The organism is Pseudomonas sp. NFACC02, assembly GCF_900110765.1.
Taxonomy (GTDB): domain Bacteria; phylum Pseudomonadota; class Gammaproteobacteria; order Pseudomonadales; family Pseudomonadaceae; genus Aquipseudomonas.
This window is the reverse complement of sequence record NZ_FOEO01000046.1, coordinates 1-42,893: the sequence shown is the minus strand read 5'-3', so window position 1 is coordinate 42,893 and position 42,893 is coordinate 1. Positions and strand designations below refer to the sequence as shown.

Annotated in this window: 31 protein-coding genes; 13 read left to right on the top strand and 18 right to left on the bottom strand. The window is 59.8% G+C overall.

The annotated features are described in order from the left end of the window. Positions 1-522 precede the first annotated feature (522 nt). The 11 genes from BMY73_RS24090 to BMY73_RS24040 all read right to left on the bottom strand — a co-directional run bounded on the left by BMY73_RS24090 (position 523) and on the right by BMY73_RS24040 (position 16,466). A complete protein-coding gene (locus BMY73_RS24090) occupies positions 523-1,497 on the bottom strand; it encodes a peptide ABC transporter ATP-binding protein (protein WP_062388442.1) in 975 nt (324 codons plus the stop codon). After that, positions 1,497-2,465: an ABC transporter ATP-binding protein gene (locus BMY73_RS24085; protein ID WP_092410248.1), complete on the bottom strand. Its 969-nt coding sequence runs from the start codon at positions 2,463-2,465 to the stop codon at positions 1,497-1,499. The genes BMY73_RS24090 and BMY73_RS24085 overlap by 1 nt, the downstream gene beginning before the upstream one ends. Positions 2,466-2,475: 10 nt before the next feature. Next, positions 2,476-3,387 (bottom strand): ABC transporter permease subunit, encoded by a 912-nt coding sequence (locus BMY73_RS24080; RefSeq protein WP_062388447.1) that lies wholly within the window; start codon positions 3,385-3,387, stop codon positions 2,476-2,478. 10 nt (positions 3,388-3,397) lie between these two features. Further along, positions 3,398-4,408, bottom strand: a complete 1,011-nt coding sequence (locus BMY73_RS24075) for an ABC transporter permease subunit (protein ID WP_062388449.1) — start codon at positions 4,406-4,408, stop codon at positions 3,398-3,400. Positions 4,409-4,483: 75 nt separating this feature from the next. After that, the gene (locus BMY73_RS24070; RefSeq protein ID WP_256571366.1) at positions 4,484-6,091 is read right to left on the bottom strand and encodes an ABC transporter substrate-binding protein; all 1,608 of its coding nucleotides are present in this window, start codon (positions 6,089-6,091) and stop codon (positions 4,484-4,486) included. 102 nt (positions 6,092-6,193) lie between these two features. Beyond that, entirely contained in the window at positions 6,194-7,576 is a 1,383-nt protein-coding gene (locus BMY73_RS24065; protein WP_092410244.1) for an OprD family porin, read from the bottom strand. A 157-nt stretch (positions 7,577-7,733) separates the two neighbouring features. After that, complete coding sequence (locus BMY73_RS24060; protein ID WP_092410242.1) at positions 7,734-9,347, bottom strand: ABC transporter substrate-binding protein; 1,614 nt, start codon at positions 9,345-9,347, stop codon at positions 7,734-7,736. Positions 9,348-9,688: 341 nt separating this feature from the next. Beyond that, positions 9,689-11,317: an ABC transporter substrate-binding protein gene (locus tag BMY73_RS24055; RefSeq protein WP_092410240.1), complete on the bottom strand. Its 1,629-nt coding sequence runs from the start codon at positions 11,315-11,317 to the stop codon at positions 9,689-9,691. Positions 11,318-11,603: 286 nt separating this feature from the next. Beyond that, positions 11,604-13,202 (bottom strand): ABC transporter substrate-binding protein, encoded by a 1,599-nt coding sequence (locus BMY73_RS24050; RefSeq protein ID WP_092410238.1) that lies wholly within the window; start codon positions 13,200-13,202, stop codon positions 11,604-11,606. A gap of 103 nt (positions 13,203-13,305) precedes the next feature. After that, on the bottom strand, positions 13,306-15,519 hold the full coding sequence (locus BMY73_RS24045) for an HET-C-related protein (protein WP_092410236.1): 2,214 nt from the start codon (positions 15,517-15,519) through the stop codon (positions 13,306-13,308). 230 nt (positions 15,520-15,749) lie between these two features. Beyond that, positions 15,750-16,466 (bottom strand): SIMPL domain-containing protein, encoded by a 717-nt coding sequence (locus BMY73_RS24040; RefSeq protein ID WP_092410234.1) that lies wholly within the window; start codon positions 16,464-16,466, stop codon positions 15,750-15,752. Positions 16,467-16,713: 247 nt separating this feature from the next. Here BMY73_RS24040 and BMY73_RS24035 point away from each other — a divergent pair, with 247 nt between their 5' ends. The 4 genes from BMY73_RS24035 to BMY73_RS24020 all read left to right on the top strand — a co-directional run bounded on the left by BMY73_RS24035 (position 16,714) and on the right by BMY73_RS24020 (position 21,245). Then, the gene (locus BMY73_RS24035; protein ID WP_062388477.1) at positions 16,714-17,973 is read left to right on the top strand and encodes an ATP-binding protein; all 1,260 of its coding nucleotides are present in this window, start codon (positions 16,714-16,716) and stop codon (positions 17,971-17,973) included. Continuing rightward, the gene (locus BMY73_RS24030) at positions 17,970-18,530 is read left to right on the top strand and encodes a response regulator transcription factor (protein WP_062388480.1); all 561 of its coding nucleotides are present in this window, start codon (positions 17,970-17,972) and stop codon (positions 18,528-18,530) included. Before BMY73_RS24035 ends, BMY73_RS24030 begins: the two co-directional genes overlap by 4 nt. Before the next feature lie 98 nt (positions 18,531-18,628). Then, positions 18,629-20,365, top strand: a complete 1,737-nt coding sequence (locus BMY73_RS24025; protein WP_092410232.1) for an ABC transporter ATP-binding protein/permease — start codon at positions 18,629-18,631, stop codon at positions 20,363-20,365. A gap of 130 nt (positions 20,366-20,495) precedes the next feature. Beyond that, positions 20,496-21,245 carry a FadR/GntR family transcriptional regulator gene (locus BMY73_RS24020; protein WP_062388485.1) on the top strand — a complete coding sequence of 250 codons (750 nt, stop codon included), beginning with the start codon at positions 20,496-20,498 and terminating at the stop codon, positions 21,243-21,245. A 691-nt stretch (positions 21,246-21,936) separates the two neighbouring features. Here the strand turns inward: BMY73_RS24020 and BMY73_RS24010 are convergent. Both BMY73_RS24010 and BMY73_RS24005 read right to left on the bottom strand, forming a co-directional pair. Continuing rightward, positions 21,937-22,467 carry a DUF2778 domain-containing protein gene (locus BMY73_RS24010; RefSeq protein ID WP_092410228.1) on the bottom strand — a complete coding sequence of 177 codons (531 nt, stop codon included), beginning with the start codon at positions 22,465-22,467 and terminating at the stop codon, positions 21,937-21,939. Positions 22,468-22,482: 15 nt separating this feature from the next. Beyond that, positions 22,483-22,983 (bottom strand): Hcp family type VI secretion system effector, encoded by a 501-nt coding sequence (locus BMY73_RS24005; protein ID WP_092410226.1) that lies wholly within the window; start codon positions 22,981-22,983, stop codon positions 22,483-22,485. Positions 22,984-23,520: 537 nt separating this feature from the next. Between BMY73_RS24005 and kdgD the strand changes: the two genes are divergently transcribed. From kdgD to BMY73_RS23985, 4 genes are all read left to right on the top strand, one after another. Further along, positions 23,521-24,432 (top strand): 5-dehydro-4-deoxyglucarate dehydratase, encoded by a 912-nt coding sequence (gene kdgD, locus BMY73_RS24000; RefSeq protein ID WP_062388497.1) that lies wholly within the window; start codon positions 23,521-23,523, stop codon positions 24,430-24,432. A 268-nt stretch (positions 24,433-24,700) separates the two neighbouring features. After that, a complete protein-coding gene (locus BMY73_RS23995; RefSeq protein ID WP_062388500.1) occupies positions 24,701-26,074 on the top strand; it encodes an MFS transporter in 1,374 nt (457 codons plus the stop codon). Positions 26,075-26,085: 11 nt separating this feature from the next. Next, positions 26,086-27,639, top strand: a complete 1,554-nt coding sequence (gene garD, locus BMY73_RS23990; protein WP_062388502.1) for a galactarate dehydratase — start codon at positions 26,086-26,088, stop codon at positions 27,637-27,639. A gap of 191 nt (positions 27,640-27,830) precedes the next feature. Next, positions 27,831-29,042: a zinc-dependent alcohol dehydrogenase gene (locus BMY73_RS23985; RefSeq protein WP_092410224.1), complete on the top strand. Its 1,212-nt coding sequence runs from the start codon at positions 27,831-27,833 to the stop codon at positions 29,040-29,042. Positions 29,043-29,218: 176 nt separating this feature from the next. Here BMY73_RS23985 and BMY73_RS23980 read toward each other — a convergent pair whose 3' ends face one another. From BMY73_RS23980 to cra, 5 genes are all read right to left on the bottom strand, one after another. Continuing rightward, positions 29,219-29,989: an alpha/beta hydrolase family protein gene (locus BMY73_RS23980; RefSeq protein WP_062388506.1), complete on the bottom strand. Its 771-nt coding sequence runs from the start codon at positions 29,987-29,989 to the stop codon at positions 29,219-29,221. Continuing rightward, complete coding sequence (locus BMY73_RS23975; RefSeq protein WP_092410222.1) at positions 29,973-31,094, bottom strand: DUF3182 family protein; 1,122 nt, start codon at positions 31,092-31,094, stop codon at positions 29,973-29,975. The genes BMY73_RS23980 and BMY73_RS23975 overlap by 17 nt, the downstream gene beginning before the upstream one ends. A 118-nt stretch (positions 31,095-31,212) precedes the next feature. Next, a complete protein-coding gene (locus tag BMY73_RS23970) occupies positions 31,213-31,638 on the bottom strand; it encodes a low affinity iron permease family protein (protein ID WP_062388510.1) in 426 nt (141 codons plus the stop codon). A gap of 97 nt (positions 31,639-31,735) precedes the next feature. Further along, positions 31,736-32,518: a TatD family hydrolase gene (locus BMY73_RS23965; protein WP_092410220.1), complete on the bottom strand. Its 783-nt coding sequence runs from the start codon at positions 32,516-32,518 to the stop codon at positions 31,736-31,738. Further along, a complete protein-coding gene (cra, locus tag BMY73_RS23960; protein WP_092410218.1) occupies positions 32,515-33,510 on the bottom strand; it encodes a catabolite repressor/activator in 996 nt (331 codons plus the stop codon). The genes BMY73_RS23965 and cra overlap by 4 nt, the downstream gene beginning before the upstream one ends. A gap of 339 nt (positions 33,511-33,849) precedes the next feature. Between cra and ptsP the strand changes: the two genes are divergently transcribed. The 5 genes from ptsP (at position 33,850) to BMY73_RS23935 (ending at position 42,381) form a co-directional block, all read left to right on the top strand. Continuing rightward, positions 33,850-36,714, top strand: a complete 2,865-nt coding sequence (gene ptsP, locus BMY73_RS23955; RefSeq protein ID WP_092410216.1) for a phosphoenolpyruvate--protein phosphotransferase — start codon at positions 33,850-33,852, stop codon at positions 36,712-36,714. After that, positions 36,714-37,652, top strand: coding sequence for a 1-phosphofructokinase (gene pfkB / locus BMY73_RS23950; RefSeq protein WP_062388523.1), 939 nt, complete (start codon positions 36,714-36,716; stop codon positions 37,650-37,652). Before ptsP ends, pfkB begins: the two co-directional genes overlap by 1 nt. Positions 37,653-37,683: 31 nt before the next feature. Further along, positions 37,684-39,423 carry a PTS fructose-like transporter subunit IIB gene (locus tag BMY73_RS23945; protein WP_062388527.1) on the top strand — a complete coding sequence of 580 codons (1,740 nt, stop codon included), beginning with the start codon at positions 37,684-37,686 and terminating at the stop codon, positions 39,421-39,423. Between the two features lie 186 nt (positions 39,424-39,609). Next, positions 39,610-41,172, top strand: a complete 1,563-nt coding sequence (locus BMY73_RS23940) for an alkaline phosphatase D family protein (protein ID WP_092410214.1) — start codon at positions 39,610-39,612, stop codon at positions 41,170-41,172. 267 nt (positions 41,173-41,439) lie between these two features. Beyond that, entirely contained in the window at positions 41,440-42,381 is a 942-nt protein-coding gene (locus BMY73_RS23935) for an AEC family transporter (RefSeq protein WP_062388534.1), read from the top strand. Positions 42,382-42,893 lie beyond the last annotated feature (512 nt).

The window sequence follows — 42,893 nt, the reverse complement described above, 5'->3', positions numbered from 1 at the left end:
AAGACCTGTGCATGCGGAGTGTCAGGCAAAACCGAGTCGCCTGATTTTGCTACCGCTGCGCGGTAGATCGCGGGACAAGCCACGCTCCTACAGAGACCGAGTCAATCTGACAGTTCTGCTTTTGCTCCTGCTCCTGCTCCTGCTTCTGCTGTTGATTTTGCTCTTCTACATCAATGGCTCAAACACCACAGAACGCGACTTGGGTGCAGGCCAAACGCAGGCGACGCGCAGTGGGTCGAGCGGCATGGATGCCGCGAGAGCGCCGTCAGGGCATGGATGCCCGTTCGGCGCGGGCCCACGGAGCGTCGTCGGAGTGCGGGTACCCGAGGAACGAGGGCCCAACCAGGAGCAGGGCCTTTTTGGTTACTTTTTTGGCTCTTGAAAAAAGTGACCCGCTGTAAGAGCGGAACCCTAAGCCGCCGTTACCGCAGCAACGGATATACACACAATCCCAAACCCATAAAAAAAGGCCGTTCACGCTCACACGCAACGGCCTCTCTTCACTCAGCAATCAGCAGCGAGTCACGCCACAAACTGCTCCGCGTAATGACACGCCACCTGACGGTTATCCACCGTCCGCAGTTCAGGAATCTCCGCACTGCAACGCTCAGTCGCATACGGGCAACGCTTATGGAACGCACAACCCGAAGGCGGATTCAGCGGGTTAGGCAGCTCACCCACGATCTTGATCTTCGGCTTCGAAGGATCCGGATGAATCGTCGGCGTGGCCGACAGCAGCGCCTGCGTGTACGGGTGCAGAGGGCGGTTATAAATCTCCTCCTTCGGCCCCATCTCCGCCGGACGCCCCAAGTACATCACCAGCACGGTATCCGCGACATGACGCACCACCGCCAGGTTGTGCGAGATGAACACATAGCCGGTGTTGAACTCCTGCTGCAGGTCCATGAACAGGTTCAAGACTTGCGCCTGAATCGACACGTCCAGCGCCGAAGTCGGTTCGTCCGCCACCAGCACTTTGGGTTGCAGCATCATCGCGCGGGCCAGCGCGATACGCTGACGCTGACCACCGGAGAACATATGCGGATAGCGCTGATAATGCTCAGGACGCAGACCGACCTGCTTCATCATCGCCTGCACTTTCTCGCGACGTTCGGCCGCCGACAGGCTGGTGTTGATCAGCAGCGGTTCACCCAGTTGATCACCGATCTTCTGGCGAGGGTTCAGCGAGGCGTATGGGCTCTGGAACACCATCTGCACGTCTTTGCGCAGTTGCTTGCGTTGCGCCTTGGTCGCGCCAGCCACTTCCTGGCCGGCGATTTTCAGGGAACCTGAAGACGGCTCTTCGATCAAGGTCAGCGCGCGGGCGAGGGTAGACTTGCCGCAGCCGGACTCACCGACGACCGCCAGGGTCTTGCCGGCTTCCAGTTCGAACGACACACCGTTGAGTGCGCGTACGGTGGCGTGTGGTTTGAACAAACCACGGGATACATCGTAGTGACGGGTGAGGTCACGGGCGGTCAGTACGATTTCGCTCATTACGCCACCTCCTGATTCAGCGGATAGAAGCAACGCACGATGCTGTGGGCTTTAGGGTCCAGAGCTGGGCGCTGCTGGCGGCATTTTTCTTGAACGTACGGGCAGCGCGGCGACAGCAGGCAGCCGCTTGGTCGGTCGTAACGCCCGGGAACGATGCCCGGCAGGGTCGACAGACGCTCGGCGCCCATGCTGTGCTCGGGAATCGCCGCCAGCAGGGCTTCGCTGTACGGGTGCGCAGGCACGTCGAACAGGCCAGGGACCTGACCGACTTCCACCGCCTGACCGGCGTACATCACGCAGACGCGCTGAGCGGTTTCGGCCACGACGGCGAGGTCGTGGGTAATCAGCACCAGTGCCATGTCCTGCTCTTTCTGCAGAGCCAGCAGTAGGTCCATGATCTGCGCCTGAATGGTCACGTCGAGGGCGGTGGTCGGTTCGTCGGCGATCAGCAGTTTTGGCTCGCCGGCAATGGCCATGGCGATCGCGACACGCTGGCTCATACCGCCGGACAGTTGATGCGGGTATGCGTCCAGACGCTGCGCGGCGCCCGGGATTTCAACCTTCTGCAGCAGTTCCAGCGCGCGCTGGTGAGCGGCTTTGCCCGACAGGCCCAAGTGCTGCTTGAGGACTTCCTTGATCTGGAAGCCCACGGTGTAGCTCGGGTTCAACGCGGTCATCGGGTCCTGGAAGACCATCGACAAGTCCTTGCCGACGATCTGGCGACGCTGACGCGGGTTGAGCTTGAGCATGTCCTTGCCGTCGAAGATCAACGAGTCGGCGGTCACGATGCCGGGATGATCGATCAGGCCCATCAGCGCCATCATGGTCACGGATTTACCCGAGCCTGACTCACCGACGATGGCCAGGACTTCGCCTTTGTCCACGGCCAGGTCCAGGCCATCGACAACAGGCGTGGCGGTGGCATCGCCGAAGCGAACGTTGAGGTTCTTGATTTCTAAAAGTGGCATTCGGACGTCCTCAGGCGGCGTTCTTGAGTTTCGGGTCCAGCGCATCGCGCAGACCGTCGCCCATCAGGTTGATTGCCAGCACGCTGAGCAAAATGGTCAGACCGGGAAGGCTCACCACCCACCAGGCGCGTTCGATGTAGTCGCGGGCCGAAGCGAGCATGGTGCCCCACTCAGGCGTTGGCGGTTGCACACCCAGACCGAGGAAGCCCAACGCCGCAGCGTCGAGAATCGCCGAGGAAAAGCTCAAGGTCGCTTGAACGATCAGCGGTGCCATGCAGTTCGGCAACACGGTGATGAACATCAGGCGCGGCAGGGTGGCGCCGGCCAGACGGGCAGCGGTCACGTAGTCGCGGTTCAGTTCGCCCATGACCGCCGCACGGGTCAGGCGCACATACGACGGCAAGGACACGATCGCGATGGCGATCACGGTGTTGATCAGCCCAGGGCCGAGGATCGCGACGATGGCCACAGCCAGCAGCAGCGAAGGCAGGGCGAGCATGATGTCCATCAGGCGCATGATGGTCGGGCCGAGGATTTTCGGGAAGAAACCGGCCAGCAGGCCCATGAGGATTCCCGGAATCAACGACATCACCACCGACGACAGACCGATCAGCAGCGACAGGCGCGAACCCTGGATCAGGCGCGACAGCAGGTCGCGACCCAGTTCGTCGGTGCCCAGCAGGAACTGCCATTGGCCACCTTCCAGCCAGACCGGTGGGGTCAACAGGAAGTCACGGTACTGCTCGCTCGGGTCATGCGGCGCGACCCACGGGGCGAAGATGGCGCAGAAAACGATCAGCAACATGAAAGCCAGACCGGCCACTGCGCCTTTGTTCTTGGCGAAATGCTGCCAGAACTCTTTGTATACGGACGGGTAGAGCAGGCTTTGATCGACTGCTACTACAGGAGTAGGTGTGCTCATAAAAGTGATCTCAGCGCTGGTGACGAATGCGTGGGTTGGCAAAGCCGTAGAGGATGTCCACCACGAAGTTGACCAGAATCACCAGGCAGGCGATTAGCAGGATGCCGTTCTGCACGACAGGGTAGTCACGTGCGCCAATGGCCTCGATGAGCCATTTGCCGATACCCGGCCAGGAGAAGATCGTTTCGGTCAGGACCGCACCGGCGAGCAGTGTGCCCACTTGCAGGCCGAACACCGTCAGCACCGGGATCAGGGCGTTGCGCAGGCCGTGAACGAACACCACGCGAGCCGGCGAAAGGCCTTTGGCGCGAGCGGTACGCACATAGTCTTCACGCAGCACTTCGAGCATCGAAGAGCGGGTCATCCGGGCGATCACCGCCAGCGGGATGGTGCCCAGCACGATGGCCGGCAGAATCAGGTGACGCAGCGCGTCCATGAAGGAGCCTTCTTCATCGCTGAGCAAGGTGTCGATCAGCATGAAGCCGGTTTTGGGCGGAATGTCGTACAGCAGGTCGATACGACCCGATACCGGGGTCCAGCCCAGCGATACCGAGAAGAACATGATCAGGATCAGGCCCCACCAGAAGATCGGCATCGAGTATCCCGCGAGCGAAATACCCATCACGCCATGGTCGAACAGGGACCCTCGCCTGAGGGCTGCGATGACGCCGGCCAGAAGTCCGAGGATGCCCGCGAATATCAGCGCCGCAATCGACAGTTCCAGTGTTGCCGGGAACAGCGAGGTGAATTCGGTCCACACGCTCGTGCGCGTACGCAGCGATTCGCCGAGGTCGCCATGGGCGAGCTTGCCGACGTAATCGATGTATTGCGCATAAAGGGGTTTGTTCAGGCCAAGACGTTCCATGGCTTGGGCGTGCATTTCCGGATCGACCCGGCGTTCACCCATCATGACTTCGACCGGGTCGCCCGGAATCAGGCGAATCAAGGCGAAGGTCAGCAAGGTGATGCCGAAGAAGGTGGGTATTAGCAACCCCACTCGGCGAGCGATAAAACTAAACATCTTCTCGTGTACCTCATCTGCCGGTTAGGCGTGTACCGGCGGGGCCCATTGTTGCGGGCCCGCCGGATTCTTCTTCTACTTCACTTGGGTGGTAGCGAAGTTATTAGTGGTGAGCGGGCTAATGTGATAGCCCTCTACGTTCTTGCGCATTGCAGTGAACATCTTGGTGTGCGCCATGCTGATCCATGGCAGATCCTGATTGAAGATCGCCTGTGCCTGCTCGTAAAGCGCAGCGCGTTCGGCCGGGTCGGTCTTTTCCCGAGCCTCATCGATCAACGTCTGGAACTTCTGATTGCACCAGCGCGCGTAGTTTTCGCCGTTTTTGGCGGCCTCGCAACTGAGGTTCGGGGTCAGGAAGTTATCAGGGTCGCCATTGTCGCCTGCCCAGCCAGCGGACACCATGTCGTGTTCGCCGTTTTTCGCCCGTTTGAGCATTTCACCCCATTCCATGACGCGAATATCTAACTTAATGCCGACTTTCGCCAAATCGGCCTGCATCATTTGTGCCCCCAGCATCGGGTTCGGGTTGGTCGGGCCGCCGCCGTTACGGGTGAACAGGGTCAGCACGGTGCCCTCCGGAACGCCAGCCTCCTTGAGCAAGGCCCGTGCCTTGTCCAGGTCGTGTGGCGGATTCTTCAGCGTTTTGTTGTAGCCCAGCAGCGTGTCCGGGTACGGGTTGACCGCGACGGTGGCGTTGCCCTTGCCGAACAGCGCATTGACATAGGCTTCCTTGTCGAAGGCGAGTTCGATGGCCTTACGCACGCGCACATCGCTCATGTACTTGTGCGTGGTGTTCATCGCGATGTAGGCGGTCGTCATCGCGTTCAGCTCGTCGACTTTCAGATTCGGGTCTTTCTTGATGCTCGGGATATCGTCCGGCTTCGGATACAACGCGATCTGGCACTCGTTGGCCTTGAGTTTCTGCAGGCGCACGTTGTTATCGGTGGCGATGGCCAGGACCAGCGTGTCAGCCGGCGGCTTGCCACGGAAGTAATCCGGGTTGGCCTTGAAGCGCACCTGGGCGTCTTTTGCGTAGCGCTGGAAGATGAACGGGCCGGTGCCAATCGGGTGACTGTTCAGCTCATCGGTCTTGTTGGCCTTGAGCAACTGGTCGGCGTATTCGGCCGAGTAGATCGAGGCGAAGGCCATGGCAACGTCGGCCAGGAACGGTGCTTCACGGCGGGTCAGGGTGAATTTGACGGTGCTGTCGTCGACTTTCTCGACGCTTTTCAGCAGCTCTTTGAAGCCCATGCTTTCAAAGTACGGGTAACCGACGGTCGATTGCTTGTGCCATGGGTGGTTGGGGTCCAGCTGACGCTGGAAGCTCCAGACCACGTCGTCGGCATTCATGTCGCGTGTCGGTTTGAAGTAGTCGGTGGTGTGAAACTTGACGCCTTTACGCAGGTGGAACGTGTAATTGAGGCCGTCTTCACTGATGTCCCAGGACTCTGCCAGAGCCGGTTCGATGTCAGTGGTGCCAGGCTTGAAGTCCACCAGGCGGTTGAAAATGGTTTCCGCCGCCGCATCGGCGGTAACGGCGGTGGTGTACAGCGCCGTGTCGAACCCTTCCGGGCTGGCTTCGGTACAGACCACCAGAGGTTTGGCCGAAACGCCGACGGCGACGCTGAACAGCGCCAGTGCGACCGCGTTGCGCAATGTTGCGAGTTTGAATGTCGATTTCAAGTAAACGCCCTCCGCAAGTGATGAAGCCATTCATGAGTGGGTGTTTCGGGCCATTAAGTTCTGCGCGAACCCACGGCCCGGAACACTCACCGGTTTCTGTGATTACAGGATGTTGAACGGGATGGTGGTGACCAGACGGAACTCGTTGATGTTGCCGTCAGCCTGTTCTGCGCTCGCGCGGTGCGTGGTGTAGGTCGCACGTACGGTCGTGGCCTTCAACGGACCGGACTGCAGGGTGTACGAAGAGCCGATGCCGTATTCGTAATGGGTTTCGCCGTCCATTCTCGATACGTCGTAAGCGGTGCCTTTGTAGTGCGTGCCGTCGATGTCGAAGCCGCGTGCCTGATAGATGTTGAATTTCAGGCCGGGAACGCCGTAGTCCGCCATGTTCAGCAGGTAGCTCAGCTGTACCGACTTCTCGTTCGGTCCGTTGAAGTCAGACAGCAGGGAGTTGGCCAGGAAGATGGCGTTGCTGTCGTGAACGTAGTCGAAGTAAGTGTCACCCTCGACTTCCTGATACGCGATGCTGAAGCTGTGCGCCTTGTGGGTAGCGGTCAACGACAGGGAGTAGGTGTCGTTGTCGATCGGGCCCATCTTCTTCTGACCGGAGTCTTTGGTCTTGTAGTAGTTCAGGTTGGTGCTCAGACCCAACACGTCGGTGTCGCCCATTTCATGGGTGAACGCGAAATAGTACTGGTGCCAGAAGTCTTGGACGTTGGAGGCATACAAGCTGGTGGTCAGGCTCTTGAACGGCTTGTAGTCCACGCCTGCGATATCGACGTGATCCGCTTCGATGTTCGGGTTTGCAGTGTACTCAGAGCGGAACTTGGTCAGGCTCTGCTCGGAGCGCGGAGAAACGCGGTCGAAGCTGCCTGCCTGGAACGACAGGTTGTTGAACTCTTCGCTCAGGATGCTCACGCCCTCGAAGCTCGACGGCAGCGCACGGTTGCCGATGTAGGCCAGTACCGGCGTGTTCAGCGACTGACGGCCTGCGGTCAGTGTGGTGTTGGAGATGCGTGCCTTGATGTTGCCCAGGCCCAGCTTGCTCCACTGGCCGACCGCGTCACCGTTGTTTTTGGTGAGCGTACGGTTGGCGCCGCCCATCAGGTCGTCCTTGTCACGGTCCAGCGCGACGGCGTTATAAACCGCCATCTGCGTGGCGAAACCGACGGTGCCCTGGGTGAAACCCGAGCTGTAGTCAACGATGGTGCCTTGCACCCAGTTGATACGGCGCGGATCGCGATCGACCACGACACCGTTCTCGCTACGACTGAAGTTCCCCCCACGACGCAGCAGCTCGTTGGCGTACCAGTTCCGGGTCGAACCGGTGATCTTGGAGTCTTCGAGGAAGCCTTTGGCTTCGCTTTGGGCGTTGGTGGTGGCCAGGGTGGTCGGAACGAACTCCTGACTGGTTGGCTCTGCCTGGGCCGCGATGCTCAAGGAGAGCAGGGACAAGGCGAATACAGCGGTGCTGGCTTTTTTCACGTTTTGAAGCTCCCGTTTACTGCTTTTATAGAGGCCGGCTTTTATGGGTTAGCCGGCTTTGGTGGTGCGGCCTTGTGGGCCTTTTTTTGCTCGATTCCGCGGATTGCGGATAAAGCGTTGCCAAAGACGACATTGCGCCTCTGGCATGGGTTTACGATCAGTCGGCGATGCTCACGCCTGAGAAGTTGTTGCGATTGAACGGGCTGACCAGGAAGCCTTTTACGTTGGATCGCAGCGGCTGAATCACGGTCGAGTGGGCAATCGGGGTGATCGGCACCTGACTCTTGAGGTAGTGCTGGGCCTGCTTGTACAGGCTGATGCGCTGGTCTTTGTCGGCGGTGGAAACCGCGGATTTGATCAGGGCGTCGTATTTCTCGTCGCACCACATCGAGTAGTTGTTGCCGCCAATCGACGCGCAGCTGTACAGCGTGCCCATCCAGTTGTCCGGGTCACCGTTATCGCCGGTCCAGCCGATCAGTGAGATATCGTGCTCGCCGTTCTTGCTGCGCTTGAGGTATTCGCCCCATTCGTAGCTGACGATGGTGGCCTTGATGCCGACCTTGGCCCAGTCGGCCTGAAGCATTTGCGCCATCAGCTTGGCGTTGGGGTTGTAGGGGCGCTGGACGGGCATCGCCCAGAGTGTCAGTTCGGTGCCTTCCTTGATGCCCGCCGCACGCAGCAGCTCCCTGGCTTTCTCAGGGTTGTAGGGGGCGTCCTTGACGGTTTCGTCGTAAGACCACTGGGTCGGTGGCATGGCGTTCTGAGCCAGTTGGCCTGCGCCTTGGTACACCGCGTCGATGATGGCCTTCTTGTCGACGGCCATGTCCAGCGCCTGGCGCACTTGCAGGTTGTCCAGCGGCGCATGACGCACGTTGTAGGCGATGTAACCGAGGTTGAAACCGGGCTTCTCGATCACGCTCAAGTGTTTGTCGGCTTTGATCGACTCAACGTCGGCGGGACGAGGGTTGAGGGTGACTTGGCATTCATTCTTCTTGAGTTTCTGAATGCGTACGGACGCATCGGTATTGATGGCAAAAATCAGTTGATCAATTTTGATCCGGCTCGGGTCCCAGAAGTGTTTATTGGCGACATAGCGAATTTGCGAATCTTTCTGATAGCGCTGAAAGACAAAAGGTCCGGTACCAATCGGTAATTGGTTTATATCGCGGACATTGCCCGATGCCATGAGTTTCTCGGCATATTCAGCGGAAAGAATAGAGGCGAAGTTCATCGCGATATTCTGGATGAAGGCCGCATCCACTTTGTTCAGTGAAAACACGACGGTCATTGGCCCGGTTTTCTCAACCGACTTTATATTTTTGTCCAGACCCATGCTGGTGAAGTACGGGAACTCTGTCGGGTAGGCAACACGAAACGGATGATCCTGATGCAGCATGCGGTTGAACGTGAACAGCACATCGTCGGCGTTGAAGTCGCGCGTTGGCGTGAACGCCTTGTTGCTGTGGAACTTCACCCCTTCGCGCAGGTGAAACGTGTAGGTCAAACCATCGGCGGAGATATCCCAGCTTGTCGCCAAGGCAGGCACGACACTGGTCTGGCCGCGTTCGAACTCGGCCAGTCGGTTGTAGATCGGCTCGGCCGCATCGTTATCGGTGCCCGAAGTGTATTGACCGATGTCGAAGCCTGCGGGGCTGCCTTCCGAGCAGAACACCAGACTCTTGGTCGCGGCCTGCGTGGCTGCGGTAGTGGCTAATAGCCCAGCAGCTAACCCGGTCATTAACAATGACGAAACAACAGTATTCTTTCGCATGACAATCCTTATCGTCTGGAGTGTGAATTACCAGCAATAGCGGGGTGAAACTCCGAGGCAATCGTTTGCGCAAATGGAATTTCAACGGCTACGGGAACCCGACCGACCGATAAACCACAAATATCAGGTGCGGGTACTCGAGAAAGTATGTCCGTCGAGCCGCACAGTAAATAGTTCCGACTGCTTCAATGTTTGTAGGAAAAGTGCATATCGTAAGTAGGCAAATTCTTCGCTCAGAACGTTACTCATCTAACGATATTCAATTTCGTACAGGAATCGCGCACATAACGACACGGTCGCATCACCCGAAGGTAACGCGACCGTGAAGTCATAGAGAGGTATTACTTACCGCTGACGCTCACACCGTAGAACGAGTTCAGACCGAATGGGCTGATCTTGAAGTCCTGAACTTCCTTACGCATTGGCTGATAAACAGTCGAGTGCGCAATCGGGGTCATAGGAACGGCGTCCTTGAGCAAGTGCTGAGCCTGTTTGTACAGCTCGGTGCGCTTGGCCTGGTCGGTGGTTTCCTTGGCCTGGTGGATCAGGGTGTCGAACGGCTTGTCACACCACTTGGCGAAGTTGTTGCCGTTGATAGCGTCGCAACCGAACAGCGTGCCCAGCCAGTTGTCCGGGTCACCGTTGTCGCCGCTCCAGCCAATCAGCATCGCGCCGTTTTCGCCATTCTTGGCGCGCTTGATGTACTCACCCCACTCATAGGAAACGATCTTGGCGTTGATGCCGATCTTCTTCCAGTCGTTCTGGAGCATTTCGGCCATCAGCTTGGCGTTCGGGTTGTACGGCCGTTGAACCGGCATCGCCCACAGGGTGATCTCGGTGCCTTCGGGCACGCCTGCCTTTTTCAGCAGCTCTTTGGCTTTGGCGACGTCGTACGGAGCGTCCTTGATGGTGGTGTCATAAGACCACTGGGTCGGCGGCATGGCGTTGACCGCCAGTTGACCCGCACCCTGATACACCGCGTCAATGATGGCTTTCTTGTCCACAGCCATGTCCAGCGCCTGACGGACTTCCAGCTTGGACAGCGGGTTCGGCTTGGTTTCGCCTTTAATCACAGGCATCACGTTGTAGGCGATGTACCCCAGGTTGAAGCCCGCCTGATCAGGCATCTTCAGCGCAGGATCGGCCTTCAGTGACGCAAGGTCCGCTGGACGCGGGTAAGCGGTGATCTGGCATTCGCCTTTCTTGAGCTTCTGCGCACGGACCGAAGCGTCGGTGGTAATGGCGAAAATCAGATTGTCGAGCTTGACGTCTTCAGGCTTCCAGTAGTCCTTGTTTCCGGTGAAGCGGATGTTGGAGTCTTTCTGGTAGCTCTTGAACACGAACGGGCCAGTGCCAATCGGCTTCTGGTTGATGTCTTCAGGTTTGCCTTCCTTGAGCAGTTGCGCCGCGTATTCAGCGGACTGAATGGAGGCAAAGCTCATCGCCAGGTTCTGAATGAACGCAGCGTCGACGGTCCCCAGCGTCATTTTGACGGTGTGATCATCGATCTTCTCGATCTTGGTGATATTGGTGTCCATCGCCATATCGGTGAAGTACGGGAATTCGGTCGGGTACGCCTTACGGAACGGATCGTCCTTGTTGATCATGCGGTTGAACGTGAACAGCACGTCATCGGCATTGAAGGTACGAGTCGGTTTGAAGTACGGCGTGGTGTGGAACTTGACGCCTTCACGCAGGTGGAAGGTGTAGGTCAGGCCATCCGGGGAGACGTCCCAGCTGGTGGCCAGGCCTGGAATAACGGCGGTGCCGCCGCGTTCGAATTGGGTCAAGCGGTTGAAGACGGTCTCGGCCGAAGCATCGAAGTCGGTACCGGTGGTGTATTGACCTGGGTCGAAACCAGCGGGGCTGCCTTCGGAGCAGAACACCAGGTTCGATGCTGCTTGAGCGAAGGGAGCGCTGGCGATCAAACCTGCGCCGAGAAGAAACGGAATGACCGCTTTTTTGAGCATGGTGGCCTCAGTTGTTGTCATTTTTTGATTGAGGGGTAGCGGCCTTTTGAGCCGACCCCGCGGATACTTATGCAGGCGCCATACCCAAAGCAAGATACTGGCGCCAATCAAGTGTCAAAGAGTGGCACGAACGTACACGAATGTCGCAAAACTATAATTTCTGACGCTGTTGAACGTTTGCGTGTCGCTTATCGACATCTTTTGCGCACTGTTGGGGTGCATTGCAACGTTGCGAATGCACCCGCTTGAGCCACAAGTGTTACTTCACTGTTGGTATTCCTGGGTGCTATCTGGCCAGGCTGACCCCATAGAACGGCGTTAGGCCGAACGGGCTGAGCTTGAAGTCCTGCACCTCCTTGCGCATGAGCTGAAAGACCTTCGAGTTGGCGATCGGCGTGATGGGGACGTCGTTTTTAAGAATGTTCTGCGCTTGCTGATACAGCTTGATCCGCTCGTTGCGGTCGCTGGTGAGCTTGGCCTGGGTCACCAGCTTGTCGTAGCCGGTGTTGCACCATTTGGCGTAGTTACTGCCGTTAACCGCCGCGCAGCTGTAGAGCACGCCGAGCCAGTTATCCGGATCGCCGTTGTCACCCGTCCAGCCATAGATCATCACATCGTGTTCGCCCGCTTTTGCGCGCTTGATGTACTCGCCCCACTCGTAGCTGACGATGTTGGCCTTGATGCCGATCTTCGCCCAGTCGGACTGAATCATTTGCGCGGACATCCGCGCGTTCGGGTTGGAGGCGCGCTGCACCGTCATCGCCCACAGGTTGATTTGCGTGCCGGGTGCGACGCCCGCTTCTTTGAGCAGTCGCTTTGCTTTTTCGGGGTCATAGGGTGCGTCTTTGATGTTGGGGTCATAGCTCCATTGCGCAGGCGGCAAAGCGTTTTGCGCCAACTGGCCGGCCCCTTGGTACACCGCCTTGATGATGGCGGGTTTGTCGATGGCCATGTCCAGTGCCTGACGGACCTTGAGTTGATCAAGCGGCGGGTGGGTCACGTTGTACGCCAGAAAACCCAGGTTGAAGCCGGCCTGGTTCAGTACCTTGAGGTTTGGATCCTTCTGCGCTTCTTCGATGTCCTGCGGACGCGGATAGCCGCTGACCTGGCATTCGCCGGTCTTGAGCTTCTGCAAGCGGGTGGCGGCGTCGGTAGTGATCGAGAAGATCAGGTTGTCGAGTTTCACATCCTCCGGCTTCCAGTATTGCTTGTTGCCGACGTAACGGATCTGCGCGTCTTTCTGGTAGCGCTTGAACACGAAGGGGCCGGTGCCGATCGGCTTCTGATTGATGTCGCCCGCTTTGCCTTCCTTGAGCAGTTGGGCGGCGTATTCTGCCGATTGAATGGATGCGAAGCTCATCGCCAGGTTCTGAATGAACGCGGCATCGATGTTGTTCAGGTGAAAACGGACCGTTTGATCGTCGACTTTTTCGACCTGCTTGATCGTGGTGTTCATGCCCATGTCGGTGAAGTAGGGCGACTCGGAAGGGTAAGCTTTGCGGAAGGGATCATCTGCATTGAGCAGGCGGTTGAACGTGAAGAGCACGTCGTCGGCGTTGAACTCACGCGTTGGCTTGAAATAGTCGGTGGTGTGGAATTTCACGCCTGGCCGCAGGTGGAAGGTGTAGGTCAACCCGTCGTCCGACACCTCCCAGTTCGTCGCCAGCCCCGGTTCGACTTCCGTGCCACCGCGCTTGAACTGCGTCAGCCGGTTGAAGACGGTTTCGGCCGAAGCGTCAAACTCGGTGCCGCTGGTGTACTGGCTGGGGTCGAAGCCGGCAGGGCTGGCTTCGGAGCAGTAGACCAAGGTGCTGGCGGCCTGCGCCACGGGGGCACAGGTCGCCAGGGCAACGGCAATCAATGCAAATTTGAACGGCGTTCTCATCGGGGCCTCTCAGACGGCAGTCAAGGGATCTGGGTTCAATAGACCCGAAACCTTCGCCGAGAGTCCGCGCGTTATGCAAGCGTCGTCATGTATTCACGTTGACTCATTTGAACGGGAACTTGTTGATGCCCAGCAGCTTGAGCAATAACTTGCTGAATGCCGTACTGTCGCCATCTTTTCCGAAGTAAAAGTTCAGTGCGAAATTCATGTCTGCCTGCAGGCGGAGCATCCCGTCACCGATGGATTTCCCGACTTTTCGGTGCGCGTCTTCAAGCTCGGACAGGACTTCGGCCCTGGCGACCAATTCCGGGTTTTCCTGCGCCCAGCGTTCGACGATATCGTCCTGCCATGTGCTGTCCTGGGGATGGCAGAGAAAGCTTGCCGCCAGTTCCACCGGGTCATCGGTGGGCTCTCCCAGCCAGCGTGCCAAGGTGGCTCGTGTCACTTGGCCAACGGCCTCTTTCGCTAAACGGGCGGCCAGATCATGGAGGGGGTGCTCGGCGTGGTCCTTAGCCAATTGCGAGTGGCTGACCTCAAAGGTCGGATCGGTGTTCGGGTCGCCTTCTATCAGCGACTGGGACTCACCAATGCTGTTGCCCAACAAGGTAAAGAAATCTCTCATGGCCTGCGCATAGGCGTTTTTCAGCGGCTGTGCAGGCAATGCCATGGCCCAGCTTGCGAGTTCCAGGTAACGTGACCCGGGCATGGACGCCCAGGCGTCGCGAAATTTCAGGTAGCTTTCGAACGCTTCAAGATACGTCGGATTTGCATGCTCGCTGAGCATGATCTGAATGATGCGGTCCTGCTCTGTCCGCTCACCCTCCACCGTAGGTTTGAACACCAGGTCCTTGGGCTTGAACAGCATCTTTGCGAGGGGGGCAGCGAGGCTCGCAATGACATCGGCCCCTCCGAACCTGCCTGTGACGACCGGCAAGCCTGCCTTGCACTCGGCCGGTGTGGTCCAAGGCAGTACGTTGGTATGGCCCGCCTTGATCAGGCTCAGCTCGGCGAAGTTCGAGTGGGCAAAATAGTCCTCCAGGATATGCAGCGCTGCGCCGAACTCACGCATGCCATTTATCACGTTGTTATCGTCTGGAGATCCGTGTTCGCGTAACTCGAATGAACGCACCATGCGCACTTTCATCGCATCGGCCGATCGCTGAATGTACTTCTTCATGGAGGTGTCGTAGTCCACTTCCAGTATCGGATCGCCTTTCAGCGTCCAGGGCTCGAAGTCCTTGTCTCGTGTGGTCGGGTCGGCGGGACTGGGATCGGTCACCGAGGGGTTGTCGATATGTTCGGACGGACGATAGACGCCCAGAACCTCTGGCGTGACGACAAAACTGCCTCGTTCGGGGTCGCGGTGTCTGAATTTCGCGGTGGCCAGCACGTCGACGATTTTTGTCAGCGCCTCGCGTGACAGCACGTCGGGGAAATTTTTCGGCATGCTGGTCGCACGAACGATTTTGGGATCCAGTAACTGGGAGTAGTCCTGCAGCCAGTTACCGAAGTAGATCGCCTGCGCGACCAGCGGTCCGCCCATGATGTCGTAGACCACATCGTTGATGGTTTCGTGGGTATGGCCTTTTTCGGTGTTGCCTGCTTCGAACGATTCTCGCTGCCCGCCACCAGACGTGCTCGGGCGGTTGTCTTCAGGTGGCTGGTGAGCAATGACCTGCTGCATGGCTGCGGCATAGTCGATGCTGAGCAGGGTCGTGTTACCGCTGGCTTTGTCCAAGCAGGTCGCCAACTCGACCATCTTGTTGGCTTCCGGCCACTGGAACAGGGCCATATGGCGGGCGTAACGCAGTCCTTCTTCGCCTTGCGCGTCGGTGTCGTAGGGTGCAGCGCTGCGTTTCTGATCGGACAGTTCCGTGCGCAGGAGATTGTCCAGGTGATGCCCGAACTCGTGCATCAGAATTGCTGCCAGTTCCCCCAGGCTGTCCGGCGATTGAAGTGCACGCAACAGCGCGGGGCGATGAATGCGGATGGTGCGGTCGAGGTTGTCGTAGTCGGCATGAGCGGTGGCGCAGGCGACGACCTGATAAGCCGGGTTTTGCACGCCGCCGCTCAGAATGGCGCTATGCAGTGCGCTGTAGGTTTTGATATCGAGGTCGTAACCGAAGATCGCGGCCATCTGGAGCGCGAACTCGCAGGGGTTGGTGTGTGTGGCCAGTGCGGTCAGTTGCCGTAGGGCAAAGTCGCTATGAATCACCAGATTTTCCCGGGGGGCACAGCTCTTGCCGGTAACGTGATCAGTGATCTGGCGGGTTTTCCGCGCGGGGAATCGGCGGGGGTAGGTGTCTTGAACGTGCATGCTTGCTTCCTTGCAAACCTCCAGTGCCTGTCCTCTAAATAATGCAGGTCACCGGTGAGGGGAGTGGATGAAAACTTGCCCCCGAGTTTACGCGACCCCCTTGAGCCTCCAATAAGAGGCTTCATCTCCCCTTGTAGGGCAAAGCGTATCCGTGGCGTGCCATCCTTGGCACAGCACGGTAGGAACAAAAGGCAGTGCCGCGACGCCGCCTTGGCCGTCGCGGCTTCGCATCACGGCATGGCAACTTCGATGACACCGTCAGCCGTGACACTGACTTGACTGGTGCCCGCTTCCACTTCAGGCGTCGGCGCTGCGTCCGCCCGTTCGGCTTTCATCATCATGACCGGCGCGCGCAGGTAAGGCTGTGGATAGCCCGAAGTGTTGAGGTTCAGGTTGACCAGTTTGTAGCCGCTGCCGCCCAAGGCATCGGTCACCAGTTGAGCGCGTGCCTTGAACGCAGTCACCGCGTCCTTGAGCAGCGCGTCTTCACTGGCCTTGCGCGCCGGGTTGGAGATGGAAAAGTCCATCCCGCCCATCTTCATGTCGCTGGCCAGCAGCTCGCCGGTCAGTTTGGACAGCGCGGCGAAATCAGGGCTTTCCAGTCTCAACTCGGCACGCTCACGCCAGCCGGTGATCTTCTGGCCCTTGTCGTCATAGATCGGGTAGCTGTTACGGCTGCCCTGGCGAATGGTCACTTCCTTGACCTTGCGCGCTTCACCCAGCGCCTTGTTCAGGGTCTCCGTGATGCCCGCTGCCAGTTTCGCGGGGTCGGCGTTCTGCGATTCGGTGTACACGGTGACGGTCATCAGGTCGCGCTGGACTTCCTGATTGACCTCGGCACGCACCGAAACCTGGTTGTAATGAACGTCATCGGCCATGGCGGGCGCGGCGGCCAGCGCGGCGGCGCCGAGGGCGAAGAGTGTGGCAGTGGGGCGAAGGCTGAACATAAAAACTCCTTGTTTGGCGAACCGTTGGCGACGCGTTGAACGTCGCGTGTCAAACGGATGCCCATGAGACTGTCATCCCGGCATCTTGTTCCGGTCAGGGGCATCGTGCTACCCCGACGCTCCCACCGGTAAAGCAGGCCCGCTGAAGTCACCCACGACTGTGGCGCTTTGACGCACTTCGCAGGAAAGCGCTGTCGCATTGGTTATACTCGCTCCGATTCGCCTGGAGCGCTCATCAGGAGAGCTCATGCTCGCCCCCGTACAATTGCTGTCCGCCACTCGCCAGAACCTCTGGCGACTGACCTTTATCCGCATCCTGGTGCTGGCCGCCCAGGCCGGCTCGGTCGGGTTCGCCTACCTGTTCGATCTGTTGCACCTGCCCTGGTTGCAACTGGACATCACGCTCGGGTTTTCCGCCATTGTCTGTCTGCTGACGGCGATCCGTCTGCGCACCTCGTGGCCGGTGACCGAGCTTGAATATGCCGTGCAACTGGCGTTCGACCTGTTTATCCACAGCGCACTGCTGTATTTCTCGGGCGGTTCGACCAACCCGTTCGTTTCCTATTACCTGGTGCCGTTGACCATCGCCGCCGTAACCCTGCCGTGGCGCTATTCACTGATTCTGTCCGGGATCGCGCTGGCGCTGTACACCTTGATGCTGGCCAACTTCTACCCGGTCGAAGCCTTCGCCATCGCCCGCGAGAAGATGCAGATCTACGGCATGTGGCTGAGTTTCGCATTGGCCGCCGGTGTCATTACTTTCTTCGCCGCACGGATGGCCGAAGAGTTGCGCCGTCAGGAGCAGATGCGCGCGTTGCGCCGGGAAGAGGGCGCCCGCGATCAGCAACTGCTGGCCGTCGCCACCGAGGCCGCCGGCGCCGCACACGAACTGGGGACGCCGCTGGCGACCATGAGCGTGTTGCTCAAGGAAATGCAGCAGGACCACAAGGACCCTGCGTTGCAGGAGGACCTGTCGGTGCTGCAGGATCAAGTCAAGCTGTGCAAGGAAACCCTGCAACAACTGGTGCGCGCCGCCGAGGCCAATCGCCGTTTGACGGTGCAGGAACAAACGGTCACGCACTGGCTCGATCAGGCGCTCAACCGCTGGCACCTGATGCGCCCGGAGGCCAGTTATCGTTTTCAGCGGCTGGGCCAGGGCGAAGTACCGATGGTCGCGCCGCCACCCGATCTGACGCAGGCCCTGCTGAACTTGCTGAACAATGCCGCCGACGCCTGCCCCGAAGGTCTGGAAGTCAACCTGGACTGGAACGCCGTGGAGATCAGCATCACGATCCGCGACCACGGAGCCGGCGTGCCTCTGGCCGTGGCCGAACAGATTGGCAAACCGTTTTTTACCACCAAGGGCAAAGGCTTCGGCCTGGGCCTGTTTTTGAGCAAGGCCAGCGTGACCCGCGCGGGCGGCTCGGTGAAACTCTATCCTCACGAGGAAGGCGGCACGCTCACCGAGCTGCGCCTGCCCCGGAACGCAACAGGAGATGAAGCATGACTGATGAAATCCAGGTCGAAGGCGAAGAGCTGCCGCACCTGTTGCTGGTGGACGACGATGCCACCTTTACTCGCGTCATGGCGCGCGCGATGGCTCGCCGTGGCTTCCGCGTCAGCACCGCCGGTTCTGCCGAAGAAGGCCTGGCGCTGGCCCAGCAGGACATTCCGGACTACGCCACGGTCGACCTGAAGATGGAAGGCGACTCGGGGCTGGTGCTGTTGCCCAAGCTGCTGGAACTGGACCCGGAAATGCGGGTCCTGATACTGACCGGTTATTCGAGCATCGCCACCGCTGTCGAGGCGATCAAGCGCGGCGCCTGCAATTATCTGTGCAAACCGGCCGACGCCGACGACGTACTGGCGGCATTGCTGTCCGAACACGCCGATCTGGACACGCTGGTGCCGGAAAATCCGATGTCGGTGGACCGTCTGCAGTGGGAACACATCCAGCGCGTTCTGACCGAGCACGAGGGCAACATTTCCGCGACCGCACGGGCGCTGGGGATGCATCGCAGAACGCTTCAACGCAAATTGCAGAAGCGACCGGTCCGCCGTTAAGCAAGGACGCAACCTAAAGATTTCTTCATGGAAGACCGCGTGTGGCGTCTGGCACATTGGTGCCAACGCCCTTAAATGCCTGCCGCCGAGCCATCACCATGAATGTTGATATTGATGAATCCAGGGTCAATGACGCTGTGAAAGGGAGCTTTTTCCCCCGAGTCTGGAAACTGGTGACGCCGTACTGGCGCAGTGAAGAAAAGGGCATGGCCTGGGTCCTGCTTATCGCCGTGATCGCACTGTCGCTGTTCAGCGTCTTCATTTCAGTTCTGGTCAACAGTTGGTACCGGGATTTCTACAATGCGCTGCAGAACAAAGACCTGGGCGCGTTCACTCATCTGATCCTGTACTTCTGCGGCATCGCCACCATTGCCATTCTGGGCGCGGTGTACCGGTTGTATCTCACGCAGATGCTGACCATTCGCTGGCGCCGCTGGCTCACCGAAAAGCATTTCACCAAATGGCTCGCACACAAGAACTATTACCGCCTGGAGCAGGGCGGTTACACCGATAACCCTGACCAACGCCTGTCCGAAGACCTCAACAACTTCACCTCCGACACCCTGAGCCTGAGCCTCGGCCTGCTGCGCACGGTCGTCAGCCTGGTGTCGTTCTCGGTGATTCTGTGGGGCGTGTCCGGCAGCATCGAGCTGTTCGGCATCACCATCCCGGGTTACATGTTCTGGGCTGCGCTTCTTTATGCAGCCGTCGGCAGCTGGCTGACCCACCTGATCGGTCGCCGCCTGATCGTGCTGAGCAACCAGCAGCAGCGTTACGAAGCGGACATGCGTTTCTCGCTGGTGCGGGTTCGCGAAAATGCCGAAAGCATTGCCCTGTCCGATGGCGAGGCGAACGAAAATCAGCGCCTGAGCGCACGCTTTGGCATGGTCTGGAGTAACTTCTGGACCATCATGAAGGTGCAAAAGCGCCTGACGTTCTTCACGGCGGGCTACTCGCAGATTGCGATTGTCTTCGCCTTCGTGGTGGCAGCGCCTCGCTACTTTGCCGGCAAGATCGAACTGGGTGAGCTGATGCAGATCAACTCGGCGTTCGGCAACGTGCAGGAGAACTTCAGCTGGTTCATCGACGCGTACACCCAGTTGGCGTCATGGCGCGCCACCTGTGATCGTCTGCTGAGTTTCCGTCAGGCCATGGACGAAAACGAAGCCCGTGTCCCGGCCATCAGCGTCACCCACGAAAGCAATGCGCTGCATCTGCAAGGTCTGGGGTTGTCCCTGGTGGGCGGCCGTCAATTGTTGAACAACGCCAATGTCGACATCGCAGCGGGCGACAAGGTCATGCTCAGTGGTCGCTCGGGCAGCGGCAAGAGCACGTTGTTGCGGGCGATGGGCGGCTTGTGGAACGAGGGGCATGGCGCGGTTCGGCTGCCGGCCAAGCGAGCGTTTTTTCTGCCGCAGAAACCCTATCTGCCCATCGGCACGCTGCGCGAAGCGCTCAGTTATCCACAGGCACCCGAGGTTTATCCGGCCGATCGGTTCGCTCAAGTGCTGGAAACCTGTCGCCTGAGTCACTTGGTGCCGCGTCTGGACGAGAGCAATCACTGGCAACGCATGCTCTCACCCGGAGAGCAACAGCGTGTGGCCTTCGCTCGAGCCTTGCTGTTTGCGCCGGACTGGCTGTATCTGGACGAAGCCACCTCGGCCATGGACGAAGAAGATGAAGCCGCGCTGTATCAAGCGCTGCTTGACGAGTTGCCGGCCGTGACCCTGCTCAGCATCGGGCACCGCAGCAGCCTCAAGCGTTTCCATCGCCGTCATCTGCGCATCGAAGGAGGCCAGCTTCAGGAGCAGGCACATCCGCAAGTGGTGGTTTGATCGTGCCCATGTGAGGCCAGCGGCGCCACGGTGCCGCAAAAACCTACATACTCGCCGGGTTTGTTATGTGATCGTACAACCCGGTGAGCTACTATTAGCCTTTCAGCGTATTTAGAGATGCATGTTGGATATGGAAAATCAGAGTGCTCCGCCTCGCGCACGCAGAAAGCACCGCAGCCTCGCGCAGGAATTAGTGACCGAACTCTCCGAGCGGATTCGCAGCGGGGCGCTCAAGCGTGGCGACAAGTTGCCGACAGAGTCCGCGATCATGGAAGAGCAGGGCGTTAGCCGCACTGTCGTACGTGAGGCCATTTCACGCCTGCAGGCATCCGGCCTGGTGGAAACGCGTCACGGTATCGGCACGTTTGTGCTGGACACCCCAAGCCCGAGTGGTTTTCGCATCGACCCGGCGACGATCGTCACCCTGCGCGATGTCCTGGCGATTCTCGAACTGCGCATCAGCCTTGAGGTCGAGTCCGCCGGCCTGGCGGCTCAGCGTCGATCGGCCGAGCAACTGGCCGACATGCGGGCTGCGCTCGACGCACTCAACGAAAGTGCCTCGCATGCCAGCGATGCGGTCGGCGCGGATTTCCAGTTCCACATGGCGATTGCACTGTCCACCGGCAACCGCTATTTCACGGACATCATGACTCACCTGGGCACCAGCATCATCCCTCGGACCCGGTTGAATTCCGCGCGCCTGGCCCACGACGATCATCAGCATTACATGAGCCGTCTGAGCCGCGAGCACGAAGAAATCTACGACGCCATCGCCCGCCAGGACTCCGATGCCGCACGCGCTGCCATGCGCCTGCATCTGACCAACAGCCGCGAGCGGCTGCGTCATGCTCATGAAGAGGCTGAGTCACAGCGGGCTTGAGTATGTTTCGCTGACCAGAGGGATGCCGTGAACGCTCGGTGTCCTACGGCGGAGCGGGGGCAGGCGTATTCATTCTGTGTCGCAGGTTTCTAGTCAGTAATACACAGATCCAGACGGCGATGGATGGGGTCATGCTTAGCCACATGATGGTGAAGCAATCCAGCATGTCGCGAAGATCCTTGCTGCCCATGTTGTCCAGAAACCATTGATGGATACCTGTGCCTAACCAGCTATTGAATAGCCATTGAGCTATTGCCAAGTGCAGGACGCAGTATCCGAGTGCAAGCGTCAGTGCGAGGATAAAGAAAAGTTGTACGATTCCTGTCAATATTTTTTTGATTAGGATGCGGACGAGCATTTTTTATTGCCTCGAATTTTAAAGGTTCCTAAATAACGGGATAGCACTACCGATATCCATATCGATGGTGGCAGCATAGAGCCGTAAGACAGTAGAACCAGCGTGTCCAACGTGTATTCTATTCCTTCCCAACCCATGAATTGGAGCAACCATCCTAGAGCATTTGATCCGATCCAGGTTTGGTGTATCCATCTGACGGGGCCTAGATTCAGCAGAATATAGCCAAAAATTATAGTGAGGGTGAGCGTGAGAGTGACCTGTCCGGCAAGGATCAAAATCCTCCCCACTAATCGGAAAAATAGCATCAGTACCCCTCGAACTTATCGTTCGTATTTATTGAATGGAAAACGATTTTTCTTCAATAACCTCTAATATTCCGTAGTATTTTACGCTTTTGCCGGGAAGGAACTTACCACTTCGGCTACGGATGTAGGTTCTAAGCAGCTCAAAGGCCAGAGGGGAGAACAGTGTTACGCAGCCTTCACTAATACCAGCCGGTCCGATTGGATGGATTCGGAATGCACCTCTTTGTGTACCGTTGATTAGGGTTGTATCGTCTATGACTCCATCATCGCGATAAAGGCTTAGCCATGAGCTTCTGTCTGTACCTGCCCAATAGTCTTTGCTGGGCTGTATGATCCACCCAAATGCTCCCCCCGACTCCCTATCAAGAATGTAATACTTTCCAAGAGGGAGTGGCCCAAACTTCGGGACATCCTGATAGCGCACATCATTGACATAACTGGATGCGTCCCCAGAAAACGCATCATAAGACACACCATCACATACCAACCGGCTCAAGGGCTCACCATTGAGCACATAGGTGCAATACACTAGATCGGAAGTTGCTTCTTCGTTATTCATTTCAGCTCCCTCTGATCAGGCATAAACCTTATTTGCGACACCATCCCAGCCTCCGACAACCTGTCCGCCGCCCGAACCGTCGGAGCGTTTCTGCTGGATGTAAGCCATCTTGATCCGCGCATAGTTCAGGCGAACGATTTCGCTTGGAAATCCGCCTTCCACGCTGCCATTTCCGGCCAGTGAGACCGACGAGATGATCACCTCTTCCAGCTTGATTTCCATGTACTTCACCTTGTCGGTCCCGGCGCGATTCAGCGCGATCTTCACTTCTTTGAAGTGCTTGCCGCTGCAGCAGGCTTCGTGAAGTTTGGGGGTTGCCTTGTCGACGGCTTTGCGGAAGAACAGATCACTCATCCGTGCCCGGCCGCTGGAAGCGCCGCCCGAACTCGTCTTGGTGGCGGAAGCTGACTGGCTGGCGCCCACATCGAAATCTTCCATCTCGATCCAGTCGCCGAATTGAGCGTCGAGCGATTCGCCCGGGATGCCGTCGATTTTCAGAAATGCGTCAATAGCCATGCTATGTCCCTGCGGTAAATGGTCCGTTGATGCTGCGAAGAAACTGTAACGATTGGGTGGATTGCAACAAAGCGTGCGGAGGGGGGCGTCGGATCAGTTTCAGAGATGGACTACAGGCGGGTAGGGTCTGGACTACGGAACAGTCTCGCGAGAGGGGCAGAATCGCAGCGGGCTTGAGGTCGTATGACCTGATGTTCTGCAGCCGCCATGGTCGTTCTCGTGCGCTTACTCAGTCTGTAGGAGCGCGCTTGCCCGCGATCTGCCGCGTAGCGGTAGCAAACCCGGTACACCCGATCTATCTGAAACGCCGCGTCGCCTGATTTCACTGCCGCTTCGCAGCAGATCGCGGGCAAGCGCGCTCCTACAGTCCGGACCTGTCGTCACATAGATGTTCGCCGGTATCACCGCTCATCCTCGCCCGATAAATAATTCCACGCCCCTATTGAGGGATCTTCTTTGCAGTTGTACGATGACTTACGACATCAGCGCAGGTCTGGTGATCCAATCACACAATTAGCTTCCCAGGGTGTTCGAATAATGAATCCACAAGAACTGAAGTCCATCCTTTCCCACGGTCTGCTGTCCTTCCCGGTTACCGACTTCAATGCCCAGGGCGATTTCCACCGCGCGGGTTACATCAAGCGTCTGGAGTGGCTCGCCCCGTATGGCGCCTCCGCATTGTTCGCAGCGGGCGGTACAGGTGAGTTCTTCTCCCTGACCAGCGACGAATATTCCGAAATCATCAAGACTGCCGTCGATACCTGCGAAAAGTCGGTGCCCATTCTGGCGGGCGTGGGTGGTCCGACCCGCCAAGCCATCGCCATGGCTCAAGAAGCCGAGCGTCTAGGGGCCAAAGGCCTGCTGCTGCTGCCTCACTACCTGACCGAAGCCAGCCAGGACGGTGTTGCCGCCCACGTTGAAGCGGTCTGCAAATCGGTCAAGATCGGCGTGGTTGTCTATAACCGTAACGTTTGCCGCCTGACCCCTGTGCTGTTGGAGCAGCTGGCTGAGCGCTGCCCGAACCTGATCGGCTACAAAGACGGGTTGGGTGACATCGAACTGATGGTTTCCATTCGCCGTCGCCTGGGCGACCGCTTTTCCTACCTGGGTGGTCTGCCGACCGCTGAAGTCTACGCCGCTGCCTACAAGGCCCTGGGCGTGCCGGTCTACTCCTCGGCCGTGTTCAACTTCGTACCGAAGCTGGCGATGAACTTCTACCATGCGATCGCCAAGGACGACCACGCCACGGTCGGCAAGCTGATCGATGACTTCTTCTTGCCGTATCTGGACATCCGTAACCGCAAAGCCGGCTACGCGGTGAGCATCGTCAAAGCGGGCGCGAAAATCGCCGGTTACGACGCAGGTCCGGTCCGCGCTCCGCTGACTGACCTGACTAAGGAAGAGTTTGAAATGCTGGCTGCACTGATGGACAAGCAAGGCCAGCAATAACAGCTGACCTGCCGCAAAACCGCTGAGCGATCAGCGGTTTTTTGCCGTCGAGACGTTGTGGTTCAAGGTTGCCACGATCCCGCATTTTCCGTTTTCAAACCGTTGGCGCGGCAGGATTGCCCGCGCAGTCGTGTGTCCCCGGGTGTCACCGTGGGGTCACGACCAACACCCGCTTCAATCGCATCTGGATTTAGGGGCAGAGGCGAGCAGTACGCACATAAAAGATCGTTTAACCCGCGCAAAAAAATAATTAGTGGGAGTTTCGAACATGTCAAAAAACAAGCCGACTCACGTCCGCTATTTGATCCTGCTCATGCTGTTTCTGGTGACCACGATCAACTACGCCGACCGTGCAACCATCGCCATTGCCGGCTCCAGTCTGCAGAAAAGCCTCGGCATCGACGCCGTCACCCTCGGTTATATCTTCTCCGCCTTTGGCTGGGCCTACGTGGCCGGTCAGATCCCGGGTGGCTGGCTGCTTGATCGCTTCGGCTCCAAGAAAGTCTATGCACTGAGCATCTTTACCTGGTCGCTGTTCACCGTGCTGCAAGGCTATGTCGGTGAATTCGGTCTCTCGACCGCCATCGTTGCGCTGTTCATGTTGCGCTTCCTGGTGGGGCTGGCCGAAGCGCCGTCTTTCCCCGGTAACGCCCGTATCGTGGCGGCCTGGTTCCCTACGTCCGAGCGCGGTACCGCCTCGGCGATTTTCAACTCGGCGCAATACTTCGCCACCGTTCTGTTCGCCCCGATCATGGGCTGGATCGTCTTCACGTTCGGCTGGCAGCACGTGTTCGTGGTGATGGGCGGCGTCGGTATCGTGTTTTCGCTGATCTGGCTGAAAATCATCCACAGCCCGCGCAATCACCCCATGATCAACCAGGAAGAACTTGATCACATCGCCCACAACGGCGGCATGGTCGACATGGATAACGACAAGGGCAAAGGCAAGAGCGGCGGCCCTAAATGGGATTACGTGAAGCAGCTACTGACCAACCGCATGATGCTGGGCATCTACCTGGCGCAGTACTGCATCAACGGCATCACCTACTTCTTCCTGACCTGGTTCCCGGTATACCTGGTGCAGGAACGCGGCATGACGATCCTCAAGGCCGGCTTCATCGCCTCGTTGCCGGCGATCTGCGGCTTCATCGGTGGTGTCCTGGGCGGCATCATTTCCGACTTCCTGCTGCGTCGTGGCAAATCGCTGACCTTCGCCCGCAAGGCGCCCATCATTGGTGGCCTGTTGCTGTCGACGTCCATCGTGACCTGCAATTACGTCGACATCGAATGGGTCGTCGTGGGCTTCATGGCGCTGGCCTTCTTCGGCAAGGGCGTGGGCGCGCTGGGCTGGGCGGTCATGTCTGACGCTTCGCCAAAACAAATCGCCGGTTTAAGCGGCGGTCTGTTCAACATGTTCGGCAACATCGCATCGATCACCACCCCGATCGTCATTGGTTACATCATCAGCTCGACCGGCTCGTTCAAATGGGCGCTGGTGTTCGTCGGGGCCAACGCGCTGGTGGCGGTGATCAGCTACGTGTTTATCGTGGGCGAGATCAAGCGTGTGGAATTGAAAGACACCCCAACGCAGGGTGATTTTCCGGCCAGCGAAGCCGGCAAGCTTTCTGAAGCGAAAATCTGAGGAAAACCGTGATGAACTTGATCCAGCATGCCGACTCGCCGCGTTACATCCGCTTGCATGAGCGCGATAACGTCGTTGTCGTGGTCAACGACCAGGGCGTACCGGCGGGGACAGCATTCGACAATGGTCTGGTGACCATCGATAACGTGCCGCAGAGCCACAAGGTCAATACGGTGGATATTCCCGAAGGTGGGGCGGTGATTCGCTATGGGCAGACCATCGGTTATGCCCTGCAACCGATCCCGCGTGGCAGTTGGGTCAAGGAAGATCAATTGCGCATGCCGAGCGCGCCGCCGCTGGACAGCCTGCCGCTGTCGACGGAAGTGCCAGGCAAGGGCGAGCCGCTGGAAGGCTTCACCTTCGAGGGGTATCGCAACGCCGACGGCACGGTTGGCACGCGCAACATTCTGGGCATCACCACCACCGTGCAGTGCGTCACGGGTGTGCTGGATTTTGCGGTCAAGCGCATTCGCGAGGAGCTGCTGCCCAAATACCCGCACGTCGACGATGTCGTGGCCATCACCCACACCTACGGCTGTGGCGTGGCGATCACGGCCAAGGACGCCTACATCCCGATCCGTACGGTGCGTAACCTGGCGCGCAACCCGAACCTGGGTGGCGAGGCACTGGTCATCGGGCTGGGCTGCGAAAAACTGCAAGCCGATCAGGTGATGCACCAGGACGATCCTTCGGTCGACCTGAGCGATGAGTGGATGTATCGCCTGCAGGACTCCAGCCACGGCTTCAACGAGATGATCGAGCAGATTATGGCGCTGGCCGAGGTGCGCCTGAAGAAACTCGATCAGCGTCGTCGCGAAACGGTGCCGGCGTCCGAGCTGATTCTGGGCATGCAGTGCGGTGGCAGCGATGCGTTTTCCGGCATCACCGCCAACCCGGCGCTGGGTTACGCCTCGGACTTGCTGCTGCGCGCAGGCGCGACGGTGATGTTCTCGGAAGTGACCGAAGTTCGCGATGCGATCTATCTGCTGACCTCCCGTGCCGAAACCACCGAGGTCGCTGAAGAACTGGTTCGAGAGATGGACTGGTACGACCGTTACCTGGCCAAAGGCGAAGCGGACCGCAGCGCCAACACCACGCCTGGCAACAAGAAGGGCGGGCTGTCGAACATCGTCGAGAAGTCCCTCGGCTCCATCGTCAAGTCGGGCAACAGCGCGATCAACGGGGTGCTGGGTCCTGGTGAACGTGTGACTCGCAAAGGCCTTATTTTCTGCGCGACACCGGCGAGTGATTTTGTCTGTGGCACGCTGCAACTGGCTGCCGGCATGAACCTGCATGTGTTCACCACCGGTCGCGGTACGCCGTACGGTCTGGCGATGTCACCGGTGGTGAAGGTGTCGACCCGTACCGAGCTGGCCCAGCGTTGGCCGGACCTGATCGACATCGATGCCGGCCGTATCGCCACTGGCCGCGCCAGCATCGAAGAGCTGGGTTGGGAGCTGTTCCATTTCTATCTCGACGTCGCCAGCGGCAAGAAGAAGACCTGGACCGAGCACTACCGTTTGCACAACGACATTACCCTGTTCAACCCGGCGCCGATTACCTGAGTCATCCGACGGACAGGCCGCGCACCCTGGCGGAGCGTGGCTTGTCCCGTATCGTTCCGGTATCAATCCCGCCCGCTGGTCACTTGCCATCGACCGCCCTGAACTTCAACCCGTTCGCACCTATCCTTATTGCATGCGTTCTCAGAGCCCGTCTGCCCCGGCGGTTTTGCCTGCAAGACAAGGAGATGTTCATGCGTGCACTGACGTACCACGGCGCCCACGATGTGCGTGTCGAGACCGTTGCAGATCCGGTCATCCAGGAAGCCGACGATGTACTGTTGAAGGTCACCGCCACGGCCATCTGCGGTTCTGATCTGCACCTGTATCGCGGCAAGATTCCCGCCACTGAACAGGGCGATATTTTCGGCCACGAGTTCATGGGGATCGTGGAAGAAGTCGGTCCTCAGGTCACGGCGGTCAAGCCCGGCGATCGTGTGGTCATTCCTTTTGTCATCGCCTGTGGCAGTTGTTTTTTCTGTCAGATCGATGCGTTCGCCGCGTGTGAAACGACCAACACCGGCCGGGGTGCGATCCTCAACAAAAAATCCATCCCCCCGGGTGCAGCGCTCTTCGGTTTCAGCCATTTATACGGCGGCGTGCCGGGCGGGCAAGCCGAATATGTTCGCGTTCCGAAAGGCAATGTCGGCCCGTTCAAAGTGCCCGGCAGCCTGGCTGACGAGAAGGTCCTGTTCCTGTCCGACATCCTGCCCACTGCCTGGCAAGCGGTGCTCAATGCCGGGGTTGGGAAGGGGTCGAGCGTCGCCATTTACGGCGCGGGTCCGGTCGGATTATTGAGCGCGGCGTGCGCGAAAATGCTCGGGGCAGAAAAGATCTTCATGGTCGATCACCATGCCTATCGCCTGGCGTACGCGCAGTTCACCTATGGCGTGATTCCGATCAATTTCGACGAAGACGACGATCCGGCTGACACCATCATTCGCCAGACCGCCGGCATGCGCGGCGTGGACGCCGTGATCGATGCCGTAGGCTTTGAAGCCAAAGGCAGTACCACGGAAACCATCCTCGCCACGCTCAAGCTCGAAGGCAGCAGCGGCAAGGCGCTACGCCAGTGCATCGCCTCGGTACGGCGCGGCGGGACGGTAAGCGTGCCGGGTGTGTATTCCGGGTTCATTCATGGCTTCATGTTTGGCGACGCCTTCGACAAGGGCCTGACCTTCAAGATGGGCCAGACCCATGTGCATCGTTATCTGCCAGAGTTGCTGAAGTTGATCGAGGAAGGCGCGCTGGCCCCGGAAACAATCATCACCCATCGCCTGTCGCTGGAGGAGGCCGCGGACGGGTACGCGATCTTCGACAAGAAGGAAGAGGACTGCCGCAAGATCATTCTCACGCCGGGCTTCGACAGCCGGGTGGATGCTTCAGCCAACGATGCGGTGTTGTAGTCAAACTGCATGCTGTCAGCGCAACACTTTACCTGCAGGAGTGAGCTTGCTCGCGAGAGGTCGGTATGTTCGAAAAGTCGCTTGAGCGCGAGCCAACGCTTCGTCGGAATGCCGCCCAGACCAGGCTCGCTCCCACAGGAAGTTCAATAGTGTCCGAGTCGGGCATGTGGCGGCATTTACGAATACGCCGCCGAATGGTGCGGGTAATCCACAAGGCGCGAGCCAATGACCATTTCGCTGATCCAGTCGGTCAGGAGTGTCGTGTAGGCACGCTGGCTGTTGTCGCTGCTCAGTCCGTGATCGGCTCCGTCCAGCAGGCGGTAAGTCAATGAATGCGCCAGATCGAATGCCGTGCGATAGCTCATCAGCGTCGCATGGGGCACGTAGTCGTCCTGCTCGGATTCGACCAGCAGCACGTCACCCTTGAAGTCTTTGCACGCCGCCAGTGCGCGATTGTCGGCGGCGGTCACTGCCGAGCGCCGATAATGCGCCAGCTTGTCGCGGTCCAGGGCTTGTTTAGGCATGTCCCAGTCAGCGTCCCAGTACAGTGCCGGCACACGCAGCGCGAGCCAGCGTACCGGGCGCATGCCGCTGAGAATGGTCGCCAGATAGCCACCGTAACTGCTGCCGATCACCGCAATCGCGTTGTTATCCACTGCCGGATGACTGGCGAGCCGGTCGTACGCCGCCAGCAGGTCTTCCATGCTGTGTTCGCGAGAGACAGAGGCGCGCATTTCATGGGTGCGCTCGTGGCCGCGGAGATCGAAGGTCAGGCACACGCAACCCAGACCCGTGATGTTCTTCGCCCGCGCCAGGTCACGCTGCTGGCTGCCGCCCCAGCCATGAACGAAGAGAATGCCGGGCATTTTGGCGCCGGGTGTGAGGATGGTGCCGGAGATAGCGTCGTTGTTGACGGCGATGTCGATGGTTTCACTGCGTACGGTCATAAGGCTGGACCTGTGTGAATTTACTGATAAGGCCGACCTCGGGGTCTTCGCCTTCGTAGAGAACATGGGCATCGGCGGGCAACGTGGTCGGCCCGTAGATTTCGTGACTGGAGGCGCAGATGCGCTGCAATTGCGGATCGGCGGCAAACGCCACCAGCGCCTCGACTTCAGCGGGGCTGGCCCCTCCGATGCGCCAGGACTGTTCCAACACACCGGAACACACCTGGCCGCGTGCATTGGTGCCGTGGGCGATGTCGTAGTTGCGGCGTGACGCGAGAAAGTCCGGGAAGCAATCCAGCGCGGCTTTTTCGTAGGTCATGGCCTGGGTGACGGACCGGCGCACGTCGTCTTCGAGGTCAAGCGTGAGCAAGTCGTCGTAGCCGCCACGCACCAGCCACAGTTGTGAGCCGCCGTAGACCGTCTCGCCGCTGTTGTCTTTGGTCAGACTCTGGGTGCCGTGATAGCTGACCATGATGCCCGCGACCTGAATCTGCCCGACGCTGTAGGTGATGACGTCGCTCAAGTCCTCTTCCAGCACCAGCCCCCATTCCTCGACCTCGGCCATGTCTTGCTCGGCGATGGCCTTGTCCAGGTCCGCTTCCGCGCTGACCACCAGCTGACCCCGCCCCGCGGTTGCCAGCACCGGTTTGAGGCGCACCGGCCCGTTCTTGAGCAACTGTCGACCCGCACGTCTGGCATCGGCTTCGTTGAAAACGCTGTAACCGGTGAGTACGGCGTCGGCGGCATCCTCGAAGAAGCGATCCGACCAGCCCTCGGGTTTCGCCGTGGCGCCTTCAAGCAGGGGATGAGAGATCGCTTTGGTGGCCATGAACGGGTAATCGATCAGCCCTCCGAAGAAGTCGTCGACGCTGTGAATGCCCAGCGCATCGCCTTCTTTTTTGCCAATCAGCGTGTCGGAGGGGATGTAGTAAAGCGCGCGGCCTTTGTGCAGCGCCGGGTCGTAAGCGCCGACGAAGGTCGCGCCCAGTAATCTGGCGATGCGTTCGCCAAGTGCCTGCTGCACGACGGTTTCATGGGTGGCGAGTTGTTTGTGAGTAGCCAGCAGAACGACTTCAGACTGTGCAACGCTGCGTGATCCGCTCATGGGCGAACTCCCTGTTGCAATCCTGCGAATGGAGGAAGCGCACATCAGATCAGCACGGAGCCGATCAACCTGCATGACGTATGAAGGCCGCAGTACCCCGTAGTTCCTGAACGGCTGATCAATGGTTGACTGCCTGGCCCGGATCTTTATCAAGGTCTGCGTCGCACGCTGGAAACGGCTGGGTGTGATCCGCCTCCTCCTGATCGCCCATCGCTTTATATTTCTTGCGCAGTTCACGCAGTTCTTTCTGGTCCAGGTTGTCCAGGCTCAACACCGCGTTCTGCGCATCCTTGGTCACGCGCAGCAGCTCATCGATCTTGATGTGCAACTCATCGGTATCGCGGTTCTGGGTGTTCTGGATCAGGAACACCATCAGGAAGGTAATGATGGTGGTCGAGGTATTGATGATCAGTTGCCAGGTGTCGTTGTAGTGAAACAGCGGCCCGGTTGAAGCCCAGGTACAAATCAGCAGCACGGCCACCAGAAAGGTCCGGGGGCTGCCGGTCCATTTCGACAGGGCCTGCGCGAACTTGGAGAATTTCATTACCGGTGTCCTTAGCGATCGAGGGTGATAACCAAGGGACCGCAGCCATGCACTGAAATTTCTTCTTACAAAATGAATTCAGGCAAACGGCTCGTCACTACCAGCCGAACAGCGCGTTGGCATTTTCGGTACTGGCCAGGCTCAAGCGTTCGGCGGAAATCTTCATCAGGTCAGCCAGTGCTTTGCAGATGTCCGGCAAGTGCTCCGGGCTGTTACGCACATGGGGATACATCGCAGGCGCCATGTCGGGCGAGTCGGTTTCCAGGACCACGCTGTCGAGCGGCAACTCGGCGATGACCCGGTGCATGCGCAACGCTTGCGGCCAGGTCGCCGCGCCGCCCAGGCCCAGTTTGAAGCCCAGCTTGATGTATTCCCTGGCCTCTTCACGGCTTCCGGCAAAGGCATGGACGATACCGCTGCGTTTGAGCTTGAAGCGCTTGAGGGTCGCGATCGTGTCGGCGTGGCTGCGGCGGACATGGAGCAGGGCAGGAAGGTTGAAGTCGGCGGCCATCTGCAACTGGCTGTCGAACACGGTTTGCTGGTGTTCGCGGTCCAGCGATTCGACGTAGTAATCCAGCCCGATCTCCCCCACAGCGCAGAGCTTCGGATGGCCGGCCACGGCTGCCAGCCGGTCGCGCAGTTCCTGCACATGTTCCGGGCGATGTTCGTCGAGGTAAATCGGGTGCAGTCCCAGCGCGGCGTAGACCTGAGGTTCACTCAGCGCCAGATCCCACACGCGCTGCAGATTGCGCTGATAGACACCCAATACGACCATCCGCTCGACACCCACCTGTTGGCAGCGATTGAGCACTGCCTGGCGGTCGGCCTCGAAGTCATCGAAATCCAGGTGGGTGTGGGTATCGATCAGCCTCATGTTCAGGCCTCGTGAATCCGCTGTTTGAAGGTCCGCACAATGGCGTGTACGCCGGGTTCGTACTGGTCTTGTTCAATGGCGGACAACGCCAGCGACAAGGCTTTTTCGGCGATCAACTGATGTTGCTGGGCCATGGCATTGACCGGCAAGGGCAGGAAGTCGAGCAGTTGCGTGTCACCGAACGTGCCCAGGTGCAGTTGATCCGGGTTGAGGCGGCGCTGATGCAGGAGGTCGAATACGCCCTGCAGCAGTACGTAGGACGTGGTGATCAAGGCATCCGGGAAATACCCCAGGCGGTCCAGCATGTCGCCGGCGATCCGAAGGCCGCAGTCGCGACTGAAGGATTCGCCGTGTTCAACGATCACCGAGCCCTTGAAACCGTCCAGTGCGTCTTCGAAACCGCTGGCACGCGCTTTACTGACACTGAGCTCGGGGCGGGCGCCGATCAGCGCGATGTGTTTTGGCCGGGTCTCGAGCAGGCTGCGGGTCAACTGCTGGCTGGCGTCGTGGTCGTCGCTGACCACCGAGCAGAAATGCGCCGGGTCCATCTCCCGGTCGATGGCGATCACGGGAATGCCTTGCTGTTGCAGCGCACGATAACTGTCATCGCTGGCGGGCAGGCAACTGGCGACGAACAGCGCGTCGCAACGTCGGGCGCGGAATAGCTGCAACAATTGCAGTTCGCTGATGGGATCGTCGTCGGAACTGGCGATCAGCAACTGATAGCCCCGTGCCCGGGCACCCTGTTCAAGCTGCTTGGCAATCCGGGCGTAGCTGGGGTTTTCAAGGTCGGGGAGGATGAAACCCAGTGTGCGGGTATGACGACTGCGCAGGCCGGCGGCCTGTGGGTTCGGCCGGAAACCATGAGCTTCGACCACGGCGCGGACGCGCTCGACCGTCGCGTTGCTGATGCGCTGCTGTTCGGCCTTGCCGTTGATCACGTAGCTGGCGGTGGTCACCGAAACACCGGCCAGACGCGCAATATCACTGAGTTTCAAGCCGAACTTCCTTTTGTTATGGGCGGGTCATTAAGGTGGATCTATGCGCGGAGGATTTTCACCGATTCGCGGTCATCATTACAGCAGACCCTGGGCATGAATGAAGCTCCCAGGTTTTTTAGGACGCTTCCTACAGCAATCGACCAGATGAGCTTCAATCTGCGGAGATTATCGAGTAACGTGCCCGCCCATCTAGATTAAACGATTCAGCAAGCCTGTTTATGGCTGTAATCGAGCAATAGCGTCGGTCGAAGTCTGGCGTTGTTGCGGCATTTGACCGTTGATACACGGTCTTACAACAAAAATTAGGCGCCACCGTGCGCTGTACAGGAGAAAGGCATGCTCGAGCTGACCGTTGAGCAAATTTCCATGGACCAGGTGGCGACCGACAAACCTGCCGCGTTGCAGTTGCTCGCTGACCTGTTGGTCGCCGATGGCCTGGTAGCGCCGGGTTACCTGCAAGGTTTGCAGGCCCGCGAACAGCAGGGCTCGACCTTTCTGGGGCAGGGCATCGCAATTCCTCACGGCACGCCGCAAACCCGCGATCAGGTGTTTGCCACGGGCGTGCGCCTGATGCAGTTCCCGCAGGGCGTGGATTGGGGCGACGGGCAGATGGTCTACCTGGCCATTGGTATTGCCGCCAAGTCCGATGAGCACCTGCGTCTGCTGCAACTGCTGACCCGCGCCCTGGGCGAAACCGACCTCGGCGAAGCCTTGCGTCAGGCGAAGAGTCCCGAGTCGCTGCTCAAGCTGCTGCAAGGCGCGCCGCAGGAGCTTGCGCTGGATGCGCAGATGATCAGCCTGGGCGCCTCGGTGGATGATTTTGAGGAACTGGTCTGGCGGGGCGCACGGCTGTTGCGTCGCGCGGACTGTGTCAACAACGGATTCGCCGCTGTGCTGCAACAGGTCGAGCCGTTGCCGCTGGGCGAGGGACTCTGGTGGCTGCACAGTGAGCAGATGGTCAACAAACCCGGGCTGGCGTTCGTCACCCCGGACAAACCGATGCGTCATCTGGGGCAACCGCTGACCGGCCTGTTCTGTCTGGCCAGCCTGGGTGAATCCCATCAAGCGCTGCTGGAGCGGCTCTGTGCATTGCTGATCGAAGGGCGTGGCCATGAACTGGGCCAGGCCACCAGCAGCCGCGCCGTCCTTCAGGCACTGGGCGGTGACGTGCCGCCAGACTGGCCGAGCGAACGTGTGGTGTTGGCCAATGCTCACGGCTTGCACGCACGGCCGGCCAAGATCCTCGCTCAGCTGGCGAAGGGCTTCGAGGGCGACGTGCGGGTGCGCATTGTCGATTCGACCGAGAACCCGGTGTCCGCGAAAAGCCTGAGCAAACTGCTGAGCCTGGGCGTTCGTCGTGGCCAAGTCCTGGAGTTCATCGCAGAACCCGCCGTGGCAGCGGATGCGTTGCCCGCGCTGGTTGCTGCCGTGCGGGAGGGCCTGGGTGAGGAGATCGAGCCGCTGCCGACCGAAACCGCGCGGACGCCGGTCGCCACCGTGCCGGAGAAACAATCCCTGAAGGCACCGGCTGACGGTTCACAGATACAAGCGGTGCCCGCCGCGCCGGGCATCGCCACCGGCCCTGCCCATGTGCACGTGCTGCCCGTGTTCGACTACCCGTTGCGCGGCGAGTCCCACACCGCCGAGCACGAACGTCTGCACGCGGCCCTGGAGCAAGTGCGTCACGACATCGAGGCGCTGATTCAGCGCAGCACCGCCAAGGCCATTCGCGAGATTTTCGTCACTCACCAAGAAATGCTCGAAGACCCTGAGCTGGTCGACGAGGTCGTATTGCGCCTGAAACAAGGCGAGAGCGCTGCCGCCGCGTGGATGAAGGTGATCGAAGCCGCCGCCGTGCAACAGGAACAGCTCAAGGACGCGCTCCTGGCCGAGCGCGCCGCCGACCTTCGCGATGTGGGTCGCCGTGTGTTGGCGCAGATCTGCGGTGTCGACGACCTGATCGAGCCTGAAGAGCCTTACATCCTGGTGATGGACGAAGTCGGTCCTTCTGATGTCGCGCGTCTGGACCCGGCTCGCGTCGCCGGGATTCTGACCGCGCGCGGCGGGGCGACGGCCCACAGCGCCATCGTTGCCCGGGCGCTGGGCATTCCTGCGCTGGTCGGCGCGGGCGATGCCGTGCTGCTGATCAAGTCCGGCACGCGCCTGCTGATCGATGGCCAGCGCGGCCGTCTCGATGTCGCGCCCGATGACCTGACGCTACAGCGCGCGCTGCTTGACCGCGACACCCGCGAGCAGCGCCTGAAAGCCGCCGCGGCATTGCGCATGGAGCCGGCCATCACCAAGGACGGCCACCCGGTCGAAGTGTTCGCCAATATCGGCGACAGCGCCGGTACGCCGGCGGCCGTGGAGCAGGGCGCCGAGGGCATCGGTCTGTTGCGCACCGAATTACTGTTCATGGCGCACAGTTCCGCGCCCGATGAAGCGACGCAAGAAGCCGAATACCGCCGCGTGCTCGACGACCTCCAGGGACGTCCACTGGTCGTTCGCACGCTGGACGTCGGCGGCGACAAACCGCTGCCGTACTGGCCCATCGACAAGGAAGAAAACCCGTTTCTGGGCGTGCGCGGCATTCGCCTGACCCTGCAACGTCCAGACGTGATGGAAAGCCAGCTGCGCGCGTTGCTGCGTGCGGCCGACAACCGTCCTCTGCGCATCATGTTCCCGATGGTCGGCACCGTCGAAGAGTGGCGTCAGGCGCGGGACATGACCGAGCGCCTGCGGCTGGAGATTCCGGTCGCCGATCTTCAGTTGGGGATCATGATCGAGGTGCCGTCGGCCGCCTTGCTGGCGCCGGTGCTGGCCAGGGAAGTGGACTTCTTCAGCGTCGGCACCAACGACCTGACGCAATACACGCTGGCCATCGACCGCGGCCATCCGACGTTATCGGCCCAGGCCGACGGCTTGCACCCTGCGGTGCTGCAACTGATCGACATCACCGTGCGCGCGGCCCATGCCCATGGCAAATGGGTCGGTGTGTGCGGCGAATTGGCGGCTGATCCGCTGGCGGTGCCCGTGCTGGTCGGTCTGGGCGTGGATGAATTGAGTGTCGCGGCGCGCAGTGTGGGCGAAGTGAAAGCCTGCGTGCGTGACTTGAATGTGATTGGTGCCCGACAGCTCGCGCAGGCCGCGCTGGCTGTGGGGAGTGCCGCTGAAGTGCGTGCCCTCGTGGAGGGGCTGTAATGGCGAAAATTCTGACATTGACCATGAACCCGGCGCTCGACCTGACGGTGCAATTGGGGCCGTTGCAGGTCGGACAGGTCAACCGCAGCGATTGCATGCTCAGTCATGCAGCGGGCAAAGGCATCAACGTGGCGCAGGTCCTCGCGGATCTGGGGCATGAATTGACCGTGGCGGGGTTTCTCGGGGTCGACAATCAGTTGCCGTTCGAGTCGCTGTTCGCCAAACGAGGGTTTGTCGACGAGTTCGTGCGTGTGCCCGGCGAGACGCGCAGCAACATCAAGCTCGCGGAAAGCACTGGCCGCATCACCGACCTGAACGGCCCGGGCCCTGACGTCAGTGCGGCGGCGCAGCAAGCGCTGGCGACCCGCATCGAGCAGATCGCCGGCGATTTCGACGCAGTGGTGGTGGCGGGCAGTCTGCCTCGCGGTGTCGACGCGCAGTGGTTGAAAACGCTGCTGCTGCGCCTCAACGCCATGGGGCTGAAAGTCGCGCTGGACACCAGCGGTGAAGCCTTGCGCGCCGGGCTTGAAGCGTCGCCCTGGATGATCAAGCCCAACACCGAAGAACTGGCCGATGCACTGGATGCGCCGATCATCTCGATTGCGGCTCAAGCCGAGGCAGCCGCTGCGTTGCGTCAGCGCGGCATCGAGCATGTGGTGATTTCCCAAGGCGCGGAGGGCGTGCACTGGTTCAGCTCCACTGTTGCGTTGCAGGCATTGCCGCCAAAAGTCACGGTCGCGAGCACGGTGGGGGCCGGGGATTCGTTGCTGGCGGGCATGGTTCACGGCTTGCTCAGTGGTCACTCGCCCGAACAGACGTTGCGCATTGCGACGGCGATAGCGGCGATGGCGGTGACCCAGATTGGTTTCGGGATCAACGACACCGTGCAACTCAAGCGGCTGGCAAGCGGCGTCAATGTACGCGCACTGACTGCATAACGCCGAATCGAACAAGAAGAGAGGAAACGGGATGAAGTTAGCCATTGTTACGGCCTGTCCGAACGGAAAAATCAGCAGTGTCCTCAGTGCGCGTCTGCTCGGTGCAGCCGCGCAACGTCAGGGCTGGAGCACCTGCGTCGAAGTACATGACCCGCGCCATCCGGAAAAACAGCTGTCGGCTGCCGACATCGAGGCAGCGGACTGGGTGTTGGTGGTCAACACGGGGCCTTTGGACCTCAAGCGGTTTGCGGGCAAGCGCCTGTATCAATCGACTCCGTCCCAAGCGCTGCAGGATGTCGACAGCTTTGTGCGGTCGGCCAGCGAGCTGGCGACGGTCTACACCGTCAGCGTCACCACTGAACCGTCGGCATCTGCTGTCAATGCTGTGCCGCGTCTGGTGGCCGTGACCGCGTGCCCGACCGGCGTCGCGCACACCTTCATGGCCGCCGAAGCGATCCAGCAGGCGGCGAAGAAACTGGGCTACGACCTGCAGGTGGAAACACAAGGATCGGTCGGCGCGCGTAACCCGCTCAGTGCCCAGGCGATTGCCGAGGCTGACGTGGTACTGCTGGCGGCGGACATCGAAGTGGCGACCGAGCGGTTTGCCGGCAAGCGCATCTATCGCTGCGGCACCGGCATTGCGCTGAAGCAGTCCGAGGCGACGTTGAAAAAGGCGTTGGCCGAAGCGGAAGTCGAATCGGCCGCCGCTAAGTCAAAGGCGCCGGGCAAGAAGGAGAAAACCGGTGTCTACAAGCATCTGCTCACCGGCGTGTCGTTCATGCTGCCAATGGTGGTGGCCGGCGGTTTGTTGATCGCGCTGTCGTTCGTGTTCGGCATCACCGCCTTCAAGGAACAAGGCACGCTGGCCGCAGCGCTGATGCAGATCGGCGGTGATGCCGCATTCAAACTGATGGTGCCGTTGCTGGCGGGGTACATCGCCTATTCCATCGCGGACCGGCCGGGCCTTGCGCCAGGCATGATCGGCGGCCTGTTGGCCAGCACCTTGGGCGCCGGGTTCATCGGCGGCATCATCGCAGGCTTTCTGGCGGGCTACAGCGCGGCGGCGATCAACCGTTACGCGAAGCTGCCCGCCAGCGTCGAGGCGCTCAAACCAATCCTGATCATTCCGCTACTGGCGAGCCTGTTCACCGGCCTGGTGATGATCTACGTGGTCGGCAAACCGGTGGCGGGCATGCTCGAAGGGCTGACCCACTTCCTTGACAGCATGGGCACCACCAACGCGATTCTGCTGGGTGTGCTGCTGGGCGCGATGATGTGCGTCGACCTGGGCGGCCCGATCAACAAGGCGTCGTATGCGTTCTCGGTCGGCCTGTTGGCGTCTCAGAGTTACGCGCCGATGGCCGCCGCGATGGCCGCCGGTATGGTCCCGCCGATCGGCATGGGCATCGCCAGCGTCATTGCCCGCCGCAAGTTCGCCCAAAGCGAGCGTGAAGCAGGGAAGGCGGCGTTCGTGCTGGGGCTGTGCTTTATCTCCGAGGGCGCGATTCCGTTCGCCGCGAAGGACCCGCTGCGGGTGATTCCGGCCAGTGTGGTCGGCGGTGCGCTGACCGGCGCGCTGTCGATGTTCTTCGGCTGCAAGCTGATGGCGCCGCACGGTGGCTTGTTCGTGTTGTTGATCCCGAACGCGATCAACCATGCCTTGCTGTATTTGCTGGCCATCATCGTGGGCAGCGTCGCGACGGGGGTGTTGTATGCGGTGTTGAAGCGTCCGGAAGCGGTGGAGCTGGACGCGGTGCCAGCGGGCGCTTGATCGGGTGGGCCATCTCACGTCATCGCGGGCAAGCGCGCTCCTACAATTGGAATGCGTCCATCTGTAGGAGCGCGCTTGCCCGCGAAGGCGCTCTAACCGCCAACACATTCCTTTCCCGCTTGTCACATTCCCCCAACAATCGATTGTTAGGTTCCTTGCTTTGGCATTCGCTTGAGAGGGAACACAATGACTCAGTTCGACCTGACACGCCGTCGCATCATTCAGGCCGCTGGCGCCGGCCTGCTCTTGCCGGGTCTGGCCCCCGCCGTCATCGCCTCGGTCAAGGACCGTCCGAAAATGACCGACGGCGTGCAGTCGGGCGACCTGCAAGGTGATCGCGCGATGGTCTGGAGCCGCAGTGATCGCCCCTCGCGCATGGTCGTCGAGTGGGACACCCGCAGTCTGTTCAGCAATCCGCGCCGTACCGTTTCGTTGCTGGCTGACCAACGCACCGATTTCACCGCCCGCGTCGAACTGACCGGGCTGCCGGTTGATCAGGCCATCTTCTATCGCGTGTTCTTCGAAGACGCCCAGACCGGGGTTGCCAGCGAACCCTGGTTCGGGCATCTGCGCAGCGTGCCTCAGGCGCGCCGCGACATCCGGTTCGTCTGGAGCGGCGACACCGTCGGCCAGGGTTTCGGGATCAACCCGGACATCGGCGGCATGCGCATCTACGAAGCCATGCGTCTTCGATTGCCGGACTTCTTCATTCACAGCGGTGACACCATTTACGCCGACGGTCCGGTGCCTGCCGAAGTGGTCACCGAAAGCGGCCGGATCTGGCGCAACATCACCACCGAAGAGAAGAGCAAAGTCGCTGAAACCCTGGATGAATACCGGGGTGCTTATCGCTACAACCTGATGGACGAAAACCTGCGTCGCTTCAATGCCGAGGTTCCGCAGATCTGGCAGTGGGACGACCACGAAGTCAGCAACAACTGGTCGCCGAGCAAGCAACTGGACGACCGCTACAAGGTGAAGGACATCCAGTTGCTGGCCTCGCGCGGGCGTCAGGCGTTTCTGGAGTACGCGCCGATGCGTCTGCAAAGTGCCGACAACGGCGGGCGGGTATACCGAAAGCTGAGCTACGGGCCGATGCTCGACGTGTTTGTCCTCGACATGCGCAGTTACCGCGACGGCAACGATGCCAACCTGGCCGACAAGCCGGGGCCGACGACGGCATTTCTTGGTCGCACGCAACTGGACTGGCTCAAGCGCGAACTGCAGGCGTCCGGCGCGCAATGGAAAGTGATCGCGGCCGACATGCCCATCGGCCTGGGAGTGCCGGATGGTGAAGTCAGCCCCGGCGTGATGCGCTGGGAGGCGATTGCCAACGCCGATAACGGCGCACCCAAGGGGCGTGAGCTGGAAGTCGCCGAGCTGCTCGGTTTCCTGCGTCAGCAGAAGATCCGCGACACCGTGTGGCTGACCGCCGACGTGCATTATTGCGCCGCGCATCACTATCAGCCGGATCAGGCCGTGTTCCAGGATTTCGACCCCTTCTGGGAGTTCGTCGCCGGGCCACTGAACGCGGGTAGCTACGGACCTAACACGCTGGACAAGACCTTCGGCCCTGAACTGGTGTTCCAGAAAGCCCCGCCCGCCCAGAACACCTCGCCGTTTGCCGGGTTTCAGTTTTTTGGCGAGGTGAACATCGATGGACAAAGCGGCGAGATGACCGTGACCCTGCGCGATCTGGATGGCGTATCGGTGTTCGAGAAGAAGCTACAACCGGCCCCCATCGCCTGACGCCTTCCCACTGTAGGAGCGTGGCTTGTCCCGCGATCGGCGACGAAGTCGTCGTGGCCTGCGCACCCGATTTGTCTGTCGCACCACAAATGCGGGATTACGACGGGTTCCCCGCCGATCGCGGGACAAGGTGGAACGCCACCCCGGCAGCTCCTAGAACTGCCGGATTAGTCGAAGGTTGTACGATCACTACGCAATTCGCGGTAACACTCTCCGTCCCGCTGGCCTATCATTAGGCACCTAACGACGGCTCAGGGTTTGGCGTGCATGCTGGCAATTTTTCTGGAAACCCTGAACATCACGGCGCCGGTGTTCGCCATGCTGTTTCTGGGTGTGGTGCTCAAACGCGTCGGCTGGATCAACGACACGTTCATTCACACCGCCTCCTCGCTGGTGTTCAACTGCACGATGCCGGCGCTGCTGTTTCTCGGCATTATCCACGCCGACCTGCACGCAGCCCTGCAACCGGGCGTGTTGATCTACTTCATCATTGCAACCCTGGTGGGCTTCGCCCTCGTCTGGGGCTGGGCGATTTATCGCGTGCCGTTCGTGGAGCGCGGCATCTACGTTCAGGGGGCCTTTCGCGGCAATAACGGCGTTATCGGTCTTGCACTGGCCGCGAGCATGTACGGCGACTACGGCATTTCCCTCGGCGCCATTCTCGCGGCGCTGGTGATTCTCTTCTACAACACGCTGTCGACCGTGGTGCTGGCGGTCTACAGCCCCGTGATCAAGTCGGACCCGTGGAGCATCTTCAAAAGCGTATTGGCCAACCCGCTGATCATCAGCATCGTCGCGGCAACGCCCTTCGCCTACTTCGGTATCGGCCTGCCGAAATGGCTCGACACCTCCGGCAGTTACCTGGCGCAAATGACGCTGCCGCTGGCCTTGATGTGCATCGGCGGCACGCTGTCGCTGAAATCGTTGCGCGAAAGTGGCGGGCTGGCGGTTAGCGCGAGCATGATGAAGATGGTCTGGCTGCCGCTGGTCTGTACCTTCGGCGCATGGTTGCTGGGCTTCCGGCATGCAGAATTGGGGATTCTGTTCCTGTACTTCGGCGCCCCGACCGCCTCGGCGAGTTTCGTCATGGCGCGGGCGGCGGAAGGCAATCACGCGCTGGCGGCGTCGATCATCGTCATGACCACGCTTGCCGCAGCGGTGACCACTAACATCGGGATTTTCATTCTCCAGTGGGGCGGTTGGATTTAGCGCTGCAAATCACACATGACTGTATCAACTGAAACTCAGGCACCACTGAACGCGACTTGGCGGCAGGCCAAACGTAGACGACGTTGGGCTTTTTAGTTTTTGAGGTTCGCGGTTTGTTGGTTCGTTGGTTTTGGCATTGGGAGGGTGGGCAGATCCATTATCTCGGGTGGCGCCGAATCACCTTTCCGCCCCTCCGGCGGGTCACTTTTGAAAAGGCACCAAAAGTAACCAAAAGTGCCCGGCTCCTGGTTTGGCCCTCCTTCGTCGGGTACCCGCACTCCGACGACGCTCCGTGGGCCCGCGCCGAACGGGCATCCATGCCCTGACGGCGCTCTCGCGGCATCCCTGCCGCTCGACCCACTCCGCGCCGCCTGCGTTTGGCCTGCACCCAAGTCGCGATTTGTGGTGTCTGGACTGTCGCGTATATGAACAGCGTGGGCTGGAGCTAACGCTCCTCGCATTCTTGGGTCGTGCATCGATACTTCGCACGCCACCCTGTAGGAGCGTGGCTT

What these genes read in the sequence shown, in the direction of transcription:
- BMY73_RS24035 (WP_062388477.1), top strand. Translation starts at nt 16,714, where the DNA reads ATGCTCGCCCCCGTACAATTGCTGTCCGCCACTCGCCAGAACCTCTGG.
- BMY73_RS23935 (WP_062388534.1), top strand. Translation starts at nt 41,440, where the DNA reads ATGCTGGCAATTTTTCTGGAAACCCTGAACATCACGGCGCCGGTGTTC.
- BMY73_RS23940 (WP_092410214.1), top strand. Translation starts at nt 39,610, where the DNA reads ATGACTCAGTTCGACCTGACACGCCGTCGCATCATTCAGGCCGCTGGC.
- BMY73_RS24055 (WP_092410240.1), bottom strand. Translation starts at nt 11,317, where the DNA reads ATGCTCAAAAAAGCGGTCATTCCGTTTCTTCTCGGCGCAGGTTTGATC.
- BMY73_RS24045 (WP_092410236.1), bottom strand. Translation starts at nt 15,519, where the DNA reads ATGCACGTTCAAGACACCTACCCCCGCCGATTCCCCGCGCGGAAAACC.
- BMY73_RS24025 (WP_092410232.1), top strand. Translation starts at nt 18,629, where the DNA reads ATGAATGTTGATATTGATGAATCCAGGGTCAATGACGCTGTGAAAGGG.
- BMY73_RS23970 (WP_062388510.1), bottom strand. Translation starts at nt 31,638, where the DNA reads ATGAAATTCTCCAAGTTCGCGCAGGCCCTGTCGAAATGGACCGGCAGC.
- BMY73_RS24040 (WP_092410234.1), bottom strand. Translation starts at nt 16,466, where the DNA reads ATGTTCAGCCTTCGCCCCACTGCCACACTCTTCGCCCTCGGCGCCGCC.
- BMY73_RS24080 (WP_062388447.1), bottom strand. Translation starts at nt 3,387, where the DNA reads ATGAGCACACCTACTCCTGTAGTAGCAGTCGATCAAAGCCTGCTCTAC.
- BMY73_RS23980 (WP_062388506.1), bottom strand. Translation starts at nt 29,989, where the DNA reads ATGACCGTACGCAGTGAAACCATCGACATCGCCGTCAACAACGACGCT.
- BMY73_RS23945 (WP_062388527.1), top strand. Translation starts at nt 37,684, where the DNA reads ATGAAGTTAGCCATTGTTACGGCCTGTCCGAACGGAAAAATCAGCAGT.
- BMY73_RS24030 (WP_062388480.1), top strand. Translation starts at nt 17,970, where the DNA reads ATGACTGATGAAATCCAGGTCGAAGGCGAAGAGCTGCCGCACCTGTTG.
- BMY73_RS24010 (WP_092410228.1), bottom strand. Translation starts at nt 22,467, where the DNA reads ATGAATAACGAAGAAGCAACTTCCGATCTAGTGTATTGCACCTATGTG.
- BMY73_RS23985 (WP_092410224.1), top strand. Translation starts at nt 27,831, where the DNA reads ATGCGTGCACTGACGTACCACGGCGCCCACGATGTGCGTGTCGAGACC.
- garD (WP_062388502.1), top strand. Translation starts at nt 26,086, where the DNA reads ATGAACTTGATCCAGCATGCCGACTCGCCGCGTTACATCCGCTTGCAT.
- BMY73_RS24090 (WP_062388442.1), bottom strand. Translation starts at nt 1,497, where the DNA reads ATGAGCGAAATCGTACTGACCGCCCGTGACCTCACCCGTCACTACGAT.
- BMY73_RS23975 (WP_092410222.1), bottom strand. Translation starts at nt 31,094, where the DNA reads ATGAGCGGATCACGCAGCGTTGCACAGTCTGAAGTCGTTCTGCTGGCT.
- BMY73_RS23995 (WP_062388500.1), top strand. Translation starts at nt 24,701, where the DNA reads ATGTCAAAAAACAAGCCGACTCACGTCCGCTATTTGATCCTGCTCATG.
- BMY73_RS24060 (WP_092410242.1), bottom strand. Translation starts at nt 9,347, where the DNA reads ATGCGAAAGAATACTGTTGTTTCGTCATTGTTAATGACCGGGTTAGCT.
- BMY73_RS24020 (WP_062388485.1), top strand. Translation starts at nt 20,496, where the DNA reads ATGGAAAATCAGAGTGCTCCGCCTCGCGCACGCAGAAAGCACCGCAGC.
- ptsP (WP_092410216.1), top strand. Translation starts at nt 33,850, where the DNA reads ATGCTCGAGCTGACCGTTGAGCAAATTTCCATGGACCAGGTGGCGACC.
- pfkB (WP_062388523.1), top strand. Translation starts at nt 36,714, where the DNA reads ATGGCGAAAATTCTGACATTGACCATGAACCCGGCGCTCGACCTGACG.
- BMY73_RS24075 (WP_062388449.1), bottom strand. Translation starts at nt 4,408, where the DNA reads ATGTTTAGTTTTATCGCTCGCCGAGTGGGGTTGCTAATACCCACCTTC.
- BMY73_RS24005 (WP_092410226.1), bottom strand. Translation starts at nt 22,983, where the DNA reads ATGGCTATTGACGCATTTCTGAAAATCGACGGCATCCCGGGCGAATCG.
- BMY73_RS24085 (WP_092410248.1), bottom strand. Translation starts at nt 2,465, where the DNA reads ATGCCACTTTTAGAAATCAAGAACCTCAACGTTCGCTTCGGCGATGCC.
- BMY73_RS24050 (WP_092410238.1), bottom strand. Translation starts at nt 13,202, where the DNA reads ATGAGAACGCCGTTCAAATTTGCATTGATTGCCGTTGCCCTGGCGACC.
- kdgD (WP_062388497.1), top strand. Translation starts at nt 23,521, where the DNA reads ATGAATCCACAAGAACTGAAGTCCATCCTTTCCCACGGTCTGCTGTCC.